This window comes from Sorangium sp. So ce281, from assembly GCF_051527395.1.
GTDB classification, from domain to species: domain Bacteria; phylum Myxococcota_A; class Polyangia; order Polyangiales; family Polyangiaceae; genus Sorangium; species Sorangium cellulosum_B.
The window spans coordinates 3,415,172-3,472,842 of sequence record NZ_CP150322.1 but is presented as its reverse complement, the minus strand read 5'-3'; the positions used below and the strand labels follow the sequence as shown (position 1 = coordinate 3,472,842).

Genomic DNA, 57,671 nt, shown 5'->3' with positions numbered 1-57,671 from the left:
TGCCTCGTCCCGCCCGAGCGCTTCGGGACGTCGAAGTACACGTAGTGAGGGCGCTCGACGGCCTCGCCATGAAAGCAGAGCCAGCGCAGGCGCGGGACGGCGACGCCGAGGGCCGCGGCCAGGTCGGCCGGGGTGGACAGCACGGGCAGCCCGCGCTGGGCGAGCGACTCGACGTGCGAGCGCCGGTCCGCGAGGCCCGCCGAGACGTCGGGGCCCAGGAAGATGATGTCCTCGGCCCGGCGGCGCGCGACCGCCTCGGCGCGCTGGCGCTTGCGCTCGGCGCTCTGGCGCCGCTTCTCCTCCTTGCGGGCGAGCTTCTCGCGCTTGAGCCGCTCGATCGCCTCGTCGGCCGAGCGCGCCGCGACCGTGCCGGCGAGCGCCGCGGCGTCCTTGTGCCTGAGCCAGAGATCGCCGACGCGGTGGATCTCGGCGATCTGCGCCTCGGTGAGCAGGCCGCGCAGGATGAGGCCCCGATCGATGAGGGCGGTGCGCTCGTCGCTCTGCGGCGGGATCGTGTCCACGCGGCCGATCCAGGCCGTCGTGCTCGGGTTGATCTTGAGCGCGCGCCTGCGCAGCTCGTCCGCGGAGAGGCCGAGGATCCCGCCGGCGGCGTAGGGGTCCGCGGGGCGCGGCTTCGCGCCCGCCGCCGCGCCGCGGGGCTGCCCCGCGCGGGCGGCCGGCTGCGCGGCGGCCGCGGGCCCGGCCTGCGCCCCCTGGGCCTGCTCGGCCCCGCCCAGGCCGAGCATCGACTTCAGCTTGTCCCAGAAGCCCGTTCGACCGTTCCTCTGGACAGCACCAGGTCCAGCCCTCCAAGGAGGCCCGCCCGCCCGACTACTTGCTCGTGACCACGCCCGATCACCCAGGCGCCGGGCAGCTGTGCGGGTCCAGGACCGCAGGTCCCTCTGAGTGGACCCGCACAGCTGCTAAAGGCGCCCAAAGAACATCGGGGGTGGGGATGCATGGAAGAACAACCTCCACCGCGGCGGAGCGCCGCAGCATGTTGGGCTCGAGCGGACGGACCTCCTTGCAGGGCTGGACTCTCAGGTCTCTGGTGAACCTCACTTCGTCGATCGCCTGGCGACGAGCCACGCGAGGCCCACCACCGCGGCGGGGCTCGCCTTGAACTGGTCAGCGACGCGCCGGATCTCGGCCAGCACGTCGGCGTGGACCGGGAGCGTCCTGACGACCGGCGCGCGGAGCTCGCGCGCGCGGAGCGCCCGCTCCGCCTCCGGACCGCCGAGCGCGAGGGCCTCGACCCAGGAGCGGCAGCCCTGGATGCGCTCGAACGCGAGATCCCACGACGCCTCGACGACCTCCGCGAGCCCCGCCCGCCGGGCCGCCGCGGCGCGCTCGATCTCGACGAGGAGCTCCGCGGGGAACGGCACGGCCTCGCCTCGCGGGGCGGCCGTCGCTGCGCGCGGGCCGCGCGAGCCGGCCTCCGCCTGCCCCGGCGGCTGCGGAGGCTGCAGCGACGGCGCCGCGTCACCGCGGCCGGACAGGTGGAGCTTGACCGCGAGCAGGTGCCGGCACGGGCCCGCGCGCAGCCGGTTCTTGTAGAAGTACGAGCAGCTGCACTTCGCCTTCTTGATCGCGCCGTCGGCGTCGAGGACCAGCTCGCAGCTCGTCGCCTTGGCCCTGGCCATGACGACGCGGCGCCCGCCGGAGAGGGTCTCTTCCCGCGCGATCTCCACGCCGCCCCGGGCGATGCGCCGGCCCTCCGCGAGCTCCGGGGGCTCGGGGCCGAGCAGCGCGTCGGAGAGGGCGACCGGCATCACCGGGCGGCAGCGATAACACTCCGCGGCGTGGTCGTAAACCACCTGCCCCTGCTTCGCGGCGAGGTGCAGCGCGCCGCGGAGCGCGCCGTCCTGCGCGCCCATCGACACGGCGAGCTCGCCGTGGGACGCGCGCCGCACCATCTCGAGGTGGCGCGCGACGCGGTCCGCCAGCTGCGCGTCCGGGGTGACGGCGTCCGCCATGACGTCGAGGTGAGAGCCGGACGTCCAGTCGTTCGCCGTCCAGCCCGAGAGCGCGAGGGTGAAGCGCATCTCGCCCATGAAGACGATCCACAGGCTCGGCAGCCCGGAGCCGAGCAGCCGCACCTCGATGCGATCGGCGAGCGGCAAGAGGCGCGCGAGCACCGAGAGGCGGCGCCTCCCCCACACCTTGATCTCCTCGGTCGCCTCCGCCGCCGGCGCGCCCCTCGGCGCCCCGGAGCGGTACGGGCCGAGCCCGCCCGCGCCCGCCGCGGGCCCCACGGCCACGGGGAGATCGTCGCAGGTGACGCCGCGGCACGGGATGGAGACGCCCCAGGGGTCGAGCACGACGATCGGCGCCTTGCCCGGCGTGAGCTGGAAGCGCAGGCTGCGCGGGCCCGTGCGCTCGCGGTGCCGATCGAGGTGCGCGAGCAGCGAGTAGACCGCCTCCACGGGGACGTCGACCCGCCGGCACGGCAGGCACATCGCCGCCTGGAGCTGGCCGAAGCCGCGCAGCCACGAGGGCGGGAGATCGATCTTCTCCTCGCGGTAGTCGCCGCGGCCCTCCACCGCCACCTCGAAGCCGGTCGGATCGACGAGGAGCCGCGTCGGCCGGTAGCTGCGGAGCGTCTGGAAGTGGTCGTAGAGCGCGAGCGAGTAGTCGACGTTCGTCGTGCCGAGGCCGGCGTCCTGCGCGCCCCGGAAGGCGTCGCGATCGACCGAGAGGCAGCCGTAGCTCGACTCGTCCTTGGAGAAGCACTCGAAGAAGACGACATCGGGCGCGACGGTCACGACCGGATCGCAGGGGACGAGGTGGCGGAAGAGCTGCGGGTCGCTCCGCGCGAGCTCGTTCGCCCAGCGGACGCGCGCGCCCCAGTAGAGCTTGTGCATCTTCCGGAAGTCGGCCTCGAGGTTCGGCGGCAGCGGCGCGCTCCCGAAGCGCGCGAGCTCGGCCTTCATGGCCTCGCCGTGGAGCTCCCGGCGGAGCCGCGCCTCGCGCTCGGCCTCCTGCTGCTTCCACGCCTCGTGGGCGGAGCGATCCTTCGGCAGGCGCCGCAGGTCGCCCACGACGACGTCGTGGAGCGCGCTGATCGCCTCGCGGAAGCGCACCGGCCGCGCGAGCTCGCCGTCGAAGAAGACCCTGGGGCGCGCGAGGTTGGGCGCGAAGCTGAGGGCGGCGCCGCCGCCGAGCTCCTTGACGCCGCTCGTGCCGAGGTAGCGGAGATCGAAGCTCACGCCGCGTCCTCCCCCTCGAACAGCCGGAGCTCGGGGAGCCTGCGCGCGATGGCGTCGCGCAGCGCGGGGGCGCGGAACGCGGCGCGGGCGAGGGCGCCGAGGGCGGCGCGCCGCTCGGGCGCGCGCACGCTGCGGAGCGCGACGCCGAGCAGCGGCAGGAGCGCGTCAGCCTCGCCGGGCCGGGCGACCACGCGGTCCGCGATCTGCCGGACGACCGCGCGCTTGTCGCGCGCGCCGCCGTGGACGGCGAGCAGCGCCGCCGCCCAGACATGCCGCAGCGCCTCGGGCGAGAAGGCCGCCTTGCGCGCGGCGAGGTGCCGGACGAGGAAGGCGCGGGCCTCGGCGTGCGGCGTCTCCGCCAGCGCGGCCCACAGGCCGGTGTCGTCGCGGAAGCGGGCGTCGGCCTCGAAGAGCGCGAGCGCGCGGGCGCGGACGTCCTCGTGGCGGGAGTCCAGGAGATCGCGCACGTGCTCGGCCCGGCCGTGGGGCGAGCGCCCGAGCACCTCGACGAGCCACGCGACCGCCTCCTCCCGCACGCGCGGCGCGACCGCTGTCGCGAGGCGCGCGAGGGTGTCGAGATCGGCGGCGGTCTCGACGGGCTTCGTCCTCGCCCAGCGGAGGCCGAGCTCCGCGACCGGCGCGGCGCGCGCGCAGGCGAGGGCCACGCACTCGGCGAGCGAGAGCCGCGCCGGCGAGACGTGCTCGACCACCGCCTCGCAGACGAAGGCGAGCGCCGCGGCGTTCTCGGTCTGGAGCAGCGAGAGCCAGTCGGCGATCGGCAGGCTCCCGAGGCCCGGGATCTGCCGGAGCAGGCCGGCGGCGAGCGTCTGCACCTCGTCGTGCGGGCTCTCGAGGAGCGCGCGCACGCGGGCGAGCGGCAGGCCGCGGAGCTCGGCGGCGTAGCCGCGCTCGAGCTGCCCCACGGCGAACGCCCGGACGGTGCGGCTCCTCGCGGCCGTGACCAGGCCGAGCACCTCGTCGAAGGCGCCCTGCCACGCCTCGGGGTAGATCGGGGCGGGCTCGAGCTCGGCGAGGGCGGCGCCCTCCGCGAGGCGGACGCCGCGCGGGAGGCGCTCGAGGGCGGGGGAGCCCCAGTAGAGCGCGTGGAGCAGCCCCCAGGCGTCGAGCAGGCGCTCGGGCCTGTCGAGGTGCTCGTCGCGGTAGAGCGCGAGCGCGGCGCGGATCGCGCGGCCGTAGCGGGCGGCGTCGCGCCGGCCGAGCCGCCGGAAGTAGCGGAACGCGCGGCGCCGCAGGTAGTGGCGCGTCCGCATCGAGAAGCGCGGCGACGCGACGTCGCCCTGCGGGAGGCTGGCCGGCACGCCGGTGTCGCTGACGAGGCAGGGCTCGTCGCTGGAGGTCCTGGTCACCCAGTCGTAGCGGGTCACCTTGACCAGCTTGCGGCGAACGAGGCGATCGAAGGCGACCATGAAGCGGCCGACGATCTCGTCGTCTCCCGCCTGCTCGGCGAGCTTGTAAAGGACCTTGACGAGGCCGCGGTGGTGCGGCCGGTCGCAGCCGTCGTCGATGTAGCGGAGCAGCGCGCGGCGCGCGAACGGGCGCCGGTCGGCGTACCAGCGCGGGGCGAGCGCCTTCAGCTTCCGGCCCGCCTCGGACGCGAGCACCTCGTCCACGAACCGGTCGTCGCCGGCCTCGAAGTGCTCGTCGAGGAGGAGCGTCGACGCTGTCCGGGATCGAGCGGCGCTCATACGCGGCAGGATGCTAGGGAACCGGCCCGGAGCCGGTCAAGGGCGGCGCCGCCGCGCCGCGCGTCGCGCGATGGGGGGTGTCACGCGACGCGCGGCGCGGACGGCGCCTACGGTGTCCGCTTACCGGCGCTCAGCTTACCGTTACCGGCGCTCAGCGCACTCGCCGCGCGACACGACCGACACGCCCGCCGCGTTCGCCATGCACGCGTTGCCGTACGTGTTGTCGTCGCAGCCGCAGACCGGGTCGTACTGCTCGGTGCACGCCTCCGGGATGGTCTCGCACGTGCCCGTCATGTCGCCCGCGCCGCACATGGCCTCGAGGCTGTAGTTGCAGAACTCGCCCTTCTCGCACGCGAAGCCCGCGATGCCGCCGCAGATCTTCCCGGGAGCAGGCGCGCACTCGCCCTTCGACGCGACCGACACGCCCGCCGAGGCGGCGGCGCAGGCGTTGCCGTACGTCTGGCCGTCGCAGCCGCAGACCGGGTTGTACTCGAACGTGCACGCCTCCGGGATGGGCGTGCAGACCCCCGGCCCGTCCCACGCGCCGCACTCGACCTCGGGCGGGAAGTTGCAGAACTCGCCCTTCTCGCACGTCCAGCCGCCGCGGGTGCCGCACGCCTTGCCTTCCGAAGGCGGCGCGCACTCGCCCTTCGACGCGACCGAGACGCCCGCCGCGTTCGCGGAGCACGCGTTGCCGTACGTGTTCCCGTCACAGCCGCAGACGGGGTTGTACTCCTTGGTGCACCCGCCCGGCGTGGGCAGGCAGGTGCCCGTCATGTCGCCCGCGCCGCACTGGGCGTCGGGCGCGAAGTCGCAGAACTCACCCTCCTTGCAGGAGAGGCCGAGGAGGCCGCCGCAGACGTCCCCCGGAGGAGGCGCGCACTGGCCGATCGACGACACCGACGTGCCCGCCGCGTTCGCCATGCACTCGTTGCTGTACGTGTTGCCGTCACAGCCGCAGACCTCCCTGAGCTCCTTCGTGCACACCTCGGGGATGGGCTGGCAGGTGCCCGTCTGATCGGCCGCGCCGCACATGGCGTCGAGCTCGTAGTCGCAGAAAAAGCCCTTCTTGCAGGAGAGGCCGAGGAGGCCGCCGCAGGCCTTGCCCTGCCCGCCGCCGCCCCCCCTCACCTCCGCCGCGTCGGACGCGGTGCTGTCGTCGGCGATCTCCACCTGACAGCCCGCGGCGAGCGGGAACATCGACAGCGCGAGCCAGAGGAAGGATCCGATACGGCTGCTCTTGATACGATTCTGGACGTTCATGGGTTCCTCCAAAAGAGCCCCGCCGTCCCCGGCGAGGCGATAGACATCCACGAGCCCCTCCCCTCTCCAGAGGAAGGGCACCTCGCGCCGCGCGCAGTACGTCGAGCGCGGCGCGCGAGTTCGATGTTCGTCTCCCCGACCGCTCAGTCGGGGAGCGTCAGCGTCAGGACGCGGCGCCCGGGCTCGGGCGCCGTGACCTCGAGGAAGAGCACGTCCTCGCGCTCGACCCCTTCACCGTCCGCGCGCACCGTGACGACGGCGGACTCGCCCGCCGCCACCACGAACGCCGCCGCCGGGCTGAACCCGAACGGCCCCGCGCCGCGGCGCAAGCGCGGCGCGCCGATGGACACGTCCTCGGCGCACGTGTTGCGGACGACCACGTCGCTCTCGCCGGCCTCGATCGAGACCCACGCGGCGGGCTCGATCGTGAGGCAAGGCAGGTGCGCCAGCATCGTCTGCGTCGCGCTGATGGGCTCCCCCGTGAGCTGCAGATCCACCGGCTCCGACCGGCGCTCGCCCTGCTTCACCTGGATCCGCAGGACCTGATCCGTCGACGCGTCCACCGCGGCCACGAAGCTGCCGTCGCGGTTGATCTCCGCGATGACGGGCGCGTCCGCGCTGTCGAGGTTCGTCACCACGACCACGCCCTCCGCCGGCTCGACCGCGCCAGGCTCGCCCTTGAGGAAGACCTGCTGCCGCAAGACCTGGGGGTCGCCCGACACGCCGACGAGCCCCGTGTCCAGGATCGGCTCGTGGACCGGCGGGCTCGGCTGCGGGCTCACGACACAGCCGCCAAGGAGCGCTCCGAGGAGCGTCGCGACGCGCGCGCCCCGCCGTCCTCGGTCTCCGTATGTCGTCCGCATCGCCATGCCGGCCATTAGAGCAAACCTGGTGCCGAATGAAAAAGGACGGAAATCGTCGCGAAATGCGAGGCACAGATGTCTCATCGAGTGTCTCACTGTCTCAGATGGCACATCCGTGAGACACTGCGCGGGTGAGCCAAGCCGAAGGGACCCTGCTCGCCCGCCGCTACCGCCTGATCCGTCCCCTGGGGCGGGGGAGCCTGGCCACGGCGTGGCTCGCGCGCGACGAGGCGCTCGGGCGGGACCTGTGCCTCAAGCTGCTCGGCCACGCGCGCACGGCGGAGCGGGCGGCGTTCCGCGGCGAGTTCAGGATGCTGGCGGGGCTCTTCCATCCGCACCTCGTCCGGGTCCTCGACTTCGGCATGCTCCGGGAGACCGGCGAGCCGCGCTTCTACTTCACGTCGGAGGCGGTGCTGGGCGCGCCGCTCGACGAGTACGTGACAGGGCGGCGCTTCGAGGAGGCGCGGGCCGCGATCGTGGACGTGCTCGACGCGCTGCGGTTCCTCCACCGCGCGCGCATCCGCCACGGCGACGTGAAGCCGGCCAACATCCTCGTCGGGGCCTCGGGGCGCGCGGTGCTGATCGACCTGTCCTGCGCGGCGCGGCTCGGGGGGAGGCCCGACGAAGGCGTCTCCGGCACCCGGGGCTACCTCGCGCCCGAGGTGATCCGCGGCGAGCCGGCCGACGGGCGCGCGGACCTGTTCTCGCTCGGCCGCACGCTCGAGGCGATCGCGCCGCTGCTGGCGGAGCCGCTGCCGGAGGTGATCGGCGCGCTCGTCGAGCGCCTCGTGCGGTCCGAGCCGCGCGACCGCCCGGCCGACGCGGGCGAGGTGCTCGACTGGGTGGGCGCAGCGCCGCGCGCCGCGGCCCCACCGCCGCCGGAGCCGCCCCACCTCGTCGGGCGCGATGGTGAGCTGCGCGCGGTCGCCGAGGCGCTCGCCGCGCTCGAGCGAGGCGAGCGCGGCCCGCGCGTCTGCGTGATCGCCGGGGAGCCGGGCTGCGGGAAGAGCCGCCTCCTGCGCGAGGCGACGTGGAGCGCCGAGCTCCGGATGGAGGCCGTGGAGGGCTTCGCCAGGGCCAGCGCGCCGGTGGCCTCGATGCTGCGCCGCGCGACCGGCGAGGAGGCGCTCCCCGCCGGCGCGCTGGGCGCCCTGCGCGCGCACGAGCGCCTGACACGGGCGCGGGGAGGCCACGCGGGGGCGGGGGCCGGGCCGCTGGTGCTCGTGCTCGACGACGCCGACGAGGTGAGCGGGGCGGACCGGGAGATGCTCGAGGCGCTCGCCCGGCTGCTGGGCCCCGAGGATCCGGTCCTGCTCCTCGCCGCCGAGCGCGTCCCGCACGGCGGCGGCCGGGCGCCGCTCGCCGCGGTGGCCGCCGAGGCGGGGCGGAGCGCGCGCGAGGTCGCGCTGCCGCCGCTCGGGCGCGAGGCGGTGCAGCGCTGGATGGACGACATCGGCCTGGGCGACGCGACGGAGGTCGTGCTGCGCGCGAGCGCGGGGTGGCCCGCCGATCTCGTGGTGATCGCGGGGCGGCTCGCCGAGAGCGGGGACCTGGCCGGGCTCGACGCGACGACGCCCGGGGCGAGCGCGCGCTACGCGCTGCGGCTGCGGGGCCTCGGGCGGCCGCTGCGGGACGCGGTGGCGACGCTGGCCGTGCGGGGGGGCGCGGTCGCCGACGAGGAGCTGCCGCCGCTCGGGCTCCCGGTCGCGCACCTGGCCGAGCTCGCCGCCCGCGGCGTCGCCGCGCGCACCGCAGGGGGGTGGACGCTGACGCGCGCCGGGCCGATCGCCGCCCTCCTCTGCGCCCTCGGCGGCGAGGCGGTCCGCGCGGCGCACGCGCGGGCGGCCGCCGCCCTCCCGGCGCGGGCCGAGCAGCGGGTGCTGCACCTCGCGCTGTCGGGCGACGCGGCGGCCGCCGAGCGCCTGTTCCTCGAGCGCCGCGCGGAGCGCGAGGCGGATCCGAGGCCGTGGGGCGCGACCGCGGAGGCGCTGCTCGAGGTGGCGACGTCGGCGGAGGCGCGGCTCGAGGTCGCGTCCACCCTCCAGCGCGTCGGCCGCGCGGCGCGGGCGCGCGAGGTGCTGGAGCACCTGCTCGCGAGCGACGAGGCCGGAGGGCTCGGCGCGCGGCGCGCGCAGGCGCTCGTCCGGCTCGGCGCGTGCCTGCTGGAGCTGGGCGACCCCACGGCGGCGCTCGCGCGGCTCGACGAGGCCGAGCGGAGCGAGCCGGCCGGCGGGGAGGGCGCGGCGTCGTCATCATCCACGCCGCGCGAGCGCGCGGGGCTCGCCGATCTGGCGAGCCGGGCGCTCTTGCGGCTCGGATCCCACGCGGAGGCGCGGGCCCGCGCCGAGCCGGCGCTCGCGTGGTGCGACGAGCCGGAGGTGCTGGCGAGCCTCCACGAGGACGTCGGCGTCGCGGCGAGCTACCTCGGGGAGCGCCGGCTCGCGGGGCTGCACCTCGGGCTCGCCGCCGGGCTGCACCGCGATCGGCGGGCGCCGAGGGCGCTGGTGCGGGCGCTGTCGTACCAGGCGATCGACGCCTTCCGGGCCGGGGAGGTCGAGGCGGCGCTCGTCGGGTACCGGCAGGCGCTGGCGACGGCGGAGGAGCACGGGCTCGGCGACCTGGTGGCGCGCTGCAGCCTCAACGTGGGTACGGCGTGCCACCAGTCGGGCGAGCTCGGGGAAGCGCTCGCCGCCTACGAGCGTGGGGCGCGGCTCGCCTCCGCCCTGGGCCAGGCGGACCTGGTCCTCGTCCTCGATTTCGATCTGGCGAAGCTCTGGGCGGACGTGGGGGCGTTCGAGCGGGCCGCCCGCGTGGCCGCCCGGGTGGAGGCGGAGGCCGCGCGGCGGGGCGCGCCGTTCTTCGCGGCGGCGGCGGCCTCGGTCCTCGGGGACTGCGCGCTCGCGGGCGGCGACGCCGAGGAGGCGGCGCGCTGCTTCGAGCGGTCGCGGCGCGGCTTCGAGGCGCAAGGGGCGCAGCGGGAGGTGGTGGAGGAGGAGCTGGAGCTCTGCCGGGCCCACCTCGCGCGGGGCGCGGTGGGGGACGCGCGGGCCGCGCTGGGCCGGGCGCGGGAGCACGGCGCCGCCCGGGAGGCGCCCGACCTCGGGGCGCGCGCGGCGCTGCTGGAGGGGCGGCTCGCGCTGCTCGACGGCGAGGGCGACGGCAACCTCGGTCAGGTCGGTTCCGATCAGGGCGGTTTCAACCTCGGTCAGCCCAACCTCGGTCAGGGCGGCCACAACCTCGGTCAGCCCGACCTCGGTCAGGGCGACCCCAACCTCGGTCAGCCCAACCTCGGTCAGGGCGGCCACAACCTCGGTCAGCCCAACCTCGGTCAGGACCTCACCGCCGCCCGGGAGCGCCTCGAGCGCGCCCTGGGCCTCGCCGAGCGCGCGGCGCAGCCCGACCTCGCCGCGGACGTCCGCCTGGCGCTGGCCGAAGCCCACGAGCTCGCAGGCGAGCCGGAGGCCGCCGCGGCGCAGCGGGAGCGCGCGGCCGCCGCCTGGACCGCCATGGCGCGCTCGCTGCCGGAGGCGCTGCAGCACGCCTTCTGGACCCACCCCCGGCGCCGTGCGGCGCAGCCGGCGCGCACCCCCGCGGCGGCCGAGGCCGCGGCGCCGCCGGCGGCAGAGCGCACGGCCAAGCTCGAGCGGCTCCTCGCTGTGTTCCGCAGGCTCAACTCCTCCGTCGAGATCGCCGACATCCTCGCGATGGCCATGGACGCCGCGATCGACCTCACGGCCGCGGAGCGCGGGTTCCTGCTGATCGAGCAGCCGGGCGGCGAGCTGCGCGTGGCGGTCGCGCGCAACGTCGACCGGGAGAAGGTCGGCAGGAGCCACCTCAAGTTCAGCTACGGCATCGCCGAGCGCGCGATCGCGACGCAGGAGCCCGTGGTCACCGTGGACGCCCAGGAAGACCCGCGCTTCCACGAGCACGCGTCGGTGCACGCGATGCGGCTCAGGTCCGTGATCGCCGTGCCGATCCGCTCGCCGGACGGCGTGCTCGGCGCGCTCTACCTCGACAACCGCTTCCGGCGCGCACGGTTCGCGCCGGAGGACGTCGACCTGCTCCTCGCCTTCGCCGACCAGGTCGCGCTCGCGCTGCGCAACGCGCGGCTCGTCGACGACCTGCGCCGCCGCACCGTGGAGCTCGAGGCCGAGCGGCGCCGCGTCGAGGAGCTCCTGCGCGGCCAGGCCGCGGAGATCGACCGGCTGCAGGAGCAGGTGCTCGTCCGCCAGCAGGCCCTGGAGCACCGCTACGATTACGGCGCCATCGTGGGGCGCGGCCCCGCGCTCCGCGCGGTGTTCGCGACGCTCGACCGCGTGGTCGACGCGCCGGTCAACGTGCTCGTGACGGGCGAGAGCGGCACCGGCAAGGAGCTCGTCGCGCGCGCCATCCACTTCGCCGGCCCGCGGAAGAGCGGCCCGTTCATGGGGATCAACTGCGCCGCGCTCCCCGCCGCGCTGCTCGAGTCGGAGCTCTTCGGGCACGTCCGCGGCGCGTTCACGGGGGCCGACCGGGACCGGACCGGCCTCGTGGTCGCGGCGCGCGGCGGCACGCTCTTCCTCGACGAGCTGGGCGAGATGCCGCTCGAGGTGCAGGCGAAGCTGCTCCGGGTGCTCCAGGAGCGGGAGGTGCGCCCGGTGGGCAGCGCCGAGGCCGTGCGCGTGGACTTCCGCCTCGTCTGCGCGACGAACCGCGATCTCCTGGCCGAGGCCGCGCGCGGGCGCTTCCGGGAGGACCTCTACTACCGCGTCGCGGTGGTGCAGATCCGGCTGCCGGCGCTGCGCGATCGCCTGGAGGACCTGCCGGAGCTCGCGCTCCACTTCGTGCGCCGCGCCGCCGAGCAGCTGGGCCGCCCGGCGCCGCAGCTGTCCCACGAGGCGCTGCGGCGGCTCGGCCAGCACGGCTGGCCCGGCAACGTGCGCGAGCTGGAGAACGTGATCACGAAGGCCGTCGTGCTGTGCGACGGCCGCAGGATCGGCCCCGACGACGTGGACTTGCCCCGCGCGCAGGAAGGCGGCGGCCGCGGCGCGCGGCGACCTCCGCGCGACGAGCGCGCCGCGCTGCTCGCCGCGCTCGAGCGGACCGGCTGGAACGCGCTCCAGGCCGCGCGCGAGGCGGGCATGTCGAGGGCGACGTTCTACCGGAAGCTGCGGCGGCTCGGAATCGAACGGCCGATCGAACGGCCGATCGAACGGCCGATCGAACGGCCGATCGAACGGCCGAGAGGCGCCCGCGACGACTGAGCCCTTCCCCCAGCGCCCAAAGCGCGAGCGCGGGCCCGATCGGACGCTGGCGACTGGCGCCCTGGACGGCGTCCGTCACAGGCGTACACACGCACCGTCCTCCGCCCGACAGCGTTGGTTCTCCCCTCCTGACATTGACATCGCCGGCACGGGGCAGTTCGCCCCACTTGGGGCAGTCCGGCCTCTATCCAGCCATGAGCTTGCCAGCCGCGCGGCGCCGCGCGCCGACGCGATGGAAGAGCCGCCCGCGACGCGGCGGGGAGAAAGGGATCTCATCCATCGGCGTGACGGGGATCATGCTCCACCCTGGCCACGACCGCGCACCGACAGGCGCTCTCCGCCAGGGATGGCCCGGGCCTTGCGAGGGTGCGGGCATGAACACAGCAAAATTCGTCCTGCTGCTGCCTCTCTCGATCGCCGCTGCGGCCGGCTGCGATCGAGCGGAAGGCACGACTCGCTCGGACGGCAATCCCGCGGTGCCGGGCGAGATCGCCCAGCGGGCGAACAACCCCACGCCGACGGCCGCCGACAACACGGGCAAGAACGATCGCGATCGCGATCCCGCCGCGCTGACCCCCGGGGACCAGGGCGAGAACGAGGCCGATCGCACGATCACCCAGAAGATCCGGCAGGCGGTGATCTCGAACGACACGCTCTCGATGAGCGCGAAGAACGTCAAGATCATCACGACGGGGCAGGTGGTGACGCTGCGCGGCCCGGTGAAGAGCGACAAGGAGAAGGCCGACATCGCCGCGATCGCCCTCGGGATCCCGGGTGTGCAGAGGGTCGATAACCAGCTCGAAGTCGACGTTGACTGAACCGACACGAACGGTCTGAAAGGAAGACACCATGGCAACGAAGAAAGCGGTCCTTGGCCTCGTGAGCACGCTCGCTCAGGCAGACATCATCGTCGGCGATCTCCAGCGCGCCGGCTTCATGACCGGCGACATCTCGGCGCTCTTCCCCGACAAGCACGGGACGCGGGACTTCGCGCACGAGAAGCATACGAAGGCGCCCGAGGGCGCGACGGCGGGCGTCAGCGCGGGCGGCGCGGTCGGCGGGACCATCGGGCTGCTCGCCGGCATCGGCGCGCTCGCCATCCCGGGGCTCGGGCCGTTCATCGCGGCCGGCCCCATCATGGCCGCGCTGAGCGGCGCCGCGGCCGGCGCCGCGCTCGGCGGCGTGACCGGCGCCCTGATCGGGCTCGGCATCCCCGAGGTCGAGGCCAAGCAGTACGAGGGCAAGATCAAGGGCGGCAACATCCTCATCTCCGTCCACGTCGAGGACAGCAACGAGCGCGCGCTCGCCAAGCAGATCCTCGAGCGCGGCGGCGCGACCGACGTCGCGGTCCTCACCGAAGAGGGGATCTCGTCGAAGCACAGGGCCGTCGCCTGACCGTGACGCTCTGTCATCCCACGTGATCTCGGGCAGCTGCCCGCCTGGCGCCGCGCATCGGCCGGTGTCAGGCGGGCAGCCGCTCGAGGTCGAGCTCGTCCGACGGCGTGATGTCGGCCTTGAGGAAGCGCTGCATCTGGCGGAGCGCGTGGCCGTTGTCCTCTTCGGTCTCGGAGGCCACGCAGTCCGACGGGACGAGCAGCCGGTAATCGCGCATGTAGGCGTCGTTCGCCGTGAACAGGACGCAGATGTTCCCCGCCATGCCGGTCAGGACGAGCGTCTGCGCGCCGAGCGACTCGAGCAGGATCTCCAGCGTGGTGCCGTAGAAGCCGGAGTGCTTGGGCTTGAGCACGAAATAATCATCCTCTCCAGGCCGCAGCAGCGCCGCGATCTCGCGGCCGCGCACGCCCTCTTCCAGGCAGTGCTCGATCTGACGGTGGAAGTTGGATTGCCAGCGGCCGAAGTTGTCGTTCACGTAGACCGCCGGAATGCCGGCGTCGCGACACCGCTGCTTCAGCGCCCGGATGCGGTGCGCCATCGGGAGCGCGTGGGCGAGCAGCCGATCGCCTCCCGGGAAGTCCAGATCGTTGATCACGTCGATGAGGAGCAGCGCTGTCCGGCTCTCGTCCGGCGCGGCGCCGTGAAGGTCGTGGGGACGCCGAGGCATGTCGTGCGCGGGTTATATACTGCGGGCGAGGGCGCGTGGGGCAGCGATCACCGCCGATCACCGCCGCGCCCGGTCCGCCGTGGCGAAACGCGACCTCGGCCGTGGCAGCGCACGGCAGGGGGCGCAGGATCCGCGATGGCCCTCAGGCGGCCAGGACGGGCGCGCGGCGCAGGGTGCGCGAGGACGCGTCGTCGGCCGCCGGCTTGCATTGCTCGCCATGACGGACCTGGCGCGGGCCCCCCGGGTCGCCTTCCGGGTCGAAGGAGCGCACATGCCTCGCAGCATCTGGAAAGGGAGTATCAGCTTCGGGCTCGTGCAGATCCCGGTGGCCCTCTACCCCGCCGAGGAGCCCGACGAGCTCCGCTTCACGCAGCTCGACAGGCGCACCATGGCGCCGATCCGCTACGAGCGCGTGAACCGGGAGACGGGCGAGCCGGTGAGCTGGGATGATATCGTCCGCGGCTATCCCTACGAGAAGGGCGAGTATGTCGTCCTGTCCGACGAGGACCTGCGCCGCGCGAACGTGGAGGCGACGCAGACCGTGGACATCCTCGACTTCGTCGACGCCTCGGAGATCGACCCGATCTACTACGACAAACCGTATTTCCTCGCTCCCGCGTCCCAGAACGGCAAGAAGCGATCGCCGGTGACGGCGTATGTCCTGCTGCGCGAGGCGCTGCGGAAGACGGGCAAGGTCGGTATCGCGAAGGTCGTGATCCGGACGCGCGAGCACATCGCCGCGGTGAGGCCGCACGGCAGAGGGCTCGTGCTGAACCTGCTCCGGTTCGCGCACGAGCTCCGCTCCGATGAGGAGCTCGACCTGCCCGAGATGGACGCCCAGGGAAAGGGGCTCGGCAAGCGGGAGCTGGAGATGGCGGAGCGGCTGGTGGCCGAGATGGCCACCGCGTGGGAGCCGGAGAAATACAAGGACGAGTACCGCGACGACGTGATGAAGCTCATCGAGAAGAAGGTGAAATCCGGCCGCACGACGGCGCCCGCGGAGCCTGTGGAGGAAGAGCGCCACCGCCGCGCCACCGGCACGGTGGACCTCATCGCGCTGCTCAAGAAGAGCCTCGGACAGAAGGGCGAGAGGGCCGCGAACGACGAAGCGAGAGACGGCGCGAAAAACGGCGCGAAAAACGGCAGAAAAGCGCCGGAAGAAGGCGGCAAATCCAGGGTGCGAAAGGCGGAGGGCCCGAAGCGGAAAGGCGGCAGCTCGCGTCGGGCCGCGTAGCCCGCACGGGATGGACGCGAGCCTGAGCCTCGACGCGCGCGGCACCCGCCACCGCGCGGCCGCGGCGCTCGTCGCGGGGTACCCGGAGCGGATCGCCTTCATCGTCTCCCAGGACGGCAACGCGGCGACGATGTCAAAGATGCCGCAGGATGGCCGCGGGCATCTGATCGAGAGGCACCGAGGCCGCGGCGAGCCCGGCCTCCAGCACGCGGCGGGGCATGCCGTAAACGACGCAGGACGACTCGGCCTCCGCGAGGACCCTCCCGCCCGCCGCGCGGATCGCCCGGGAGCCCTCCAGGCCGTCGTCCCCCATGCCCGTCAGCACGACCCCGAGCACGCCGGGCCCGAACTCGGCCGCGGCGCTCGCGAAGAGCAGATCCACCGACGGGCAATAGGGGGACGCGCCGGCCTTCGCCGGGAAGCAGACGCTGGCGCGCGCCAGATGGCGCCGGACCTCGATGTGCGTCCCCCCGCGCGCGAGGACCACGAGCCCGGGCCGGAGCGGGAGATCGTCCGACGCCTCGACGATCGAGAGCGCGCTCCCGTCGTCGAGGCGGCGCGCCAGCGATTCCGTGTAGCCAGCAGGGATGTGCAGCGCCACGACGATGGGGGCCGGGAACCCGGCGGGCATCGCCGCGAGGAGCCGTGTCAGCGCCAGCGGGCCGCCGGTCGAGGCGCCGATCACGACGAGCCGCGTGCGCGAGAGCGCCGGGATCGCGCCAGGCGTGGACGGCGGGGCGAGCGGCGGCTCCGCGCGGTGGACCTTCGCCTGGGCGGCGGCGAGCACCTTGCGGACCAGCTCGTCCGCGAGGCCGAAGAGGCGATCGGTCGCGAGCGCCGTCGGCTTCTCGACGAGGTCGGTCGCGCCTTCCTGGAGCGCCCTGACGCCGAGCTCGCTGTCCGCGTCGGCGCTGCTGACGACGATCACCCGCGGCGCGCCCTCGCGCGGCAACGACGCGAGCACGCCGAGGCCGTCGAGGTTCGGCATCACGAGATCCAGCGTGACGACATCCGGCTTGTAGCGCGCGATCTTCTCCAGCGCGTCGAGGCCGTCCATGGCCGTGTCGACGACCTCGATCGAGGAGCTCGCGCCGAGGACCTGCCGCAGCACCTTGCGCACGAAGGCCGAGTCGTCGACCACGAGCACGCGGACCGCAGGGCACCTCATGGCTCTGCGTTCCGGTACAGGAACACGCCGCCCCGCTCCTCGCAGGCGAGCGCGGTGCCGAGCCTGAAGAGCGACTCGGAGACCCCGACCAGGAGGATCCCGCCCGCGGAGAGCGCCCCCGAGAGGTTCTTGACCACCCACCGCGCCGTGTTGTCGTGGAAGTAGATGAGCACGTTGCGGCAGATCACGACGTCGAGCTGCCCGAGCGACGCGACCTGGGACGCGTCGAGCAGGTTGATCCGCCGCCAGTCGATCGCCCGCCTCAGCTCGGCGCTCACGACGACGCGATCGGGCGCCACCTGCAACCACCGCTCGGCGAACGGAGGCGGCGGGGCGTTGCTCCGGAGCGAGCGCGGCCCGAGCACGCCGGCCTGAGCCCGCGAGAGCGCCCGCGCGCTGACGTCGCTCGCGATGAGCTCGACCTTGTCGAGCAGGCCCCGCTCGGCCAGGAGCATCGCGACCGTGAACGGCTCCTCGCCGCTCGAGCAGGCCGCCGACCAGATCCGCGGCCTGCCGCCCGCCGCCACGCGCGGCGCGACGAAATCCGAGACCGCGAGCTCGAGCTGCGCGAGCTCGCGGAAAAAGTACGTCTCGCCCACGACCAGCCCGTCGATCAGCGCGTCCATCTCGGCCGCGCCCCCCGGGTCGTAGCGGAGGAAGTAGTAGTAGTCGAGCAGCGAGTCGAAGCCGGCGTCGAGGGCGCGCGCCGACAGCTTGTCGCCGAGCAGCTCGCGATCGGCCGCGTCGTAGTGGAAGCCGAGCTTCTCGGCGACGAGCGCGCTGAAGATCGCGAAGACCTGCGGAGAGATGGGGAGGCGGCTCCTTATGCCCACGGGATCAGACCCACTGCGCGAGGACGGACGCGGACACGCGCCGCACCTCGGGATCTGGATCCGTCCGGGAGGCGCGCTCGACCGCCGCGAAGCCCTCGCGGGTGGCCACCGCGGCGAGCGTCGTGGCGGCCGCCTTCCGCGCCGGCGCGCGCGGCAGCCGGAGCGCCTCGAGGAGCGCGGCGTTCGCACCAGGGAGCCGCATCCGCGCGAGCGCCGCGGTCAGGAGCGGCGAGAGCTCGTCGTCCGCCGTGCCCAGCGCGTCGAGGATGCCCTCGATGCGGCCCGGCACGGGCGTCGCCAGCGCGGCGAGGAGCGGGCCCTGCGCCCGCGACGTGACCAGCAGCGCGACCAGGGTCCTCGTCGCCTCGGCGCCGGGCCGCCCCGCGATGAAGCTGGTCGCGGCCGACCGCACGCTCTCGTCGGGGTCGCCCGCCGCCCGCACGAGCGCGGGCAGGACCTCGGGCGACGAGAAGCCGGAGATCGCCGAGACCGCGACGAGCCGGGTCGCCACGTCCGGGGACGACAGCGCGTCGAGCAACGTCGGCAGCGACGCCTCTCGCCCGGCGATGCCGAGCCCGATCAGCGCCGACCGCCGCATGTCCGTGTCGCCGTCCCGGGCCGCCTGCTCCAGCGCCGCGAGCGCGAGCTCGCCCTTGATCCCCGACAGCGCCTCGATCGCCGCCACGCGCACCTGGCCGCTCTCGTCCCGGAGCCGCTCGGCGATGACCCCTGCCGCCGCCTCCCACCCGAGCTTCCCCAGCGACTGGCAGGCGTAGTACCGGACCCACGCGTCGCCGTCGCCGAGCCCCGCGAGGAGCGCGTCGATCACGCGGGGATCCCGGCGCGACTGCCCGAGCGCCCGCATCGCCACGGCCCGGATCCGCGCCGGGGGATCGGCCGCGACCGCGACGAGCGCGTCGAGCGCCGCCGGCGCCGCGAGGGATGCGAGGCCATGGATCGCCTGCTCGCGCGCCCGCACGTCGGGGTCGCCGAGGCTGTCGAGGAAGACCGGCAGCGCCGACGGAGGCGCGAGGTGCCCGAGGATCCGGAGGGCCGTCCGCCGCGCGGCCGGGGCCCCGTCGCGGGCCGCGGCGAGCGCGAGCGCCTCGGCGTCCGGGCCGCCGAGGCCCTGGATCGCGGTCGTCGCGGCGTGGACCACGCGGGGGCTCGGGTCGTCGAGGACCTGGAACAGCGCGCGCGTCGAGCCGGGCTCCGCGATGCGCGCGAGCGCGTCGCACGCCGCGGCACGGACCTCCGCGTCCGGATCGGCGAGGCAGCGCTCCACCTCGCCCGCGGCCGCGATGCCCCGGACGAGCGGCAGGAGCAGGAGCCTGCGCGCGCTGTCGCCGTCGCGCAGCGCCGCGAGCACCCGGGGGTCCGCGCTCCGCGAGAGCTGGCCGAGCGCCTCCGCGGCGGCGCTCGCGACGGGGGGATCGGCGTCGAGCAGGCGCGTCAGCTCGAGCAGGGCCTCGTCGCCCCCGATCGCGCCGAGCACGCTGCAGAGGGCGGCCTGCTCGGCCGGATCCGCGCCCGCCAGGCTCTGGGAGAGCCGCCGCGCCACGCCCGGCGCCGGCGCCTCGCTCCGGAGCGCCTCGTCGATCGGCGCGGCCGTCCCGTAGCGCTCGCGGTACCGCTCGCGCAGCTCGGCGAGCGCCGCCGCGGCGACACGCACGACGCCGTCGCTCGGCCGCCCGAGGAGGCGCACCAGCGGCGCCACGGCGCCGCGGCTGCCGGTGCGGCCGAGCGCCCGCGCCGCCTCGAGCAGGTAGCGCGGATCATCGAGGAGGATCGCCAGCGGGCCGGTCGCGCGCGGGTCGCCGCTCCGGCCCAGCACGTCGATCGCCGGGAAGACACGGAAGAAATTTCCGCTCGAGGCGGCATCCACGAGCGAGTCGACCGCTGACCTGCCGCCGACCCGGCCGAGCGCCTCGATCGCGGCGACCGCGACGTTGTCGTCGGGGTGCGACGTGAGCTCCGCGAGCCGGGGGACGGCCTTCGCGCTGCCGCGGCGGCCGAGGATCTGCGCCGCGTCGGCGACGAGCGCGGGGCGATGATCCAGGGTCAGCGCGAGCACGGCGGCGTCGACGTCGCCCAGCGACGCGACGAGCGCGTCGACCGTGGCGGCGATGCGCGCCTCGCTGTCGCGCCGGGCGGAGAGGCACGCGCAGAGGGGGTGGACCGCCGCGTCGCCGAGCGCGGCGAGCGACGCGACGACCGCCCGCCGCACGGTCCAGCTCGGATCCGCGAGCATCTCGATGAGCCCGGGCGCCCCCGGAGGCCCCGAGGCGGCGAGCCGCTCGACCTGCTCGACGCGCTGCCGCTCCGCATCCGAGACGGCGAGCGCGGGCGCGTGCCGGCGAGCGATCATGCCGCCGTCTCCGGCGGTGCGGGGTGCTGCGTCCCGTTCGCCTTGATGTGGGCGACGGCGTGGGCGACCGTCGCGACGACGCCCGCGACAGCGTCCGCGTGCTCCGCGCTCGCCTGCCGGATCCTGCCGAGCTGCTCGAGCACCTGGCCCGCGTCGCTCGCGATCGCGCCGGTGTCCCTCGCGTTCTTGGCCGTGGAGGCGAGCAGCTCCCGGACCGGGTCGCGCAACCGCGAGAACCAGGCGGCGTGCTGCTCGGTCCGGGTCGAGAGCTCGAAGGCCCCCTTCTCGGCAGCCTGGAGCGACGGCGTGTGCCGGTTCGCGCCCGACGCGAGGGCCGCGATCGCCTCTGCCTGATCGGCCACGGCCCGCGCCGTCTGCCTGGCGATCCGGCGCATGGAATCCCCCTCCTTCGCGAGGGACGCGGTCGCCTTGCCCTGGTCCGCCGTGGCGGCGGTCACCGCCGCCGCGAGCCGCGCGACCTGGCGGGCGGACGCCTCCAGCTGCTTCGCCGCGCGCGCCTGCTCGCCGATGCCCCGCGCCGACTGGGCCGACACCCGCCGGATGTCGTCCATGGCGCGCGCGATCTCGGTCGCGCCGCCCGCCTGCTCCGCGAGGCCGGCGACCATGCGCTGCGACGCGCCCGAGACCTCCTGCGTGAGCGCGGTGATCCCGGCCAGGGCGCGGGTCTGCTCGACCATCGCGGCGCTGGTCTGCTGGGTCAGCGCGCGCATCTGCGCGGCGACCTTGGCGAGCTGCGACGCGCCCGTCGCCTGCTCATCCATCGCCCGCGACACCCGCTCGGCGGTGGACGTGAGCTGCGTGTTGGCCTTCACGGCGTCCCGCAGCGCACGCGCCTGCTCGGCGGTCGCGTCCTTCGTCTGCCGGGCCATGCGCCGCATCTCCGCGCTGCCCTGCGCGAGCGACTGGACCGCCTTGGTCTGCTCGGCCGCGGAGCGCGCGACCGCCCTGCCCTCTTCGCTCATGCGCGAGGTCGTCTGGGTCAGGGAGGCCACCGCCTGCACCTGCTCCGCGTTCGCCCGGTCGATGTCGCGGATCGAGCGGCCGAGCTCCTCGACCCCCTGAAGAATGGACGCGAGCGCCCGATCGGCGTCGCTCGCGAGCCGGGTCCCCTCGTCCGCGACCTTCACGCCCTCGCTCGAGGCGGCGACCGCCTCCCGGGCGCTCGCCTGGAGCGCGCGGACGATCTTGGCGATCTCGGCGCTCGAGACGGCGGCCCGATCGGCGAGGTTGCGGATCTCCTCGGCGACGACGGCGAAGCCGCGGCCGTGCTCCCCCGCGCGCGCGGCCTCGATGCTGGCGTTGAGCGAGAGGAGGTTCGTGCGGTCGGCGATCAGGTTGATCGTCTGGACGATGTCGCCGATCTCCTCCGCCCGCTTGCCCATCTCCTTCATGACCGAGGCGGAGTCGGCCATCGCCTGCCGGATGCTCCCGAGCCCGGCGATGGACCTGCCGACCGTCGCGGCGCCCTGGCGCGCGGTCGCGACCCCCTGCTCGGCCGTCGCGCGCGCGGTCTCGACGATGGCGACGATCCGCCGCGTCGAGGCCTCGACCTGCGACGACGTGGCGGCGTTGCCGGCCGCGAGCCCGCTGATCTGCTCGGCGCTCTGCGCGACCTGCTGCGCGGTCCGCGCGAGCTGCTCGGCGGCGACCGCGTTCGCCTCGACGGTCGCGGCGTTCTTCTCGGCGGTGGCCGCGACCTCCTCGACCGAGCTCGCGATCTCCGTGATCGTGCTCGCGGTCGTCGACGCGCTCGAGTCGAGCGACCTCGCGCTCTCGGCCACCCCGCGGATCGACCGCGCCATCTGCTCGGCGGTCGCCGCGGTCTCCTCGACCGCGCTCGCCATCTCCGTCGCCTCCTTCGCGACGCGATCGAGGGAGCCGCTCACGCCCATGACGGTCCCCGCCATGGTCGAGATCTGCGCCCCGACCCCCTTGGCGTCGGCCGAGAGGCGCGCGACGCCCTTCGACATCTCCTCGATGGTGGCCCCGATCTCCTCGATGGCCGCGGCGTTGCTCTCGCCGCGGGTCGCCGCCTCGTCGGCGGATCCGCTCGTCACGGAGACCGCCCCGAGGAGCTCCTCGCTGGAGGACGCGAGCTCCTCGGCGTTGGCGCTCACCGCCTTCACCGAGCGGGCGATGTCCTCGAGCGCCGCCACGGTCGTGTCCGCCGAGGTGGCGAGCGTCTCGGCGTCGCTCCTCACGCTGGCGAGCGCGGGGGCGAGCGCGCCGATGCCGCTCGCCATGCCCTCGGTCGCCCTCACGACCTCGCTGACGACGTCGCCCACCCGCTGCCCGGAGCGGGCGAGCGCCTGCGCGGCCGACCCGGCCTCCTCGAGCTCGCCCGCGAGCGCCCCCGCCATGGCCCCCTGCTCCCTGCCGGCCGCGGCCTGCTCGGCGCCGAGGGCGGCGAGCCGCGCGGCCGCCTGCTCGACGCCGTCGACGGTCGTGACCGCCTGGCGGAGCGCGCGCTCGGTCTGCTCCGCCCGCGCGAGCGCGCCGTCGATGTCCGCGATTGCATCAGATGCCATGATCCTGCTCCTCACCGATGATCCTGCCGACGTCGACGAGCATGACGAGGCGCTCCCCGAGCTTCGCGACGGCCCTGACGAACCCGGCGCTCTCCTCCGCCATGACCTCGGGGGGCGGCCGCAGCTCGCCCTCGGCGATGTTGACGACCTCGCGCGCGCTGTCCACCAGGAGGCCCACGGTACGGCCGCCGCGCTGAACGACGATGACGCGCGAGTCCAGCGTCGGCTCCGCGCTCGGGAGCCCGAAGCGGACGCGCAGATCCACGACCGGGACCACGCGGCCCCGGATCTGCACCAGGCCGCCGACGTACGAGCGCGTCCCCGGCACCCGGGTCGCCCCGGCGAACGACTCCATGTGGAGCACGTCCGCCGCCGAGATGACGTACTCGGCGTCTGCCACCTTCAGGATCACGTGCAGATCGCTCACGAGACCACCCGGGCGAGCGCGCCGCGGCCGCCGCGGCCAGCGGAGAGCTTGCCGCTGAGGGTCACGAGGTCGAGGACGAGCGTGGGGCGCCCATCGCCGAGATCCGTCGAGCCAGACACGCCCGGCACCCGGACGAGCGGGTCCTCGAGCGGCCGCACGACCACCTCCTGCTGGCCGATCACGCGGGTCACGCCGAACGCGAAGGGCGCGCCATGGCGGCGGACGACGAGCGCCCTGCGCGCCGGCGAGGCCCCGAGCTCGAAGAGGGCGCCGAGCTCGACGAGGGGCACGACCTCGCCGCGGCGCTCGATCAACATGGTCCCGCCCCGCGCTTCGCCCGGCGCTGGCAGCCTGGTCCCGCCCCGCGCTTCGCCCGGCGCTGGCAACGTCGTCCCGCCCCGCGCTTCGCCCAGGGCTGGCAACGTCGTCCCGCCCCGCGCTTCGCCCGGCGCTGGGCCGCGGAGGATGCGCGCGGCGTCGATCTCCACGACCTCCTCGACGCCCGCGACGGGCGTCACGAACAGCTGGTCACCACACAGGAAGGAGAAGGCGTCCACGATGGTCAACGTGAGCGGGATCCGGAGGGTGAAGGTGGTGCCGGCGCGGGGCGACGTGCTCACCGAGAGCTCCCCGCTGAGCTGCTCCACGGCGATGCGGCGCACGATGTCCATCCCGAGCCCGCGGCCGCTGGTCTTCGTCGCCTGGTCGAGCGTCGACAGCCCGGGGAGCGTGATGAGATCGAGCAGCGCCGCGTCGCTCTCGGGCGCGGGGCGGCCGGCCCGCCTCGCGACCAGCGCGCGATCGATGCCGCGGCCGTCGTCGGCGACGCTGAGCTCGAGCTGATTGCTGGAGCGCTCGAAGCAGGAGACCCGGACGACGCCCTCCTCGGGCTTGCCGAGGCGCCGCCGCTCGGCGGGCGGCTCGATCGCGTGATCGACGGCGTTGCGGAGCAGGTGCACGATCGCAGGGAAGACGCGCTCCGCGACCGCCTTGTCGAGCTCGGCCTTGCCGGCGTCGATCTCGAGCCGGACCTGCTTGCCGGTCGCGCGACCGAGGCCGCGGACGACGAGCGGCACGCGCTCGAGGAGCTCCGCCACGGAGATCATGCGCGCGCGCATGATGGCGCCGCGGAGGTCGCGCAGCGTCCGGTCGTGCTCGCGCAGGATCTCCGACAGATCACGGGTGTCGACCCCGCGGGCGCGCAGCTCGGCGGCCGCCCGAGCGAGCCGGAACCGCGTCACGACCAGCGCCGACAGCTTGTCGAGCGCGTCGTCGAGGCGCGCCACCTCGACGCGGACGACGCCTCGGAGCTGGGGCTCCCGGTCCGCCGGCTCGTCCGGCTCGCGCTCCGCCAGCGCCGCGACGGCCGGCGGGACGGGGGGCTCCACGGTGAGCGCGCGGACGCCATCCGCCGCCGCCGCGCGCGCGACCTCCTCGTCGGGCGCGCTCGTGAGGACGAGGAGCGCGAAGGCGATGCCGCCCGGCGCCCCCTCGGTGGCCGGCACCGAGAGCGGGATGACCTTGACGATCTCGGCGAGCTTGCCGACGCGCTCGCGGACGGTCGTGATGTTCACCCCCTCGGCGGTGCGCGCCGGCGAGGGGACGAAGTCGACCCGCAGCGCGCGCCGCCCGCCGGCCACGCCCTGCGCGAGCTGCACCCGCTCGCCGGGCCCGAGCTTCGCGAGGATCTCGGGATCGGCGCCGATGGTGGGCACGGGCGGCGACGGCGCGGCGGCGAGATCGAGCGCGGTGAGCGCGGCGAGGAGCTCGGGCGCCGCCGGCAGCACCGGCTTGCCCTCGGCGAGGGCCCGCGCCCGCTCCTCGATGGACCGGAGCCCGCGGAGCAGCACCTCGATCGACGAGGCGGAGAGGCTCCCGGCCGACCGGTCCACCGCCCGGAGCACGGTCTCCATCGCGTGGGCGAGATCCACAATCGGCTCCACGCCGACCATGGCGGAGAGGCCCTTGATGGTGTGGAGAGAGCGGAAGAGCTCGCGGATCGCCTTGGGGCTCGACTCGCCGGCGCGGAGGGCCGCCTCGGTGGCGAGGAGGTTGGCCATCGACGCGGAGAGGTGCTCTTCCACCTCGACGAGGTAGCCGGCCACGAACTCGTTCACATCGAGCGCGCCGCCCATCCGGTCATCCGGCGCTGGCGACGCTGTCCTGCAGGAGCGCCCGCACGCTGGCCAGGATGGCGTCGGGAGTGAAGGGCTTCGTCATGAACTCGGACGCCCCTGCGGCGAGCGTGCGGGCGCGGGACTCCTCATCACCCCGGGTCGTCACCACCAGGATCGGCAGGCTCTGCAGCCTGTCTTGACCCCGGATGAACTCGATCACCTCGAGTCCCCCGATATCGGGCATGTTCAGGTCGAGCACCACGAGATCGAACGGCCTGAGCGAGAGCGTCTCAATCGCCTCGAGCCCGCTCGCCGCGTGCGCGAACCCGTGCTGGTCTGCCCGCAGGCAGGCCACCACCATCTCGCGCATCACCCTGCTGTCATCAACGACGAGGATCTCTGCCACAGCGGTGCTCGGTCGAGGGAATAGCCTTTCCGAATGCGGGGTGTCAATCGCACTTGTGCGTCCGTGCCAGAATCAGGGAACTCCCGTCGGACATGTCCCGAGCTGCGCATGTCACGCCCGGGTGAGCAGCGCGCAGCGGCCATGCGCTGCCCCCGCGTCGAGCACGCCGGTGCGCCAGCGCCACGACAGACGTCGATGGGTCCCTGCGAGCGTTGCGTGATGCGTGGCGCAATGACCGGAAGCAACCTGACGCAACCTGACGCAACCAAACCCGACCAGACGCGACAAGAAGCAACCACAAGCAACCGACGCAGACACGCAGAAGAGGGCGACAGGGCGCCTTTCATCGTAGTAAGCTTGCATCGTCGCGGGCTCTCCCTCAGATGAGACTGGGCGGCAAAGATGCTTGCGGAACCAACGCGTCTCCGCGCCCGGTCCCGCCCCGAGAGGCGCCGCCCTGTGGCGATATGCCTCACGGTCCCTGCTGCTCCTGGAGAACCATGAATCGGTCAATGACGATGGACTTCGTGCTCGCCGACGCCGCGCGCGATGCGAACGGCCTGCCCCGGCGCCAGGCGCCGGTCGCGGGGCGAGACGTCCGGGAAGGGGGCATGGGATCTCCGCCGAGCGAGCACGCGCAGCGCGGGGCGGTGTGGATCCTCGACGATTCGTTGCTGGAGGCCGAGATGGCCGCGCGCGCCCTCGCGCCAGGGTACGAGGCCCAGGTCTTCACGGACGCCGCCGCGATGCTCGAGCGCGTGGCGGGGGGCGATCTTCCGGATGTCCTCGTGCTCGACCAGGTGATGCCGGGCATGTCCGGCACCGAGATCTGTGGTCTCCTGCGGTCGCGCGCCGCCACGGTCGGGCTCCCGATCCTCATCCTGACCGTGGCCGGGCAGGAGGAGGACCTCGTCGAGGGGCTCACCGCGGGCGCCGACGACTACGTGGTCAAGCCCTGCCCGGCGGCCGCGCTGTCGGCGCGCGTCGGCGCGCTCCTTCGCTCGAAGCGGCTCCGCGAGCGGGCCGAGCGGGCCGAGCGGATCGCGGCGGTGGAGCGCGATCTGCTGCGGGCGCTCATCGAGCAGAGCGGCGACGGCATCATGGCCGCGGACGCGCGCGGGGCGCTCCGCATTTGCAACGGCGAGGCCCAGCGGCAGCACGGGGTGTACGAGCGCGACGCGCTCGAGTCGCTCCGGGCCCGCGGGCTGCTCGCGCTGGACGGCCGGCCGCTGCGCCCCGACGAGGACCCGCTCCACCGCGCGCTCCGGGGCGAGAAGGTCGAGAACGCGCGCTGGCTCGTCACGCGCCCGGACGGCTCGATCCGCGCCCTCGCCGGGACGGCGTCGCCGCTCAGGCACGCCGACGGCTCGCCCGCGGGCGCCGTGCTGATCACCCGCGACGAGACCGACGCGATCGAGGCGGAGCGGGCGCTCCGGGACAGCGAGGAGCGCTATCGCGTGATCATCAGCGCGCTCGAGGAGGGCATCACGCTCCAGGACGAGCGCGGCGTCATCCGCACCGCGAACGCGAGCGCCGAGCGGATCCTGGGCCTGCCCATGGCCCAGCTCGTCGGGTCCACGATGCTGGGCCCGTCGTGCAAACTCGTCCGCGAGGACGGCTCGCCGTTCCCTCTCGAGATGTACCCCTCGCAGATCGCGCTCCGGACCGGCGCGCCCCAGTCGGGCGTCCTGCTCGGGCTGGAGCGGCCGGACGGCTCGGTCCTGTGGCTCTCGGTGAACGCGCAGCCGCTCCGCGGCACCGACGGCTCGGTCGCCGGCGTCGTCTCCTCGTTCTTCGACATCACCGCGCGGAAGCGCGCGGAGGAGGAGCGGCAAGGCCTGCTCGCCGCGGCGGAGTCCGCGCGGCAGGAGGCCGAGGCCGCGAGCCACCTGAAGGACGAGTTCCTGGCGACGATGAGCCACGAGCTCCGCACGCCGCTCACGGCGGTCCTCGGCTGGGTCCGGATGCTGCGCACCGGCAAGCTCCCCGAGGAGCGCCGCGACAAGGCGCTGGAGACGGTGGAGCGCAACGCCCAGGCGCAGGCGCAGCTCATCGACGATCTGCTCGACATCTCGCGCATCATGGCCGGCAAGCTCCGGCTGGACGTCCATCCGATCGAGCTCGCGCCGGTGATCGACGCCGCCCTCGAGGTCGTGCGGCCGGCCGCGGACGCCAAGGGGGTGCGGCTCCTGTCGCTCCTCGAGCCCGGCGTGGGCGCCGTCGCGGGCGACGCGGGCCGGCTGCAGCAGGTCGTCTGGAACCTGCTCAACAACGCGGTGAAGTTCACGCCGCGCGGCGGCGTGGTGCGCATCCGGCTCGATCGCGCCGACGGGTCCGCCGAGATCACCGTGTCCGACACCGGCCAGGGCATCGAGCCCGCGTTCTTGCCTTACGTGTTCGAGCAGTTCCGGCAGGCCGAGAGCGGCACGACCCGCAGGCACGGCGGCCTGGGCCTCGGGCTCACGATCGTGAAGAGCCTCGTGGAGATGCACGGCGGCACGGCCCACGCGCTGAGCGACGGGGAGGGTCGGGGCGCCACGTTCGTCGTCCAGCTGCCGCTCGCGGCGCCGCCGAGCCCCGACCGGGGGCGCCGGCGGGCGCCGCTGCCGTGCGTCTCCGCCGGGAACGACCGCCCGCCGGAGCTCGCGGCGCTGAACGTGCTCGTGGTCGAGGACGAGGACGACACGCGCGAGCTCCTCGTCACGATGCTCGAGCAGTGCGGCGCGCGCGTGACGGCCGTGTCGTCCGCCGCCGAGGCGCTGCTCGCGGTGAAGGCGCTTCAGCCCGACGTGCTCGTGTCCGACGTCGCGATGCCCGGCGAGGACGGCTACGTGCTGATCCGCAAGATCCGCGCGCTCCCGGCGGCGAGCGGCGGGCGGACCCCGGCGATCGCGCTCACCGCCTATGCGCGCACGGAGGATCGCATGCGCGCATTGAGAGCAGGGTTCAACACCCATGTCCCGAAGCCCATCGAGCCCGCGGAGCTGCTCGCGGTGCTCACGACCATGTGCGGCTCGAGGGCGGGCTCCTAGGTCGCCTGCGGCGCGCCGTCGGCCGCTCGCACGATCGGCGCGCCGCGCCGCGGCTCACCCCCGCCGGCAGCTCCGCTCGATGGTGTCCATCAGCTTCAGCACGTCGAACGGCTTGCTGAGGATCGCGTCCGCGTCGATGCCGGCGCGCTCCGTCGCGCCGCGCGCGGTCATCACGACGGTGGGCGTGGCGGCGAGCGTCGGGTCGCGCTTCTGCTCGGCGCGAAACTGGAACCCATCCATGACCGGCATCATCAGGTCGAGCAGGACGAGCGCGATGGACGAGGGGTCGTCCCGCAGGCATGCGAGGGCCTCGCGCCCGTTCGCGGCGCAGGCGACCGCATACCCCTCCTCTTCCAGGAGCTCGCTCAACGTCCGGCGGATCGCGGCGTCGTCATCGACGATCAGGATGCGCTTCCTGGGACGGCTCGTCGTCATGCGCACTCGCTCCCTTCGCCGGGTGACAGCGACCAGGGCGCCACGACCTCGGGCCGGCCCGCGGGGCCCCCTCGCGCCGGGCGCCTCAGGCGCCCTCGAATCCCGGCGGCCCCTGCCGGCCCGAGGCCCGAGGGCCGGCGAGCGGCAGGGTCACCTTGAAGGTCGAGCCCTCTCCCAGGACAGAGCTCACCTCGATCGAACCATCCAGCGCTTCGACCACCTGCATCGTGATGTAGAGCCCCATGCCCAGACCGCCATAGTGCCGCGCCGACACGGCGCGCTCGAACCGCCCGAAGATCCGGCCGATGTGCTCCTGCGCGATCCCGATGCCGTGGTCCGCGATCGTCAGCGTGGCCATCGAGCCCGTCGAGGCGACGGCGATCTCTATCGGGTTTCCCTGACCATACTTGAGCGCGTTCGAGACGAGGTTTTCGACGACCTGCTCGAGCCGCACCCGATCCCAGCTCCCTGCGGCGTCGTCCGCCGCGCTCACGGTGACCGGCGAGCCCGCCTCCGCGATCTCGCCGCCCTCCTGGAAGCGAGACACCACCAGCCGGACGATGTCCGACAGCCGGATTTGCTCGAGCTCCAGGGCGAGGCGCCCCGCGGAGATGCGGGAGATGTCGAGGAGGTTCTCGACGAGCCGCCTCAGCCGCTCGCTCTGCCGGCGAACGAGCCCGAGCCGGTCCATGAGCCACGGGAGGCGCTCCCTGTCGGGGCACAGCTCGGGCGCGCGGCGCATCAGGGTCTGGATCTGCAGCGCGAGCGGGGTGAGCGGCGTCTTCAGCTCGTGGGAGGCGATCGAGAGGAACTCGTCCCGCAGCGCGATCGCGCTCTGCGCGTCCCTGTACAGGCGCGCGTTGTCCACCGCGAGCGCGCAGCGGCGCCCGAGCTCCTCCGCTGCCGCGAGGTCCGCCCGGCTGTACCGGCGCTCGGATCGCACGACGATGAAGGTCAGCGTCCCGAAGAGCCGCCCCCGCCGCGCCAGCGGGACGCACATGAACGAGTGCCCCCCGATGGCCCGGATCACCCGGAGGTGCTCGTCGTTCTGCGCGATGGCGCGCTTTTGCTCGTCCGTGAAGTGCTCGACGAGCACCGACCTCTGCTCGAGGAGCACCTTGGTCGGCGGGTGCTCCGGGTTGCCGTCGAGCCTGGGCGCGAAGCGCTTCGCCTCCTCGGCCACGGCCGCGAGCGAAGGGTCCGAGTGCGCCACGCCCACCCGCCGGAAGGTGCCCTCCTCCTCGTCGAGCGCGTCGACGACGCAGAAGTCGGCGAGGACGGGCACCGCGAGCTGCGCCACCCGCGCGAGCGTCGTGGAATAGTCGAGAGACTCGGCCAGCACCACGCTCGCCGCGTCCAGGAAGCGGGGCAGCTCCTGCGCGCGCTCCCGCTCCGCGGCCTCGACCGCGCGCCGCCGCATCCGCACCATCTCGATCTGCGTCCGGACGCGGGCGAGGAGCTCGCGCGGCGAGAACGGCTTCACCAGGTAGTCGTCCGCCCCCGTGTCGAGGCCCTCGACGACGGCGTCCTCCCCCGCCCGAGCGGACACGAGAATCACAGGGACACTGCTCGTCCTCGGATCCGCGCGGAGCTCCCGGAGGAGCGCGACGCCGTCGAGCTCGGGCATCATCACGTCGCTCACCACGAGGTCGGGCGGGCGCGCGAGCGCGGCCTCGAGGGCCGCTCGCCCGTCCGAGGCCGCCTCCACGCTCCACCTCGGCGTGAGCAGGTGGACGAGGTACTCGCGCATGTCCGCGTTGTCGTCGGCGACGAGGATCCGGCCCTCTCCGCCGCCCGGGGCGACCTGCACGGGCGCGGCGTCGGCGCGCGGCTCCGGGCCCGCTGGCGCCGCTCCTTCGCGCCCGGGTGACTGGGGTGAAGACCACTGGGACGCCTCGAGCACGTGGAGGCTCGCGCTCGCCGCCGAGGGCGCCGGCTCCCCGGCGGCGACCACGCGCTCCGGCGAAAGGTGCGCGCGGCCCCTCGGGATCGCCACGGTGAAGGCGCTCCCCTGCCCCACCGCGCTCGAGGCGCGCAGCGAGCCCCCGTGCGCCTTGACGAGCTCCTGGACGAGGGAGAGCCCGATCCCGGTGCCCTCGATGCTCCGGCTGCGCGCGCCCTGCACCCGGTGGAACCGATCGAAGACGCGCGGGAGCTCCTCCGAGGGGATCCCGGTGCCTGTGTCGCGCACGGTCAGCTCGACGTGGTCCGGGTGAGCGCGCAGCGAGACCGCGATCTCCCCCTCGAACGTGAACTTGAAGGCGTTCGAGAGGAGGTTCATGACGACCTTCTCCCATTGCGCCGCGTCGACGTAGACGGGCTCGGGCAGCGGCGGGCAGTCCACGACGAGCGCCAGGCCCGCGCCCTCGATCAGCGAGCGGAAGGAGCTCGCGAGCTCCGCCGTGAGCCGCGCGAGATCGGTGGGCGCGAACGACGTCTGGAGGCGCCCCGCCTCGATGCGGGAGAAATCGAGCAGCGTGTTCACGAGCCGGAGGAGCCGGAGCGTGCTCCGGTGGGCCGCGGCGAGGCCGTCGCCCTCGAGCGACCCCGCCGGGCTCGACAGCGCGTCCTCGACGCGCCCGAGGATGAGGGTGAGCGGGGTGCGGAACTCGTGGCTCACGTTGGCCACGAACTCCGTCTTGAGGCGGTCGAGCGTCGCGAGCTCGTCCCGGTGCTGCGCGACCTCGCGCTCGAGCCGCCGCTGCTCGGTGACGTCCCGCCCCTCGGCGACCATGAAGACGACCTTGCCCTGCCGATCCTTCACGGGGTTCAGGTTGAAATCGACGGTGATGCGCTCCTCACCTTCGTTGCCCCCGAGGACCTCCACGTCGTACCTGACGAACTCGCCCCGCGCCGCGCGCCGCACAGCGTCCTTCAGGCGCTCCTGGATCTCCGGCGAGCCCTGCCACCAGCGGCACTCCCAGAAGGGCACGCCGTGCACCTCCCTCCGCTCCACGCCGGCGCCGCGGGTCGAGGTGTGGTTCGACTCCCAGCTCGTACCGTGGGCGTCGAGCAGGCCGAAGAACTGGAAAGAGCTGTTCATCGCGACCCGCGCCGCGAGGAGCCGCATCAGCCCCGACTCGCGGCCAGGGCTCGCGCGGGCGAGCTCCTGCTTCAGGAGCTCGGTGTCCCAGAGGAGATGATCTTCGGAGTCATCCACAGGTCGCACGATCGCGAGGTCTTCCAGGCATTCGATGAAGTCGCCCCCTTCTGCGCGTTCCTCGCTCGACGGCTGTTTCATCCCTTCTCGCATCACGCTTGCGGCTGCTCGAGGCAGAGAACAGCTCATCCTGAAGCGCTTAGTGGAGATCGCCGACCACGCAAGGGCCGAGCGACAACCACCCTTGAACTTCCACGGCGGCCCGCGCGTGGCTCCGGATCGTTCGAGCCCACGACCACCCCTGCGCGCGCCGCAGCAGCCGATCACCACCGGCTGCTGCTGAGGCAGCAGCCCCCTCCCACCGCGCCTCCACGGTCACGGTCAGGGCAGAGCTGGCCCGGTTAGTGCACTTGGCATTGGAGGGCGGTGCGCGCAATGACCGTCATCTCATGAGGGCGCGCAGGGCGCCCAGGACATCTCGGTGGAACTCAAGACCTCTCTGCAGCGCGCCCCCGGCGCTCCGGCGCTCCCGGACACGCCCTTCCGGTTCATCGTTCACTTCGTCGGTCGTTACCGCGCCTGGTATCTGGCGATGTTCGTGTTCGAGTCCGCCCACGCATCGTGCGGGATCATGATCCCGTACGCCATCGGGCAAGTCATCCAGGGGGTGACGCAGGCGTCGGGCGCTGGCCGCGCCGCGCTGAGCGGACGGCAGCGCGACGCGCTGGCGCTGTTCGTCGCGCTCATCGCCGGCGAGTTCCTGTTCAGCCGGATCGCCGGCTTCTGCCAGATCCTCGTCGGGCCGTGGCAGCGACAGAACGTGACCCGCAATCTGTACGCGTATCTCCAGCACCACTCCCATCGTTACTTCAGCAACAATTTCGCCGGGGCGCTCGCCCACCGGATCAGCGAGACGTCGATGGGGGTCTCGCAGACCCTGTGGGCCATCCTCTTCGACTTCTGGCCCATCGCCATCGTCTTCTCGGTCTCGATCGGGCTGCTCTACCGCGCTCACCCGGCGCTCGCCGCGGTCGTCTCGGCCTGGGCGGTGCTGTTCGTCGGCATCTCCTACTGGCTCGCGACCCGGTGTCAGCCCCACGCGGTGCGCGCCGCGTCCGCGCGGAGCGAGACCACAGGCAAGCTCGTCGACTCCGTCACGAACCTCACGAGCGCGCGGCTCTTCGCCCGGTTCGGCTTCGAGCGCGCGTACCTGGACGAGCAGCTCAAGCACGAGCTCCGCGCGGTGCGCAGATCGAACTGGTACTCCGAGCGCGTGCGCTGGTTCCAGTTCGCGTCCGCCGCGCTGCTCAAGGTGGGGACGCTCTATCAATCGCTCAGGCTCTGGGAGCACGGCGACATCGGCGTCGCCGAGTTCGTCATGGCGACGAGCCTGTCGCTCCTCATCATCAACGAGGCGCGCAACCTCAGCCGCCGCTTCCTCGAGTTCTTCGAGTTCGTCGGCAACGTCGCGAACGGGGTGAACACCATCGTCCGCTCCCACGAGCTCGTCGACCGCCCCGAGGCCGTCGCCCCGACGCTCGAGCGCGGCCGGATCGAGCTCCGGAGCGTGACCTTCGGGTACACGCCCGGTCAGCCGATCTTCGAGGGCCTCGACGTGACGATCCCGCGCGGCCAGCGCGTCGGGCTCGTCGGCTTCTCCGGCTCCGGCAAATCCACCTTCGTCAGCCTCATCCTGCGTCTCTACGACATCGACTCCGGTCACATCTTGATCGACGGCGTGGACATCCGAGACATGACGCAGGACGCGCTGCACGCGCAGCTCAGCCTGATCCCGCAGGACCCGAGCCTCTTCCACCGGACGCTCCTCGAGAACATCCGCTATGGCCGGCTGAACGCGACCGACGCAGAGGTGGTCGCGGCCGCGCGCAAGGCGCACGCGCACGAGTTCATCGTGCAGATGAAGGACCAGTATCACTCCATGGTCGGCGAGCGCGGCGTCAAGCTCTCGGGCGGCCAGCGGCAGCGCATCGCCATCGCGCGGGTCATCCTGAAGGACGCGCCGATCCTCCTCCTCGACGAGGCGACCTCGAGCCTCGACTCGATCACCGAGCAGGCCATCCAGGATACGATGGACGATGTCATGAAGGGGAAGACGGTGCTCGTCGTCGCCCATCGCCTCTCGACCGTGGTCCACCTCGACCGCATCCTGGTGTTCGAGAACGGCCGGATCATCGAGGACGGCACGCACGCCGAGCTGCTCGCGCGAAACGGGGCCTACAAGCGGCTCTGGAGCAAGCAGTCGGATGGATTCCTGCCGGAGAGCGCCGCCGAGGCGCCTGCGGCGATGGAGGCGCCGCCGGCCCGCGTCCACGAAGCACCGCGGCTCCAGCCGACGGTTGACCGCGCCGACGAGCTCTCACGGGGTGCGCCGCTGAAAGCGTGGGAGGCACCGCTCGCCTGAGCGGCCGCCAGATCGAGCAGGCCGCGGGCACTCGTGCTCACCGAGCTCAGGCCGAGGCCGGCTCCTTGAGGCCAGCTTCCCCCGACGCGAAGGCGCGCGGGACTGGAGCGCGCCAGTGCCGGAGAGGCGTGCTTACCGGAAGCTCCACGGCTGCGGCTGCCCCATGCGGGCGCGGAGGCCCTCCTCCCAGCGGACGAGCCGCGGCGTGAGCCACGCCGTGCCCACGGCCAGGACGGCGCCGGCGACGACGTCGACCGCGTAGTGCCAGCGGAGGAGCATGGTGGAGACGATGATGTTCATCGAGAAGAACGCGGCCACTACGGCGAGCCAGAAGAGGCGCCGGTCGGTGCGGGCGCGGTGGAACGTGTACAGGGCGAACCAGAGCGGCGCGGCCGTGTGCAGGGAGGGAAAGACGTCCTTCATCGCGCCGCCGGCCTGCACGACGCTGCTCACGCAGCCCCAGAAGAAGCCGCCGTCCAGCGGCCCCTGATAGAGGTGGCTCAGCGCCTGGATGGGGCCGTACGCAGGGACCGCCATGTAGCCGAGCTGGCCAACACAGTAGACGATGCAGGAGCCGACCGCGTACTCCGTCGTCCCCCGGCCGGGGCGGGCGACCCAGACCGCCAGCACCATCGAGAGGAAACAGATCAAGAAGTAGCTGAAGTAGAAGAAGGAGAACCACTCCACGATCGGGCGCGTGTTGAAGCGCTCCATCCAGAGCGCTGGCTCGACGTGGAAGAGGACGAGGTCGAGGCGGAGGAGCTCTGCGTCGACGCTGTCGCTCCGGACCGTCGGCAGGAGGGTCCGGAGCGACAGGTAGTTGAGGAGGAAGGCGCCGACGAGCGAGAGTCGGTAAAGGACGCTCCGGAGCAAGGGCGCCAGCATCGTGGCGCGGCGCACGAGCACGCAGACGGACACCAGGGCGGCGATGCCCGCCAGATTGCGGTTCATGCACTGCGCTCGCAGCTCCGTCGGCGGCGCGCCAAGCAGGAAGATCGTCGTCAAGGCGAGATAGCCGATGAGGATCGCGTCGTGGAGAGCGAACACGCCGACCAGGCCGCGCAGAGCGTCCTTCAACAGCGCGCCTTCGCGCTCGACGTCGACCAGCCCGCCGGAGCCGGCGACCTCATCGCAGTCCGTTGTGAGCCTCTCTTGCATTCGGGGACGTTCCAGGGATGGCATGGTGCGCATGGGCGGATGACGCCGGGCCGCTCTGTATCACGTGTTCGCGCGTGGCGTCACCGTGACATCGGTGACGCTCCAGCGACCGGGAGGCAACAGGCGGAGCAACTCGGGGGCCACACGGATGTCGAGTTTTTGACGGGCCGCTTCGCGCCGCCTGACAGCGGTAGGGGCCTCGACGCCCCCGGCATGGCGCTCGTGCGACAGCCCAACCGCCGCTTCGGCGGACCGCTCGCGTGCGAACGCGGCGACGCAGCGGCGCAGGGTCTACGCGTCACCACGACGCTGGCGCGTCCCAGGTTGCGACGCTGGCGCGTCCCAGGTTGAGCTGCCGGGCTCCCAGGTTGGGCTGCCGGGCTCCCAGGTTGAGCTGCCGGGCTCCCAGGTTGAGCTGCCGGGCTCCCAGGCTGGGCTGCCGCGACGCTCGCTGGCGCGTCCCAGGTTGAGCTGCCGGGCTCCCGGACGCGCAGAATCTGCGCGACGGCGGCGCCCCTGAATCTGCGGGACGGCTGTGCCCACAACGCCGGTCGGGGGATCGGCGATGGCGATCGAGAACGCGCGCAGTCAAGCGCGCTGGGCACCGGAGCTCGATCGTCGCGGCGGCCCGGCGGCCGTGACGTCGGCGACGTCGCGAGCGCTGGAGGCGTCCACACGAGAGGGCGCCGTGGATCTCGACCGCGCGGCGCGGACGAGGCGCGATGGCCCGCGCGCTCACGACCGGTGGGGCAGTCTGCCGCGCGACGGGGCATCCGCTGGAACGCCGGTCTCGGCCGGGCTGAGCGGCGCTGGACGCAACGCGACGCGACGGGCGCTGCGCACGTCGGCGCAGGAACCGCGTCTTTCCCGGGCGCGCGTGGAGGATCGCGGTCACCTCACCCTGCTGGAGCGCACCCTGAACGCTCCCGAGCGCTCACGAGAATCCCACGGAAGCCCCGTTGGATCCGCGCCGGTGACGTCGCGTGGCCATGGATCCCTCTTCATGGCACTCACGTTGCAGTCCCCCGGAGGAGCCGGCATCGTTCAGCGACGATCCGACAGGGCACCACGCCTGGGTCGCCCCGCGAGGGCGCTGGAGCGATGCGCCCAGACACCAAGGAGACGACGCATGGCACAGCAACACGGTCAGAGCAGCAGTCGTGGGTTCGCCGCGATGGACCAGAAGCAGCAACGCGCGATCGCGAGCATGGGCGGCAAGGCTGCGCACGAGAAGGGCACGGCCCACGAGTTCAGCTCCGAGGAGGCGCGCGCGGCCGGCCGCAAGGGCGGCGCGAGCGTGAGCCAGAATCGAGAGCACATGGCCGCGATCGGCCGCAAGGGCGGCGCGGCCGTGAGCCAGAACCGCGGACACATGGCGCAGATCGGCCGCAAGGGCGGCGAGTCGCGCGGCGACGGACAGAGCGGCGCGCCGGAGGAGAGCGAGCGCGAGGGCGAGCAGGGCAGCAGCGCCGCACGGCACGCCGACGCCGTCGAGACGCGCCACGAGACGAACTGAGCAGCCCTGCGGCAGATCGCCGCCGGTGATCGGGCGCGCGGGGATGCCTGCGCGCCCCATCGTCCGTCACGGCGACAGGGTGACGAGGAAGACGTCGCCGTTGCTGCGATCGCCCACAGGTGCGCTGTGCTCGATGGCGGGGAGGCCGCCGCCGAGCTCGATCCGCGCGCCGTGGAAGAGGCCGGCGGCAACGGTGCTCCCGCTGCCGGTGACGGCCTGGGCCGTCGAGAAGCAGAACACCCCATCGCGGTAGACGTCGGACCAGAGCTCCTCGGAGAAGTCCGGACTCAGCTTCGCGATGAACGCATCGCCCGACTCGGGCGGCTCGATCTCCACGGGCGCCCCGCCGAGCTCGAGCGCCTCCGTGAAGTAACCGCTCAGCACGTGGTTGCCCCAGGGGTCCTGCGAGAAGCCCCAGACGAACTCGTCGCCCGCGGACGGGAGCCCACGGGCGGCGAGCGGCTCACCGGTCTCTGCGTCGAGCCGGGCCAGGTAGAGGTCGTAATCCCCGACCGCGGCGCGCTCGATGTCCGTGGGCCCGACGCGGAACGGAGCGCTGTAGTTGCCGAGGACGACCGGATGGCCGTCGAGCCCGAGGCCGATGAACTTGGCGAACTGCTCGCCGGCGGCGCCCAGCGACCGACCCCAGCCGAGGCCGCCCGACGCGAGATCGAACCGCAGGACGAGCCCATCGATGCCGTGGATCGGCTCGTCGTCGCGCGACCCGTCGACGGCGCTCTCCACGACGTGGCCGTCGATCTCGAGCTTTCCACCGAAGGCGCCGGCCGCGTAGAGGGCCGACCCGCCGACCGCGATGCTGCGGAAGCGCTGCCAGCTCTCCGCGGACCCGAACCGCCGGCTCCAGAGGTGGCCGCCGCCGGCGTCGAGCTTCGCCACGACGACGTTGGGACCGCCGCTCCCCTCGAGCGCGGTCCCGGGCGCCTCGCTGAAATTGATGCTGCCGTCGACCATGCCGAGGACGACGATCTCGCCCTCCTCGGTGACGGCCACGGCCGTGGCGCCCTGGTCGAGCTCGCCGCCAAAGCGCTTGCTGAAGAGGTGGTTGCCGTCGGCGTCGAGCTTGGCGACGAAGAGGTCCTTCCCACCGGCGCTCACGAGCTCCGTGCTCGCGCCCGCGCCGAAGTTGAGGGTTCCCTCGAACTCCCCGGCGACGACGACGTTGCCGCTCGAATCCGTGGCCACCGCGAACGCGACCTGATCGGACTTGCCCCCGAATCGCCTGCTCCAGACGTGGCCTCCCGCCGCGTCGAGCTTCACGACGAAGAGGTCGAGACCACCGTCGCTCGCGAGGGCGTCCGCCTCGCCACCGAAGTTGATCGCCGTCTCGAAGCCGCCGACCAGGACGACGTTGTCGTGCGGATCCGCCGCGATCGCCTCGATTCGCTCGTTCTCCGCCTCACCGGCGCCGAGCCCCCACAGGGCATCTCCGAGGAACGCCGGAGGCTCGCCGCCGCCGCTGCTGCCGCCCGCGCCCCCGTCGCCGCCTGCGCCCCCCACTCCACCTGATGCACCGGCGCCCGCTTCGCCACCTTGCCCCCCCGCACCTCCGACTCCACCGCTGCCGCCGGCGCCTCCGACTCCACCGCTGCCGCCGGCGCCTCCGACCCCGCCCTGTCCCCCGGCCCCCCCTTCACCGCCTTGCCCGCCGCCACCTCCGGCCCCGCCCTGCCCGGCGACGCCACCTTCGCCGCCTTCGCCGCCTTCGCCACCTTCGCCGCCTTCGCCACCTTCGCCGCCTTCGCCGCCGGCGCCGCCTTCGCCGCCGGCGCCTCCGACGCCGCTCGCCGACGAGGTGACGCCGTCCTCAGGCTCCGAGTCGCAGCCGTTGCAGCCCAGGGGAAGTCCCATGCTCGTCAGAAGAGCAATCCGAGCCACGTTCGTCACCAAGTGCGCTTTCATCCATCCTCCATGTCTCGACGAAGAGCCCGAGCCGCCGGCGCTCGGTGGAGCCAAGGCCAGTTCGACCCCCCTCGCCGTGGGCTGTCGAACGTCCTCAATCTGCTGTGTCGTGGACGTCAAGTACGCGTGCGCGCGGGTCGAATCAAGCAGCTATCGCGGCGAGTTCGTGGCAACGATCGGCTACCCCATGGATCCGCCGGAACGGCGCGTCCCGCCTGGACGGCGCGCCTCGCCTGGACGGGACTCTCCGCTGACCAACCGTGCTTTTGCACACGGCCTACGATGGCCTCGGACGCGCGCCACGCGCGCCGCAGGGTTGCCTCATCGTGGCAGAATGCCCCACCGCGAGCCCCGCGGCACGTCCAACATACAAGCCGCGCCGGGCGGCGGTGGGCGCGGTACGCGATCTGCATCGTCCCGCGAGTGATGTGGGTGGCTTGGCTCAGGAGCGCCACGGCACAACCACCTCTCCGCCGACCCGCGGGAGGGGCCTGACGAGCTCACCCGAGCGCGCATTCGCGCGCGAACGAAGAGCGCCGCCGGCGCGCGTCCCCCCGCGCGCGCCGGCGGCGCGGCGGCCATGGAGGCCGTATCCGGGGCGTCCGGCGCGGCGGATCATCACGCCTCCCGGACGGCGGACCCCACGACCGATCACCGAGACGAAGCGCCGGGCCAAAGCGCTCGGCGTCCAGACGCGGAGCGCCTATGACGGAGCGAGCCTACGATAAGAACACCGCCTGGACCCACGCCGCCATCCCTCCGATGCCCCCCCTCGCGACGGACCACGAGGCGGACGTGTGCGTCGTCGGCGCGGGGATCGCCGGGCTGACGACGGCGTATCTCCTCGCGAAGGCCGGCAAGCGCGTCGTCGTCCTCGACAACGGCGCCATCGGCGGGGGCGAGTCAGGGCTCACCACCGCGCACATCACGCACGCGCTCGACCGGCGCTGGGCCTCGCTCGCGAAGCTGCACAGCAAGAGCCGCCTGCGCGTCGCCGCGAGGAGCCACACGGCGGCCATCGAGACGATCGAGCGGATCGTCGCGGAAGAGAAGATCGACTGCGACTTCCGGCGCGTCCACGGCTATCTCTTCACAGCCCCGGGGTCGCCCCCGGCCACCCTCCGGGACGAGATCGAGGCCGCGCACCGCGCCGGGCTCGGCTCGACCCATTACGTCGACCGCGCGCCGCTGCTCGATTTCGATACGGGGCCCGCGGTCCGCTTCCCCGATCAGGCGCAGTTTCATCTCCGCAGGTACCTCGCGGGGCTCGCGCGGGCGATCGAGCGCGACGGCGGCAAGCTCTACACGCTCGCGCACGTGGTCGACGTCGACGAGGACGCCGTGCCTCACGGGGTGGTCGTCAAGACGGCGCGCGGGCACCGGGTGACCGCCGGCGAGGCCGTGCTCGCCACGAACTCCCCCTTCCTTCCGCGCATCGCCGTCCACCTGAAGCAAGCCGGTTACCGGACCTACGTCGTCGGCCTGCGCATCCCCCGGGGCGCCGTCCCGCCGGGGCTCTACTGGGACACGGCCGAGCCGTTCCATTACGTGCGCCTCGCCAACATCAACTGCGCGGACGGCCCGGACGAGGTGCTCCTCGTGGGAGGAGAGGACCACAAGACCGGACAGGCCAGCGACGCGGACCAGCGCCACGCGCGGCTCGATGCGTGGGCGAGAGAGCGCTTCACGCAGACCGGCGAGGTGCTGCACCGCTGGTCCGGCGAGGTGATGGAGACGGTCGACGGCCTCGCGTACATCGGTCGCATCAAGAAGGGATCGAGGATCCTCATCTCCACGGGCGACTGTGGCAACGGCATGACGCACGGGACGATCGCGGGCCTCGTGATCTCCGACCTCGTGCAGGGCCGCGAGAGCCGGATGGCGTCGCTCTTCGATCCCACCCGCGTCAACCTGAGCCTGGCCGCCGTCTCCGAGGTTGCGAAGGAGAACCTCAATGTCGCGTGCCAGTACGCCTCATGGCTCGGCAAGGGCGATGTCCCTGACGTGGCGCAGATCGCGCCCGGCGCCGGCGCCGTCGTGCGCAGGGGCCTGAGGAAGCTCGCCGTCTACCGTGATCCGCAAGGGCAGATCCACGAGATGTCGGCCATGTGTACCCACCTCGGCGGCCTGGTCTCGTGGAACTCCGCGGAGCGCAGCTGGGACTGCCGCTGTCACGGCGCCCGCTTCGACGCCATGGGCCGCGTCCTCCGAGGCCCGGCGACGGCCGATCTCACGCCGATCGCGCCGAGCGAGGCGCCTGTCAGCGCCGGAGGATCGGTCTCGCCGCCGGGGGAGCGGGAGGGGGTCGCCGGCCAGCCGGCCGCCGTGCCCCTGCACCAGAGTCGCCCGGCCACGTGAACGGAGCGAGTCGCGAACGCCGACGAGCGGTGAGCGCAAGGGACGTAGGTCGACGTGATCGACATGATCAACACGATCGACGCCCTACGCGATGCGCGCGCCATGGCCCCATGAGCACGATGCGCGCGCGCTGGCGTAGTTGACCCCCGCGCGAGCGGCGTGCGATCATGATCGAGTAGTCCGGGACAGTCCCGGGCGGCTTGGTGATGAGATGAAATTGTTGCGCCCCCGTGCCTCCCGCGCCGCAGGCATAGCCCTGGCTGTCCTCTCGGTCGCCGGGGCGCTTCCGGCGCGGGCCGAGCCCTCGGCGGCCGATCGGCAGACCGCGCGGACGCTCCTCATCGAGGGGCGCAAGAAGCGCGACGCGGGGGACGTCGCCGGCGCCCACGCGGATTTCCAGGCGGCCCACGCGCTCGTGCGCGCCCCCACGACGGGACTCGATCTCGCGCGTGCCGACGAGGCGCTCGGTCGCCTGATCGAGGCCCGGGAGACGGCCTACGAGGTCGTCCACCTGCCCCTCGGGAGCGACGAGCCGCCGGTGTTCACGCAGGCGCGGGCGGCCGCCGCGGCGATGGTCGAGCAGCTCGAGGCGCGCATCCCGTCGCTCCAGCTCCGGGTCGAGGGCGCGGCGCTCGACCAGATCGACGCGCGCGTGGACGGCCAGCCGATCCCCCGCGCGGCGCTCCCCTACCCGCGCAAGCTCAACCCGGGTCGCCACGAGGTGGTGGTGACGGCGCCTGGCTTCCAGACGGCGCGGCGCGAGGTCACGCTGAAGCAGGCGGAGCGCGCGCCGGCGGAGGTCCGCATCCGCCTCGTACCAGGGCAGTCGACCGAGCCGACGGCAGGCGCAGCCGCAGGTGGGAGCATGGGCGCAAACGTGGGCAGCGGGCAGCTGCCGCCCGCGGACGCGCCGACGGAGCCCCGCGCGCCCGTGCCGCTGTGGGCATGGACGGCGGGCGGCGTGGGGCTCGCGGCGCTCGCGGGGGGCGCGGTGTTCGCTGCCGACCACCTGGCCGCGCGGGCTCGGGTCGAGGACGAGTGCCCCGGGTCCGTATGCGATCGGGGCGTCCACGACTTCGAGAGCATGGAGGCGCTCCGGGCGCGGTGGAACCGCAGCCTGGGGCTGTCGGTGACGCTCGGCGCGGTCGGCCTCGCGGGCGTGGGCGCGGCGCTGGGCGGCATCCTCCTGCGGCCCAGGGCGGGCGGCGAGCGGGCGTCGTCGCTCGTGCCGATCGCGACGCCCACGGCGCAGGGCGTGGTGTGGCAGGGGGTGTTCTGATGAGGGTGCGGAGGCTCTATCCGGCGACAGCCGGCGCGGCGCTCGGCGTCGTGATGGTCGGCGCTGCGGCGCTCGGCGCCGCGGCGCTCGGTTGCGCTCCCGAGCTCAGCCTGTCGACCCCCGCGGGGGCCGGCGGCGAGGGCGGCGGCGCGCCGCAGTCGGGCGGCGAGGTGCAGTGGGCGCGCGCGCTCCGGGGCGACGGGGAGCGTGCAGGGGCGAGCGTGGCCGTCTTCGACGACCGCACCGCGGCGCTCGTTGGCAGGCTCACGAAGGCGGAGGACGTGGCCCTCGACGACGAGAGCGTGACCCCGATCGGCGAGGAGAACGTCTTCTGGGCGCGGCTCGCGGCGAGCGACGGGTCGGGGCTCGGGCTGAAACGCTTCGGTGCGTTCGATCCGCAGACGGTGAACGCGCTCGTGCCGGACGGGAACGAGGGCCTCCTGGTCGCGGGGGAGTTCTCCGGCACGCTGGAGTTCGGCGGCGAGCCGCGGACGAGCGCCGGCGGGCGAGACGGCTACGTCGCGAGGCTCGACGCGGAGGGGAAGGAGCTGTGGCTGCAGCCGCTCGGGGGCATCGGCTTCCAGGCGGCGACGAGCGTGGCGGCGACGGCGGCGGGGCTCCTCGTCGTGGCCGGCCGCTTCTCGGGCGCGCTGCACGTCGGCAAGGACCGGCTCGAGAGCGCCGGGGGCAGCGACGTGTTTCTGGCGAGCTTCAACAACGACGGCGTGCTGCTCTGGAGCAAGCGCTTCGGCGACGGCTTCGATCAGCAGGCCCGCGCCGTGGCGATGGACGCGCGCAACAACGCGATCGTGATCGGAGATTTCGCCGGCACGCTCGATCTGGGCGGCGAGCCGCTGGAGAGCGCCGGGGATTTCGATGTGTTCGTGGCGAGCTTCAACGCGCTCGGCGAGCACCGCTGGAGCAAGCGCTTCGGCGACGCGGGGCCGCAGCGGGCCAAGGCGGTCGCGGTGGACGGGGCGGGCAATGTGATCGTCGGCGGGGAGTTCGGCGCGACGATCGATCTCGGCGGGGGCCCTCGGACGGCCGGAGAGCACCAGGCGGTGTTCGTGGCCAAGCTCGATTCGCAGGGCGAGCACATCTATAGCCGGGTGATCGGCGAGGACGGCGCGTCGCTGGGGCAGCTCCTCGTCGACGGCGCGGGGGACGTGGTCGTCGCGGGGGGGTTCCGCGGAGACACGACGCTGGCGGACGGGTCGGTGACGAGCGCGGGGGACGACGACGTGTTCGTGGCCAAGCTCGATCCGGAGGGCGATTATCGGTGGAGCCACCGCTTCGGCGGCGCCGGCGCGGACCGGGCGACGGGCGTGGCCATCGACCGCGACAGGCAGGTCTACGTGACCGGCGCGTTCACCGGGAGGGTGACGTTCGGGGAAAAGCGGATCGAGGGAGGCGAGGGCACGGACGTGTTCGTGACCAAGCTGTCGCCATGAAGGCCATGAAGGATGGAGGCGCGATGAAACGTGCGGGGACGAGCGGCGTGCGGTCGCGCGGGCGACGGTTCTCGGTGGGGCTCGTGGCGGGCCTGTTCGGGCTGATCCTGCCAGCGACGGGCTGGGCGGAGGACCCTGATACCGATGCTGATGGGGTCGTGGATCCAGCGGACAACTGCCTGCAGATCCAGAATCCGGACCAGGCGGATGCCGACGGCGATGAGGTCGGCGATGCGTGCGACGACTGCTCGTCCGTTCCCAACCAGGATCAGCGGGATTCGGATTCCGACGGCATCGGCGACGCGTGCGACAACTGTCCTGTCGCGATGAACCCGGACCAGTCGGATGCGGAGGCGGACGACACCGGCGACGCCTGCGACGACGATGACGACAACGACGGTGTCCTGGATGCCGACGACAACTGTCCTTTCACGGCGAACGCCGATCAGGTGGACTCCGATGGAGACGGCACCGGCGACGTTTGTCAGGTCGGTGACGACGACGGCGACGGCATCGACAACGACGTCGACAACTGCCCGCACGTACCGAACTCGCTCCAGCAGGACAGAGACGACGACAAGATCGGCGATCTCTGCGACAACTGCCCTGCTACGCGCAATCCGAACCAGGAGGACAGCGACGGCAACGGCATCGGCGACTTCTGCGAGCCCGACATCGACGCCGACGGCGACGGCCTGCGCAACGGAGAGGACAACTGCCCTGCGGATCAGAACCCTGGCCAGGAGAACGCGGACGGGGACAGCCTCGGGGACGCCTGCGATCCCGACAGCGACGACGATGGCGTGGTCGACGTGGAGGACAACTGCGCTGTCGTTTCCAATCTGTTCCAGGAAGATACGGACGGCGACGGCGACGGCGATGCCTGCGAGGACGACGACGACAACGACGGCGTCGTGGACGCGGAGGACAACTGCCCGCACGTGCCCAACCAGGATCAGACCGACGGCGACAGCGACGGCCGCGGCGACGCTTGCGACCTCGGGGCCGACGTCGACGGCGACCGCGACGGCATACCGGACGAGACGGACAACTGCCCGCACGTACCGAACCCCGATCAGACGGACGCCGACGACAACGGCGTTGGCAACGCTTGCGAGGACGTGGACGGAGATGGCCTGAGCGACGCGGCGGACAACTGCGACGAGGAGCACAACCCCGATCAGGCCGACAGCGACGGCGACGGTCAGGGCGACGCCTGCGAGGAAGACGACGACAACGACGGCGTCCCGGACGAGCAGGACAACTGCATTTCCGTCCCCAACGCGGATCAAGCCGACAACGACGAGGACGATCAAGGCGACGCCTGCGACGTCGATGACGCGGACGACGACAACGACGGCGTCCCGGACGACGACGACAACTGCCCGCTCGCGGCCAACGCGGATCAGGGGGATGGCGACGCCGACGGGGTGGGCGACGCCTGCGACGACAGCGGCGGTGCGGGCAGCGGCGGCGGGTCCACGGAGCCGGAGGTCTCGTCCGGGCTGGTCTGCGCGATGCAGCGAGGCGAGCGCGGCGGCGCCCTCGTCGGCCTCGTGGCGCTCCTCGCTGGCGCGCTGGGCCTGGGCGCCCGCCGGCGGCGCGATCACGCGGCGTGACCGCCGCTGCGCGCGGCCCTGGCGCGCAGCGGCCACGCGACCCCATGAAAGCGACGAGCGTGCCCGCTCGGTTGCCCCCTGGAAGAGAAGAGACAGCTGCGAGCACAACGTGGGTTATCACCCCACGACCGCACGCCGGTTTCGCGATGGCTCCGCGTTTTTTTCGCGATCGGTCATTTTTCTGAGCCGTGACCTGACCGCGGCGGAACTGCTCCGGATGAACGCGCCGGTAGTCCCGCTCCGCAGCGCGCGCTGCGGACGGGAGCGCCTGAGCCACCTCTGGAGACACCATGCGCCTAGCTCTCTCTCTCTCGTTGGTGACCGCCCTGTTTGGACTCACCCTCAGCGCCGGCTGCAGCGACAGCACCGTTGACGGCGCCGCCCCGTCCGGCGGCGCGGGAGGAGGCGACGCCGCGAGCGGCGGCGGCAGCGCGAGCGGAGGCGGCAGCGCGAGCGGAGGCGGCAGCGCGAGCGGCGGAGGGGCCGGCACCGGCGCTGCCGGCGGAGGCATGGCGACCCCGACGAGCATCGTCGAGTGTCAGGGCAAGACGTACGCGTGCGGGGATCTCGTCGACAACGACGACGACGGGCTCCTCGACGCGCAGGATCCGGACTGCCTCGGCCCGTGCGACAACACCGAGGGCAGCTACTACGGCGGGATCCCCGGCCAGGCGGGGCCGGCGTGCACCGTCGACTGTTATTTCGACCAGGACTCCGGCTCCGGCAACGACGATTGCCACTGGAACCACAAGTGCGATGAGCACGAGGTCGCGCCCGGCTTTCACCCGGAGTCCATCAACGGGACGATGTGCGCCTATGACAGCGGGGCCTCGACGCCGGGCGCCGATGGCAAGAGCTGCAGCGATCTCAACGACGAGCAGTCCGATATGTGCCATACGACCTGCGGTCCGCTCACGCCGAACGGCTGCGACTGCTTCGGCTGCTGCGAGCTGCCGGCGGGCGGCGGCAAGTACGTCTGGCTCGGCTCCGACGCCGATGGCACCGGTGAAGGCTCCTGCTCGCGCGGCCACGAGTCCGACCCGACCCGCTGCGAGCCCTGCACGCCCGTGGATGCTTGCCTGAACGAGTGCGGCCGCTGCGAGCTGTGCCTTGGCAAGGACACGCTGCCAGACGACTGCTTCGAGTCCGGCACCGGCGCCGGGGGCGGCGGAGTTGGAGGCGGAGCCGCGACAGGCGGCGGCGGCGACGCGACCGGCAGCGGCGGCGGGCCCACCGGCGAGCCCCAAGGCCAGTGCGCGGCGGGGATCCAGCCGTGCGGGCTCTCCGGCCAGGAGCCTTGTGCCGCAGGCTACTACTGCATCACCGGCTGCTGCCAGGTCATCTTGAACTAGCCCTACGCTTGCCCGGGTTCTCCCTGGATTCGAGGACAGGGATTGAACCATGAAGACACAGAAGAACCGGAGGGATGTGTTCCCCCTGCTCGGTGCCCGCCGCGCCTGCGTGATTCACTGTCCCTGCTCGGAGCGGCGACAGGATCGCAGGCTGCGGCGCTGGCCGCTCACGAGCTGAGAAGCTGAGCCTGCAGAAACGTGGTTTGAAAGGAGACGAGTCGATGGTGATGCGCTCGATGTCTGTTGGGATGCTGTGCGCCTTGATGGGGATGGGGTGCGGCGGCGACGACGAGGGTCAGCCGCAGAGCTGCTCGGTGGCCGAGCAGACCGGGTGCGCCGCCCCGCAGGTGTGCGAGGAGGTGGAGGGCGCCGAGCCCGCTTGCTTCGAGCCGGTGACCCTGAGGGGGCGCGTCTACGACTCGCTCGACGACAAGGCCATCGCGGGCGCGCGCGTGCTCGCCCGGGACCCGAGCGACGCGGTGATCTCCCGGGTGGCCATCACCGGGGCCGACGGGACCTATGAGCTCGTCGTGCCCGCGCGGCGCGACGCGAGCGGCGCTCCGGTCGAGGCCAACATCACGCTGCGCGCCGACGCGCAGGCTTACGAGACGTTCCCGAAGGCGCCGCGGGTCGCGCTGCCCATCGACCTCTCCACCGCGGCGGGCAAACCGCCCGCGATCGCGTCGGCGGCGACGGAGATCTCGCTGTTGCCGCTGTCGGACAGCGAGGGGCTCGGTTCCATCTCCGGGGTCGTCCACGCCGACCAGCCCGGCGGGACGCTGCTGGTCGCGGGCGGCGCCACCGGCGCGGCCGATCTCGACGGCAGCTACACCATCTACAACGTGGCTGCGGGCGACGTCACGGTGAAAGGTTATGCCGCCGACCTCGCGCTCGACACGGCGAGCGCGACCGTCAGCGCCGGCAAGGAGACGACGGGCGTGGATCTGCACGCGACCGGAGACGCCACGGCGGTGGTGAGCGGCAAGGTCGAGATCGTGAATGCTCCAGGGGGGAGCGCGACCTCGGTCATCCTCGTCGTGGCCGATACCTTTGACGAGACGACCGCGCGCGGCGAGGCCCCGCGAGGGCTCCGGCAAGGCAACGTCACCGGCGAGTTCTCGATCGCCGGGGTGCCCGATGGCGATTACGTGGTCCTCGCCGCGTTCGAGGACGACGCGCTCGTGCGGGATCCTGACACGTCGATCGGCGGGACCGAGATCGTGCGCATCACGGTCTCCGGCCAGGACCTGCCCATCGCGGAGTCGTTCAAGGTGACGGGCGCGCTCGCCGTGGTCTCGCCCGGCGCGAGCACGCTGGAGGAGGTGAGCGGGACACCGACGTTCGTCTTCGAGGACGACTCCAGCGAAGACCTGTACGAGGTGCGGTTGTTCGACGCGCTCGGCGCCAAGGTCTGGGAGAACCTGGAGGTCCCCAGGGTCTCGGGGAGCAAGAACGTCTCTGTCGAGTACGACGGTCCCGCGCTGATCCCGGGGATGATCTACCAGTTCAGGACCACCTCGAAGAAGGACGGCACGCCCATCTCGCAGACCGAGGATCTGAAGGGGGTCTTCGTCTACAGGTGATCGCAGGGCGCGCGGGCGCCGCCGTCAGCAGCGACGGCGACGGGCGCGGCGCGCGCTGCCGAGCGCCAGGAAGACGCCGCACAGCGCGAGCGCGCGGGCCGCTCCTGACGCGTGCCCGGTCTCACCGCCGATGACGGCATACGCGCAGCTGATGCTCAAACAGCAGCAGTTGCTCGAGGGCGCTCCTCCCTCGGATTGGCCCCCTTCCCCACCCCCACCCGCCGCATCTCGGCCACCGCCGACCCCTGTGCCGCCCGCCCCGCCGGCATCGGTGGAGCAATCGCCGCCGGCGCCGGCGCCCCTGCCTCCAGCGCCCTCGGCCGGTCCTCCGGCGTCGCCGCTGCCGCCTGCGCCGCTGCCGCTTGCGCCGCTGCCGCCTGCGCCGCTGCCGCCTGCGCCGCTGCCGCCTGCGCCGCCGCCGCTTACGCCGCTGTCGCCTGCGCCGCTGCCGCCTGCGCCGCCGCCGCTTACGCCGCTGTCGCCTGCGCCGCCGCCGCCCACGCCTACGCCTACTGCAGTCCCTCCGTCATCGCCGCCTACACCCCCTCCCGCCGTGGCGCTGATCGGCGTGTTCCGGCAGCCAAAGAAGGGATGGCATTCGTCCGTGGTCGTCGGATCCCCGTCATCGCAGGAGAGCGGGATGTCGCTCAGACAGAGTCCCTGGAAGCAAACCTCGCTGCCATTGCAGACATCGAAATCATCGCAGCTGGCGCCGTCCGGCAGGCTCACGTCCGCCGGACAGCTGCCTGCGCCGTCGCAATACTCCCCGGGATCGCACAGCGAGGTCGCGAAGCGGCAGATCGTGGTCGGCGGCTCGGCGGTGCACAGATCCGAGCAGCAATCGCCGTTGAGCAGGTCACCGTCGTCGCACTGCTCGCCGAGCCCGAGCTCGCCATCGCCGCAGACGGCGGGCCTCACCGTGAGCACCGTCGGATCGGCCGTGCCGGCGAACAGGGGCTCGTCGGTCATCGCGCTCGACTCGTTGACGCCGTCCGAGTCCGCGTCGAAGAAGAGCGTACCCTGGTTCGTGACGACGAGTCCATCGGTCAGGGGAAGGAGGATCGCTTCCATCGTGAGCGCCACCCACTCCCCCGGCCCGACCTCGCCGTCCCAGCCCACCGTGTTGGTGGCGGGATCGGCCGAGACCGCGCCGCTGTCCGCGAACGCGCCTTCCAGCTGGAGCTCGGGCGGGAGCACGTCCACGAACTCGAACCCTGCATTGTTGGGCTGCACGCGCCCCCCCGTGTTGCTGATGAGCGCCGTATAGGCGAGCTCCTCGCCGGGGATGCGCTCGCCGAGGACCGTGAGATAGCCGATCAGGCGCGCTGGCACGGAGACGTCGATGCGCACGTCGCTCTCGTTGTTTTCCGGCGCCGGGTCGTGCTCGCTCGCGCTCACCGTCGCCGTGCTCTCGATCTCCTCGTCGACCGTGGGCGGCGTGAGCGTGGGCGCGACCATGGTGACCGCGATCGACGAGCTCTCCCGCGCGGCGAGCGAGGCGCGCCGGCACACGAGCTCTTCGCCGGGCAGGTCGCACGTCCAGCCGGTCCCCGAGGCGCTGACGAGGCTCGCCCCGGCGGGCAGCACGGACGACACGACGACGTCGCTCGCGTCGCCCGGCCCCTCGTTGGCGACGTCGATCGTCATCGTGAGCTGCGCGCCCGGCGATACAGGATCCGGCGCGGCCGCCTGGGTGATGGCCAGATCCGCCCCGCAGGCCCCGGACGCGATCGGCACCGCCGCGAACACGATGTTGTCGACCGCGACGCCGCACGGCCCGGGGCGCCCGATATCCGTGCAGACCCGGCTGTCGTCCTGCGTGTAGTCGAAGCGGAGCCTCACGGTCCGCCCGCGCAGCCCCGCGCCAGGGAAGCGGATCGACACGCGCTTGCTCCCGCTGGAGCTGCCGGACCATACCGAGTTATCTTCCAGGTAGTCCGGGTCGTCGCGGGCTGGAAGGTGCTTTGGGAAGTGGTGGCTCCCGCCGGTGACGATCCGCTCGGCGAACGCCTCCGCGAGCACCGCCCGGGGCGCGGCGCCGGCCGTGACATCCTCCACGCGCAGCGTCAGACCGTCGAACGCCTGGACGAGCTTTTGCGGATCGTCCTCCAGCTCGTAGGTGAGATCGAAGTCGAGCGTGACGTGGGAGTTCCCGGAGCTCTCCGGGATGGTCACGGCGGGCGACACCAGCGCGACGAGCGACGTCGCCGCCTCCTCGTCGTGAAATGCCGCGTTGTTTCCGGGCGTCAGCGTCTGCGCGACGGTCCACGGCGAGGCGGAGGCCGTCCCGCCGGCGCGCACCGACTGCCAGCCGGAGGGCAGCGCCGGCGCGCTCGCTGCGTCGAAATCCTCGCGGAGGAGGACCTCCGCGGCGCCCGGCGAGCCCGTCTCGAGCTGGATCGGCAGCTCGACCGTGCCCTGAGCCGAGCTCACCGTGAGCGTCAGATCGATCGGCGCTCCCGGAACGAAGTCCCGGCCCGTCCTGAGGACGAACGGCGCGTCGCCCGCGACCGTGCGGAGCGGCTCGATATCCGGGTAGAGCGCGCTCGCCCTCACGATGGTCACGGAGGGCGTCCGTGTGGACAGCGTGGCGGTGATCCGGGAGACGGTCGTCCTGCCGGAGATCGCGTTGGCGAGGTAGTTCTCGAGGTAGACGCCGACGTCGACGAGCTCCCCCGGATCGACGCGCTCGTTCGCGAGGGCGCCGCACGCGGTGTCCGCGATCCGGACGCCGGCCGCGCGCAGCGGCGGGACGCGGGCGAGCTCGTCGAGGACGTCGAGGTGGACGTTGGGTGCGATCAGGGAGGTCGACGACGGCTGCCCCTCGTCGAACCGCGGCGGGGTGGCCGTCATGCTGAAGACGCTGTAGAGCTCACCGGCGAGCGCCACGCCGCCGATGCGGTCGCCGAGGTTCTGCCGGGAGGCGTCGTTGCCGTGGCCCGCGTGAAAGGGGTGGTCCGAGATCGGCGCGGGCGGGCTGAACGAGACGCCTTGATCGCTCGACGCGGTGTGGACGATCTCGGTCATGTCGCCCGAGCTCTCGACATCCTGGTCGTAGTAGACGACGTGCGCGGTGCCGGTCGTTCGGTCGACGGCCACGAAGGGGAAGAACTGGGCCCGATCGCGCCCTGGATTGCTGTTGAGGAGGACGGCGGGGCCTGAGGTGCACTGCTCCGTGAACGAGCGCAAGGCGATGTCCCCTGTCCCGTGGGCGTCGCTCCGCTGATAGACGACGTAGACCTGCCGCGTGGCCTGGTCGACGTCGATCGACGGGGCGCTCCTTCCGTGGTCGACGCCGAGGATCTGGTCTTCCGTGGGGTAGCTGGTCTCGTCGAGGAGGGTGAGCGGCTCCCAGGTGACGCCTCCGTCGATCGACCGGCGGCAACCGACGTTGCGCAGCGAGGTCCCCGGCTCGATGGCGCGAAAGACAGCATAGACGACCGAGTCCCTGTCGGTCACCCCGGGGAGGATGCGCGCGCTCGGCCCGTCGAGATCGCCACCGGCGGGCGCCTGCGCGATCGTGGCCGCGGGCGACCAGGTCTGACCGAGATCGTCGGAGTGGCTGTAGAGGATGCTCGGAGACGCTCCGCCGCGCTGAACCCAGGTAACGGAGAGGCGCCCGGTCGCCGCGTTGACGTCGATGGAGGCCTGCTCGGCGCTCTCCCCCGCGACGAACGCGGGGGTCACCTCGACCGGTGCGGACCACGAGGAGCCGGCCGTGCTGCTGCCGGGGTTCGAGGCATGGAGGCAGAGGCCCTGGAGGCCATCGGCGGGGCGGACGTAGGTGGAGGAGCTGACGAACACGTCGCGGGTCGGATCGTGGACGACGCGCGGGGCGCCGAGCACCTGGCCGCCGGCGACCGAGGGCAGCACCCCCGCGCCGCTCGGGCCGAGAACCTCGGCGAAGGATCTCCCGCCGTCGGCGGATCGCGCAACCCCGGACAGGCTGATCGGATTCGCGAGGGCGCCGCGCGGATCGGTGTAGGTCGCGATGAGGATGCTCGCGTCCGCGTTGGCGGCGATCGCGGCCTGGTGCTGGGCGCCGAGCGCATCGACCGCGTGCACGGTGCGGTCGGCCCTCGCGACGGCCGCGAGCCGAGCTGCGCCGAGCGCCTCCGGTTCGTCGCTGCCACAACCGGTGCCGGCGGTGAGGAGCCCCCCGCTGAGCAACCAAGCGACCGTGCGTCGCGCGCCCATAACACCTCCGAAAGGAGATAGATGCCGCGAGCTCGCAGGACGTGCCGATTTGCCCGACATGGCGAGGCCTGTCCGGCGAACGGGCGCGATATGCTGGGGTCGGTCTCGCACGACGCCAGCGGCACAACGCCAGCGCAAGCCCCGCGCAGCGCGAGGGATGCGCCCGGCGCAAAGGCGCGTCGACGCGCTTTCCCTTTCTTCCTGGCCGGCGAACCGTGTGCCAGGAAGCCGGTGCGTCGCGCGCGGAGCGTCCTGCGAGCGCCCTGGCACCGGCAGGCGCCTGGGCGGACGGCTCAGGCGCGGCGCCCGGGGCCGCCGCGGTCGCGGCCCGCGTGGGAGGCGGGCGGCTCGGGTGGACGGGCGGGGAGCACGAGGTCCGCGAGACGGCGTGCCGCGGCGAAGGCCACCTCCGCATCTCCGACGGTGCCCTCACCAGGGTTGGCGGCGGCCCCCGATCCCTCACCCAGGTTGGGATCCTCCTCCGCGGCGGACCCCTCACCCAGGTTGGGACCCTCACCCGGGTTCGGGTTGAGTAGTGGAGTACCTGGAGTACCTGGTAAACCAGACAGAGATCCACCCAAGCTGGAAGAAACCAGGATGGAAGGAATTACCCCGGACGAAACCTCACCCAGGTTGGCGCGCCCGCTCAGCGCGAGCATCGCGATGCCATGGAGGCCCGCGAAGAGCACGTAGGTATCCTCCTCCGGCCGCCTGCTGCCGTGATGGCGCAAGAGCTCGACGAATGAGCTCCAAAGAGGGCGCGCGAGCCGCAGGCGCCCCTGTTCGCGCAGGCGGGCGCGGTCGAAGCGGCGCTCGGCCATCAGCCAGTACAGATCCGGATGGCGCAGCGCAAACTCGACGTAACCGACGGCAAGCGACCGCGCATCTGCGCCAGCGCGCGCCCGCGCGTCGAGGCGCTCCGCGAGCCGCCGCCACCCGAGGCCATCGACGCGAATGAGGAATCCGTCGAGCGAGCCGAAGTGGTGATACAGCACCATCGTCGTCTGGCCCAGGAATGCGGCGATCTTGCGGGCCGTCAGTTCGTCCCGCGTCAGCCGTCCCTCGCAGAGCGCCATGAACACGCGCTCCACCGGCTCATCCGCATCCATCACACCCATGCCCACCATCCTGCCACGTCCGCACCTCGCCCGTTGACGCCACCAGGATAACATTGTTATCCTTGGTCATGGAATGGCTGTTTCGCAACGCAACGTCGGTCTCCGGGGCGCAGCGCGGGGGCCGCTGGCTGGTAGGGTTGGCGCTTGCGGGGGCATGCACGTCGCGACCGCCGACGGCGGACGACGCGCCTGCGGGGCCGTACGCGGTGGTGGACGGGTGGCCGCGTGTCCCTGACGGGATGGTGTTCGGCCCAGCGCTTGATGTGGCGGTTGACGCGCGAGGGCGCGTGCTGGTGAGCCACGCGGCGGGGCGCACGTCAGGGAACGACGCGCCGATCCCCGAACCCACGATCTTGGCGTTCGATCCAGAGACGGGCGAGCTGCTCGACGCGTGGGGAGAGGGGCTTTTCTTCTATCCACACGGGATCGAGGTGGATCGCAACGGCTTCGTCTGGGTGACGGACTCCGAGCAGAACCGGGTGTTCAAGCTGACGGCGGAGGGGGATGTGGTCATGACCCTCGGCGAGGCGCCATGAAGGGCATCGGTGTGTGGATCCTCGTACTGCTCGCGGATATCGGGTGCGTGACGAGCCCCGAGCAGCTCGACCGGCCCACCAACGTGGCCTTCGGCCTGGACGGCGATATCTACGTGGCGGACGGCTACAACCATGCGCGGATCGCGCGCTTCTCCGAGGACGGCGGGTTCGTCATGGAGTGGGGCGAGAAGGGCTTCGGGCCGGGACAGCTCGACACGCCTCACGGCATCGTCACCGACGACGAGGGGCGCGTCTACGTGGCGGACCGGGAGAACGCGCGTGTTCAGGTCTTCAGCGCGAACGGCCACTACCTGGCGCAGTGGAAGAGCGCCGCGCTGGGGCGACCGTGGGCGATCGCCTTCGGACCCGACCGGCATATCTACGTTGTAGACGGCGGCGATCAGGATCCAGAGCGGCCGCGGGGGCATGTGCTGCGGATGAGCCTCGACGGGAACATCGTGGACCGGTGGAGCACATCGGGGGACGGTCCCGGGGAGATCGACTGGGGGCACGGGATCGCCGTGGGGCACGACGGCAGCGTCTACGTGACCAGCCTGAGGGGTCGCGGCGTGCAGAAGTTCCGGAGGACGAAGTGAGGACGAGAGCGCGCGGGCTCGCGCTCACGGTCACCGTGGTTGCCACGGTCGGGGCGGCGCCGAGCTGGGCACAGACGACGGGGGACATTCCGTCGCGACCTGGCGGCCGCGGCCATGTTGCGCTGTACGGCATTTTCACAGCCTCGCCGCAGGACCGGACGGTGGCTACGATTCATGTCGCGCCGCAGGTGGCGGCGGGCGTTCGCCTGAACAGCTGGCTGCTCGCAACCGCGGACATCACCTCGGCCTGGACTACGTTTCGGATCGAGGGAGAGGCGCGGCGCTCGTCGTTTCGCTTCGGGAATCCGTTCGTGACCGTGCAGGCGGCGCTTCTCGAGGAGCGAAACCGCTCGATCTATGCCGGGGTCGGGGTTGCACCGCCGGTGACGACGTTCCCTGGCACCATCCCGAAGAATACGGAGGCCGAGTACAACTACGCGGTAGCTACGGCCGCGCGCGGGTTCGCGGATTACTGGATGTGGGCACCGAACGCGATCCCGATCGCGCTGTTGCTCCGCAGCCGGGCGGAGCTGTCCATGCCGGTGGTCGTTGGCGCTGAGCTGGATCCAGCCGTGCTCGTTTCCGTGAACTCCAACCCGTCTCGGCTGGCGGTCGTGGCCGCCGCTCACGCGGGCTTGCGGATGGGTCCGCTGACACCCGGAGTGCGAGTGCAGATGCTCGCGCAGTCGGCTCCGCTCGCAGGGCGAGATTTCTCACAGTGGGCAGCAATCTTGTATGCGAATGTCGAATTCGAGCCGGTGTTCGTACGCTCCCAGGTTGCCGTCAACCTGGATGCGCCGTCCGGGCTGGCCGGGCAGCGAGGGGCGACTACGTGGGGGGTATCGCTCGGAGGCGGGGTCCACCTGTAGAACTGTCGAGCTTTTTCTTCGGTTTTGTTGCCGGCCCACGATGCATCGCCAGCATCCCCTCCATGGCCTTCGCAGCAGCCGCCGTCTACCGAGCCACATCGCGACGTCGCGCTCGACTGACGTTGCGCTCCGCACACGCTCTGCTCTGCCCCCCGACCTGACCATTGGGTGGCGCAGGTGGCGAAGAGGATGACGGCCGCCACCTCCTCGATCACCCAAATCCTCAAAAATCGGCCGATTTCGAGTCTGGCACGGCGCTTGACATACCCGTCAGGCATGAGCCAGCCTCGTGCGATCGTCCCCGGCGCGACGTATCTTCTCACCCGCCGTGTACTGCGAAGGCATTTTCTCTTCCGCCCCGATTCCGCGATCACACGGCTCGTGATCTATACCCTGGCGGTCTCGGCCCGCCGCCATGGCATCCTCGTACACGCCCTCTGCGTGATGTCCACGCACATTCATATCGTTGTCACAGACACACACGGTGAGCTCCCACGATTTTTGCAGAGATTCCATCGGCTTGTCGCTCTCGGGACCAAGATCTTGCGCGCGTGGGAGGGGCCGGTGTGGGACGATCGAGCAACGAGCGTGGTACGGCTAGCAACACGGGACGCTCTGGTGGAGAAGATCGCTTACACGCTCGCAAATCCGGTCGCTGCTGGTCTCGTACCGCATGCACATGAGTGGCCAGGAGCCAAGGTGCTCGTCGGCGACATCGGCCGCGGCGTCCTGCGCGCCCAACGCCCTGAAATATACTTCGATCCACAGAACCCCGAATGGCCAACCGACGTCGCACTTGCGATCACGCTTCCACCGTCGATCAGCGATGCCAGTGCCGACAAATTTCGTTGCGAGATCACAGAACGGATCGATCTGCACGAGAGACAGGCTCACGCCACCCTACAGCGACAAAGGCTTGGCTTCCTCGGGGCTGCGCGCGCGAGGAACATTTCTCCTTACAAACGAGCAACGAGCATCGAGCCGCTTCGCGATCTCAATCCAACATTCGCAGTCGGCCGCCGGCAGGCAGACGCAAAGAACGCCGCCATCGCGGCCATCCAAGCCTTTCGCATCGCATACCGACATTCGATCGATCAATGGCGCGCAGGTGTACGCGGCGTAATTTTCCCTGTGGGCACGTGGTGGATGCGCGTGTTCCACGGGGTCACCGTCAACGAGGGCGAGCCTGCGACGGCATAGACGCAGGACCAGCACACGCCGACACAATTATATTAAGATCGGAAACCAGGAGGATCAGTTCGCCCGCCGCACAACACGATCGACGCCTGGACACGGCGTTGTCGCAAGCGACGGGCAGGACCAAGCATTCGATCTCCTCCAAGGCTCGATTCATGCGCAACAACGGACGGTTCGACTGACCGGCAGGCGTACTGGTTCGCCCGCTCGGGTTCGCTCGAGGCTGCCAGGCTGGGCGTGAACAGTGCTTGAGCGGTCGAAATGTCTGCGTGGAGTGGAGTCCAGAGTCGACGTTACCATCGTGACGAGAGGCGATTCGGGACCGGGACCGAGCTGGCGTGCGCGTCACGTAGCGCCCCCGCTACGACGGCCAGATCCGCTCCAAGCACGGCGGGGTTGCGTTCCCGCGCGCGGCGCGAACCACGGTCGGGTCGAGACCGCAGCACGGCGGGGTTGCGTTCCCGCGCGCGGCGCGAACCACGGTC

Annotated in this window: 36 protein-coding genes (1 of these 36 cut by a window edge); 17 read left to right on the top strand and 19 right to left on the bottom strand. The window is 72.5% G+C overall.

Features of this window, described 5'->3' with window-relative positions; translation table 11 throughout:
- From WMF27_RS13275 to WMF27_RS13255, 5 genes are all read right to left on the bottom strand, one after another.
- Positions 1-746, bottom strand: the 5' end (the start) of a protein-coding gene (locus WMF27_RS13275) for a reverse transcriptase family protein (protein WP_437768507.1). 820 nt of this gene lie to the left of the window's left edge; 746 of the gene's 1,566 nt are visible here — the first part of the coding sequence; its start codon is at positions 744-746; its stop codon lies off the left edge, out of view.
- A 312-nt stretch (positions 747-1,058) separates the two neighbouring features.
- A complete protein-coding gene (locus tag WMF27_RS13270) occupies positions 1,059-3,209 on the bottom strand; it encodes an SWIM zinc finger family protein (protein WP_437768508.1) in 2,151 nt (716 codons plus the stop codon).
- Positions 3,206-4,915 (bottom strand): hypothetical protein, encoded by a 1,710-nt coding sequence (locus WMF27_RS13265; RefSeq protein ID WP_437768509.1) that lies wholly within the window; start codon positions 4,913-4,915, stop codon positions 3,206-3,208. The genes WMF27_RS13270 and WMF27_RS13265 overlap by 4 nt, the downstream gene beginning before the upstream one ends.
- A 141-nt stretch (positions 4,916-5,056) precedes the next feature.
- Positions 5,057-6,178: a Kazal-type serine protease inhibitor domain-containing protein gene (locus tag WMF27_RS13260; RefSeq protein ID WP_437768510.1), complete on the bottom strand. Its 1,122-nt coding sequence runs from the start codon at positions 6,176-6,178 to the stop codon at positions 5,057-5,059.
- 143 nt (positions 6,179-6,321) lie between these two features.
- Complete coding sequence (locus tag WMF27_RS13255) at positions 6,322-6,960, bottom strand: hypothetical protein (RefSeq protein ID WP_437768511.1); 639 nt, start codon at positions 6,958-6,960, stop codon at positions 6,322-6,324.
- A 212-nt stretch (positions 6,961-7,172) separates the two neighbouring features.
- On the opposite strand from WMF27_RS13255, the gene WMF27_RS13250 reads away from it, so the two are divergent.
- The 3 genes from WMF27_RS13250 (at position 7,173) to WMF27_RS13240 (ending at position 13,679) form a co-directional block, all read left to right on the top strand.
- Positions 7,173-12,284 (top strand): sigma 54-interacting transcriptional regulator, encoded by a 5,112-nt coding sequence (locus WMF27_RS13250; RefSeq protein ID WP_437768512.1) that lies wholly within the window; start codon positions 7,173-7,175, stop codon positions 12,282-12,284.
- A gap of 374 nt (positions 12,285-12,658) precedes the next feature.
- Positions 12,659-13,102: a BON domain-containing protein gene (locus tag WMF27_RS13245; protein WP_437768513.1), complete on the top strand. Its 444-nt coding sequence runs from the start codon at positions 12,659-12,661 to the stop codon at positions 13,100-13,102.
- 31 nt (positions 13,103-13,133) lie between these two features.
- Positions 13,134-13,679 carry a DUF3341 domain-containing protein gene (locus WMF27_RS13240; protein ID WP_437746102.1) on the top strand — a complete coding sequence of 182 codons (546 nt, stop codon included), beginning with the start codon at positions 13,134-13,136 and terminating at the stop codon, positions 13,677-13,679.
- 67 nt (positions 13,680-13,746) lie between these two features.
- Here WMF27_RS13240 and WMF27_RS13235 read toward each other — a convergent pair whose 3' ends face one another.
- The gene (locus WMF27_RS13235; protein WP_437768514.1) at positions 13,747-14,346 is read right to left on the bottom strand and encodes a cysteine hydrolase family protein; all 600 of its coding nucleotides are present in this window, start codon (positions 14,344-14,346) and stop codon (positions 13,747-13,749) included.
- Between the two features lie 271 nt (positions 14,347-14,617).
- On the opposite strand from WMF27_RS13235, the gene WMF27_RS13230 reads away from it, so the two are divergent.
- A complete protein-coding gene (locus WMF27_RS13230) occupies positions 14,618-15,580 on the top strand; it encodes a Ku protein (protein WP_437768515.1) in 963 nt (320 codons plus the stop codon).
- Positions 15,581-15,713: 133 nt separating this feature from the next.
- Here WMF27_RS13230 and cheB read toward each other — a convergent pair whose 3' ends face one another.
- Genes cheB through WMF27_RS13195 form a run of 7 tightly spaced genes read right to left on the bottom strand, consistent with a single transcriptional unit; the run spans position 15,714 to position 25,448 of the window.
- Positions 15,714-16,748, bottom strand: coding sequence for a chemotaxis-specific protein-glutamate methyltransferase CheB (gene cheB, locus WMF27_RS13225; protein ID WP_437768516.1), 1,035 nt, complete (start codon positions 16,746-16,748; stop codon positions 15,714-15,716).
- Positions 16,745-17,575 carry a CheR family methyltransferase gene (locus WMF27_RS13220; RefSeq protein WP_437769857.1) on the bottom strand — a complete coding sequence of 277 codons (831 nt, stop codon included), beginning with the start codon at positions 17,573-17,575 and terminating at the stop codon, positions 16,745-16,747. Before WMF27_RS13220 ends, cheB begins: the two co-directional genes overlap by 4 nt.
- A 10-nt stretch (positions 17,576-17,585) precedes the next feature.
- Positions 17,586-19,949: a HEAT repeat domain-containing protein gene (locus WMF27_RS13215; RefSeq protein WP_437768517.1), complete on the bottom strand. Its 2,364-nt coding sequence runs from the start codon at positions 19,947-19,949 to the stop codon at positions 17,586-17,588.
- Positions 19,946-22,498, bottom strand: coding sequence for a methyl-accepting chemotaxis protein (locus WMF27_RS13210; protein WP_437768518.1), 2,553 nt, complete (start codon positions 22,496-22,498; stop codon positions 19,946-19,948). The genes WMF27_RS13215 and WMF27_RS13210 overlap by 4 nt, the downstream gene beginning before the upstream one ends.
- Complete coding sequence (locus WMF27_RS13205) at positions 22,488-22,925, bottom strand: chemotaxis protein CheW (protein WP_437768519.1); 438 nt, start codon at positions 22,923-22,925, stop codon at positions 22,488-22,490. Before WMF27_RS13205 ends, WMF27_RS13210 begins: the two co-directional genes overlap by 11 nt.
- Positions 22,922-25,060: a chemotaxis protein CheA gene (locus tag WMF27_RS13200; protein ID WP_437768520.1), complete on the bottom strand. Its 2,139-nt coding sequence runs from the start codon at positions 25,058-25,060 to the stop codon at positions 22,922-22,924. Before WMF27_RS13200 ends, WMF27_RS13205 begins: the two co-directional genes overlap by 4 nt.
- A gap of 4 nt (positions 25,061-25,064) precedes the next feature.
- Positions 25,065-25,448: a response regulator transcription factor gene (locus WMF27_RS13195; RefSeq protein WP_437768521.1), complete on the bottom strand. Its 384-nt coding sequence runs from the start codon at positions 25,446-25,448 to the stop codon at positions 25,065-25,067.
- A 500-nt stretch (positions 25,449-25,948) separates the two neighbouring features.
- Here WMF27_RS13195 and WMF27_RS13190 point away from each other — a divergent pair, with 500 nt between their 5' ends.
- Positions 25,949-28,480 carry a hybrid sensor histidine kinase/response regulator gene (locus tag WMF27_RS13190; protein WP_437768522.1) on the top strand — a complete coding sequence of 844 codons (2,532 nt, stop codon included), beginning with the start codon at positions 25,949-25,951 and terminating at the stop codon, positions 28,478-28,480.
- 54 nt (positions 28,481-28,534) lie between these two features.
- Here the strand turns inward: WMF27_RS13190 and WMF27_RS13185 are convergent, their stop codons facing one another.
- Together WMF27_RS13185 and WMF27_RS13180 are read right to left on the bottom strand one after the other, a co-directional pair.
- A complete protein-coding gene (locus WMF27_RS13185; RefSeq protein WP_437768523.1) occupies positions 28,535-28,915 on the bottom strand; it encodes a response regulator in 381 nt (126 codons plus the stop codon).
- 85 nt (positions 28,916-29,000) lie between these two features.
- Positions 29,001-32,084, bottom strand: a complete 3,084-nt coding sequence (locus WMF27_RS13180; RefSeq protein WP_437944167.1) for an ATP-binding protein — start codon at positions 32,082-32,084, stop codon at positions 29,001-29,003.
- Between the two features lie 412 nt (positions 32,085-32,496).
- Here WMF27_RS13180 and WMF27_RS13175 point away from each other — a divergent pair, with 412 nt between their 5' ends.
- Positions 32,497-34,437 carry an ABC transporter ATP-binding protein gene (locus WMF27_RS13175; protein ID WP_437768525.1) on the top strand — a complete coding sequence of 647 codons (1,941 nt, stop codon included), beginning with the start codon at positions 32,497-32,499 and terminating at the stop codon, positions 34,435-34,437.
- A gap of 132 nt (positions 34,438-34,569) precedes the next feature.
- On the opposite strand, the gene WMF27_RS13170 is transcribed toward WMF27_RS13175, so the two are convergent.
- Positions 34,570-35,595 (bottom strand): phosphatase PAP2 family protein, encoded by a 1,026-nt coding sequence (locus WMF27_RS13170; protein WP_437768526.1) that lies wholly within the window; start codon positions 35,593-35,595, stop codon positions 34,570-34,572.
- A 1,129-nt stretch (positions 35,596-36,724) separates the two neighbouring features.
- Between WMF27_RS13170 and WMF27_RS13165 the strand changes: the two genes are divergently transcribed.
- Positions 36,725-37,111, top strand: a complete 387-nt coding sequence (locus WMF27_RS13165; RefSeq protein ID WP_437768527.1) for a KGG domain-containing protein — start codon at positions 36,725-36,727, stop codon at positions 37,109-37,111.
- A gap of 66 nt (positions 37,112-37,177) precedes the next feature.
- Here the strand turns inward: WMF27_RS13165 and WMF27_RS13160 are convergent, their stop codons facing one another.
- The gene (locus WMF27_RS13160; RefSeq protein WP_437768528.1) at positions 37,178-38,980 is read right to left on the bottom strand and encodes a PE-PGRS family protein; all 1,803 of its coding nucleotides are present in this window, start codon (positions 38,978-38,980) and stop codon (positions 37,178-37,180) included.
- 756 nt (positions 38,981-39,736) lie between these two features.
- Between WMF27_RS13160 and WMF27_RS13155 the strand changes: the two genes are divergently transcribed.
- The 6 genes from WMF27_RS13155 to WMF27_RS13130 all read left to right on the top strand — a co-directional run bounded on the left by WMF27_RS13155 (position 39,737) and on the right by WMF27_RS13130 (position 48,673).
- On the top strand, positions 39,737-41,389 hold the full coding sequence (locus WMF27_RS13155) for an FAD-dependent oxidoreductase (protein WP_437768529.1): 1,653 nt from the start codon (positions 39,737-39,739) through the stop codon (positions 41,387-41,389).
- A 211-nt stretch (positions 41,390-41,600) separates the two neighbouring features.
- Complete coding sequence (locus tag WMF27_RS13150; RefSeq protein ID WP_437768530.1) at positions 41,601-42,668, top strand: hypothetical protein; 1,068 nt, start codon at positions 41,601-41,603, stop codon at positions 42,666-42,668.
- Positions 42,668-44,119 (top strand): SBBP repeat-containing protein, encoded by a 1,452-nt coding sequence (locus WMF27_RS13145; RefSeq protein ID WP_437768531.1) that lies wholly within the window; start codon positions 42,668-42,670, stop codon positions 44,117-44,119. The genes WMF27_RS13150 and WMF27_RS13145 overlap by 1 nt, the downstream gene beginning before the upstream one ends.
- 23 nt (positions 44,120-44,142) lie before the next feature.
- Positions 44,143-45,738 carry a thrombospondin type 3 repeat-containing protein gene (locus WMF27_RS13140; protein WP_437768532.1) on the top strand — a complete coding sequence of 532 codons (1,596 nt, stop codon included), beginning with the start codon at positions 44,143-44,145 and terminating at the stop codon, positions 45,736-45,738.
- 290 nt (positions 45,739-46,028) lie between these two features.
- Entirely contained in the window at positions 46,029-47,090 is a 1,062-nt protein-coding gene (locus WMF27_RS13135; RefSeq protein WP_437768533.1) for a hypothetical protein, read from the top strand.
- 227 nt (positions 47,091-47,317) lie between these two features.
- Positions 47,318-48,673, top strand: a complete 1,356-nt coding sequence (locus WMF27_RS13130) for a hypothetical protein (RefSeq protein WP_437768534.1) — start codon at positions 47,318-47,320, stop codon at positions 48,671-48,673.
- A gap of 24 nt (positions 48,674-48,697) precedes the next feature.
- On the opposite strand, the gene WMF27_RS13125 is transcribed toward WMF27_RS13130, so the two are convergent.
- Together WMF27_RS13125 and WMF27_RS13120 are read right to left on the bottom strand one after the other, a co-directional pair.
- Positions 48,698-52,870: a hypothetical protein gene (locus WMF27_RS13125; RefSeq protein WP_437768535.1), complete on the bottom strand. Its 4,173-nt coding sequence runs from the start codon at positions 52,868-52,870 to the stop codon at positions 48,698-48,700.
- A 293-nt stretch (positions 52,871-53,163) separates the two neighbouring features.
- A complete protein-coding gene (locus WMF27_RS13120; protein ID WP_437768536.1) occupies positions 53,164-53,988 on the bottom strand; it encodes a TetR/AcrR family transcriptional regulator in 825 nt (274 codons plus the stop codon).
- 287 nt (positions 53,989-54,275) lie between these two features.
- On the opposite strand from WMF27_RS13120, the gene WMF27_RS13115 reads away from it, so the two are divergent.
- The 4 genes from WMF27_RS13115 (at position 54,276) to WMF27_RS13100 (ending at position 57,189) form a co-directional block, all read left to right on the top strand.
- Positions 54,276-54,524, top strand: a complete 249-nt coding sequence (locus tag WMF27_RS13115) for a hypothetical protein (protein ID WP_437768537.1) — start codon at positions 54,276-54,278, stop codon at positions 54,522-54,524.
- On the top strand, positions 54,521-55,120 hold the full coding sequence (locus WMF27_RS13110) for a 6-bladed beta-propeller (RefSeq protein WP_437768538.1): 600 nt from the start codon (positions 54,521-54,523) through the stop codon (positions 55,118-55,120). The genes WMF27_RS13115 and WMF27_RS13110 overlap by 4 nt, the downstream gene beginning before the upstream one ends.
- 35 nt (positions 55,121-55,155) lie before the next feature.
- Positions 55,156-55,989 (top strand): hypothetical protein, encoded by an 834-nt coding sequence (locus tag WMF27_RS13105; RefSeq protein ID WP_437768539.1) that lies wholly within the window; start codon positions 55,156-55,158, stop codon positions 55,987-55,989.
- Positions 55,990-56,265: 276 nt separating this feature from the next.
- Complete coding sequence (locus WMF27_RS13100) at positions 56,266-57,189, top strand: transposase (RefSeq protein WP_437769858.1); 924 nt, start codon at positions 56,266-56,268, stop codon at positions 57,187-57,189.
- Positions 57,190-57,671 lie beyond the last annotated feature (482 nt).

What these genes read in the sequence shown, in the direction of transcription:
- WMF27_RS13265 (WP_437768509.1), bottom strand. Translation starts at nt 4,915, where the DNA reads ATGAGCGCCGCTCGATCCCGGACAGCGTCGACGCTCCTCCTCGACGAG.
- WMF27_RS13260 (WP_437768510.1), bottom strand. Translation starts at nt 6,178, where the DNA reads ATGAACGTCCAGAATCGTATCAAGAGCAGCCGTATCGGATCCTTCCTC.
- WMF27_RS13245 (WP_437768513.1), top strand. Translation starts at nt 12,659, where the DNA reads ATGAACACAGCAAAATTCGTCCTGCTGCTGCCTCTCTCGATCGCCGCT.
- WMF27_RS13240 (WP_437746102.1), top strand. Translation starts at nt 13,134, where the DNA reads ATGGCAACGAAGAAAGCGGTCCTTGGCCTCGTGAGCACGCTCGCTCAG.
- WMF27_RS13235 (WP_437768514.1), bottom strand. Translation starts at nt 14,346, where the DNA reads ATGCCTCGGCGTCCCCACGACCTTCACGGCGCCGCGCCGGACGAGAGC.
- WMF27_RS13230 (WP_437768515.1), top strand. Translation starts at nt 14,618, where the DNA reads ATGCCTCGCAGCATCTGGAAAGGGAGTATCAGCTTCGGGCTCGTGCAG.
- cheB (WP_437768516.1), bottom strand. Translation starts at nt 16,748, where the DNA reads ATGAGGTGCCCTGCGGTCCGCGTGCTCGTGGTCGACGACTCGGCCTTC.
- WMF27_RS13215 (WP_437768517.1), bottom strand. Translation starts at nt 19,949, where the DNA reads ATGATCGCTCGCCGGCACGCGCCCGCGCTCGCCGTCTCGGATGCGGAG.
- WMF27_RS13210 (WP_437768518.1), bottom strand. Translation starts at nt 22,498, where the DNA reads ATGGCATCTGATGCAATCGCGGACATCGACGGCGCGCTCGCGCGGGCG.
- WMF27_RS13200 (WP_437768520.1), bottom strand. Translation starts at nt 25,060, where the DNA reads ATGGGCGGCGCGCTCGATGTGAACGAGTTCGTGGCCGGCTACCTCGTC.
- WMF27_RS13190 (WP_437768522.1), top strand. Translation starts at nt 25,949, where the DNA reads ATGAATCGGTCAATGACGATGGACTTCGTGCTCGCCGACGCCGCGCGC.
- WMF27_RS13185 (WP_437768523.1), bottom strand. Translation starts at nt 28,915, where the DNA reads ATGACGACGAGCCGTCCCAGGAAGCGCATCCTGATCGTCGATGACGAC.
- WMF27_RS13170 (WP_437768526.1), bottom strand. Translation starts at nt 35,595, where the DNA reads ATGCAAGAGAGGCTCACAACGGACTGCGATGAGGTCGCCGGCTCCGGC.
- WMF27_RS13165 (WP_437768527.1), top strand. Translation starts at nt 36,725, where the DNA reads ATGGCACAGCAACACGGTCAGAGCAGCAGTCGTGGGTTCGCCGCGATG.
- WMF27_RS13160 (WP_437768528.1), bottom strand. Translation starts at nt 38,980, where the DNA reads ATGGGACTTCCCCTGGGCTGCAACGGCTGCGACTCGGAGCCTGAGGAC.
- WMF27_RS13155 (WP_437768529.1), top strand. Translation starts at nt 39,737, where the DNA reads ATGACGGAGCGAGCCTACGATAAGAACACCGCCTGGACCCACGCCGCC.
- WMF27_RS13150 (WP_437768530.1), top strand. Translation starts at nt 41,601, where the DNA reads ATGAAATTGTTGCGCCCCCGTGCCTCCCGCGCCGCAGGCATAGCCCTG.
- WMF27_RS13145 (WP_437768531.1), top strand. Translation starts at nt 42,668, where the DNA reads ATGAGGGTGCGGAGGCTCTATCCGGCGACAGCCGGCGCGGCGCTCGGC.
- WMF27_RS13140 (WP_437768532.1), top strand. Translation starts at nt 44,143, where the DNA reads ATGAAACGTGCGGGGACGAGCGGCGTGCGGTCGCGCGGGCGACGGTTC.
- WMF27_RS13135 (WP_437768533.1), top strand. Translation starts at nt 46,029, where the DNA reads ATGCGCCTAGCTCTCTCTCTCTCGTTGGTGACCGCCCTGTTTGGACTC.
- WMF27_RS13130 (WP_437768534.1), top strand. Translation starts at nt 47,318, where the DNA reads ATGCGCTCGATGTCTGTTGGGATGCTGTGCGCCTTGATGGGGATGGGG.
- WMF27_RS13125 (WP_437768535.1), bottom strand. Translation starts at nt 52,870, where the DNA reads ATGGGCGCGCGACGCACGGTCGCTTGGTTGCTCAGCGGGGGGCTCCTC.
- WMF27_RS13120 (WP_437768536.1), bottom strand. Translation starts at nt 53,988, where the DNA reads ATGGGTGTGATGGATGCGGATGAGCCGGTGGAGCGCGTGTTCATGGCG.
- WMF27_RS13110 (WP_437768538.1), top strand. Translation starts at nt 54,521, where the DNA reads ATGAAGGGCATCGGTGTGTGGATCCTCGTACTGCTCGCGGATATCGGG.
- WMF27_RS13100 (WP_437769858.1), top strand. Translation starts at nt 56,266, where the DNA reads ATGAGCCAGCCTCGTGCGATCGTCCCCGGCGCGACGTATCTTCTCACC.